Genomic DNA, 57,671 nt, shown 5'->3' on the forward strand with positions numbered 1-57,671 from the left:
CTCTAGCTGGCGCCAACCTTGGATGCCACGGACGCGTCCGGTTTGCGCGCCAACGCTACGGCGACCAAGGTCGACACCTACCAACACGCCGGGCATGGCCCGGCACTACGGTGTGGCGCATCTAGGCCCCAACCTTGGTTGGCCCAGCCCCGGACCAAGGCCGCCCCCACCCGGGCCCCCGCCACCGCCCCGCCCTCACCCGCCCCGACAGAACGCGGCGTAATCGATATACCCCGGGAACGGCACGCCCGGCGCGCACAGCGGGCACTGCGGGTCCGGCCCGATGCGGGTCTCGCGGAAGCGCATGCCCAGCGCGTCAAAGCGCAGCAGGCGGCCCACCAACGGTTCGCCGATGCCCAGCAGCAGCTTCAGCACCTCGGTGGCCTGCAGCACACCTGCCAGGCCGGGCAGCACGCCCAGCACGCCGGCCTCGGAACAGTTGGGCGCGAACTCCGGCGGCGGCGGCTCCGGGAACAGGCAGCGATAGCACGGCGCCTCGCCGCGCTGGCGGCCGGCATCGAACACGCTCACCTGGCCATCGAAGCGCTCGATGGCGGCGTAGACCATCGGCGTGGCGTGCTTGATGCAGGCATCGTTGAGCAGGTAGCGCAACGGGAAGTTGTCCGAACCGTCCAGCACCACGTCAACGTCCTGCAGCAGGCGGTCCACGTTCTCCGAGGTGACCCGCTCGGGCACGGCCTCGACCTCGATGGACGGGTTCAACGCCAGCAGCCGCTCACGTGCCGAATCGACCTTCAGCTGGCCGACGCTGGCCTCGGTATGCACGATCTGCCGGTGCAGGTTGCTGCGCTCGACACGGTCGTGGTCGGCGAAACGCAGGTGCCCTACCCCGGCGGCCGCCAGGTAGAACCCGGCCGGCGCGCCCAGGCCGCCCGCGCCCAGCACCAGCACCCGCGACTGCTGCAGGCGGCGCTGCCCAGCCTCGCCCACCTGCGGCAGCAGCAGGTGGCGCGAATAGCGGTCGTAGAAATCGCGGTCGGCGGCGCTGGTCAGTGGCTGCACCAGCGGCAGCGCCTGCTCGCGCCAGGCCACGGTGCCGCCGGCAACGGAGCTCACGTTCGTATAGCCCGCATCCAGCAGCGCCTGCGCTGCATCAGCCGAGCGCTTGCCGCTCTGGCAGATCAGCAGGATTTCCTGTTCCGGCACAGGCAGGTGCGCGGCCGGATCGGCCAGCAGTTCATCCTTGGCCACGCCACGCGCGCCCTCGGCCATGCCGCCGGCCCGCTCATGCGCCTCGCGCACGTCGATCAGCACCGCACCATGGGCCACGCGCGCGCGCGCGCGCTCGGGGGAAAGCTCTGGAATGCTCATGGCGTCCATTGTAGAGCCGGGCCCCATGTTGACGGAGCCGACGGCGCGTAGGACCCTCTGGCCGGTGAAACCATCGATCAATCCCGTACAGACCGAGCACCTGGTGCTCCGGCCGTTCTCATGCGCCGACGGCCCCGAGGTCTTCGCCGGCATCACGCCAACGCTGACCCGCTTCATGGCATTCGATCCGCCGGGGTCTTTTGCGGCATTCGAAAAGATCGGCCAGGAATGGCTGCGCCTGATCGAGGAAGGCGCGGAATACACGTTCGTGATCCGGCATCTGCAGGACGGACGCTTTGTGGGCATCGCCGCCGTGCACCGCGCTACCGAGGGCGAACCCGAGCTTGGCATCTGGATAAGCGAGCGCGAGCACGGACAGGGCTACGGCCGCGAGGCAGTGCGCGCCGTCGTCCACTGGTGCGCGGAACGGCTCGCTGCGGTCGCCTATCGCTACCCGGTGGCGGTGGACAACGTGGCCAGCCGGCGGATTGCCGAAGCACTGGGCGGCCAGGTGGTCGGCACCGAGCAGAGCGCGAAGTTTGCGTCGGTGGTCTATCGGATTCCGGTGCCGGGGCTGCCTGGCTGAGGTTGCCGGCCAGCGGCCGGCACTACCGACAGGATCGCCACAACGAGAAAGGCGGCCCTGCGGCCGCCTCTCGTGGATCACTTGCCCTTGACGTGCTTCATCAAGCGCCGCTTGGCCTTGACCTGCCGTTCGGTCAGCACGTTCTTCTTGCCTTCGTACGGGTTGGCACCCTCGCGGAAGATGAACTGCACCGGCGTTCCGATCAGCTTGAAGCGCTTGCGGAAGAAGTTCTCCAGGTAGCGCTTGTACGACTCCTGCAGTTCCTTCAGCCGGGTGCCGTGCACGATGAAGGTCGGCGGGTTGGCGCCGGCCGGGTGCACGTAACGCAGCTTGGAGACGTGGCCGCGGATGGTCGGCGGCGGGTTGGTCTCGTAGGCCACTTCCAGCGCCTTGTTCACTTCGCTGGTGGTGAAGGTCTTGTTCGCCGATTCGTGCGCACGGTGCACCGCACGGAACAGCTCGCGCAGGCCCGAGCCATGCTTGGCCGAGATGCGCACCGATTCGGCCCACGGCACGAAGCCCAAGCGCAGCGACAGCATCGTTTCCGCCTGCTCACGCTGGTAGTCGGTCAGGCCGTCCCACTTGTTGATCGCGATCACCAGCGCGCGGCCGGCATCCAGCACGGCGCCGAGCACGGTGGCGTCCTGGTCGGTCACGCCTTCGGTGGCATCGAGCATCAGCACGGCCACCTGGCACTGCTCGATCGACTGCATGGTCTTGACCACCGAGAACTTCTCGACGACCTCGTCCACGCGCGAACGGCGACGCAGGCCGGCGGTGTCGATCAGGCGGTACTCGCGGCCGTCACGCTCCAGGTCCACCGAGATCGAATCGCGGGTGGTGCCCGGCACGTCCGAGGCGATCATGCGCTCTTCGCCGAGGATGCGGTTGACCAGGGTCGACTTGCCCACGTTGGGGCGGCCGACGAAGGCGATGCGCACGCGGTTCGGATCGTTGTCCAGCTCTTCGCCGCTGCCCTCTTCCGGCAGGCGCTGGATGACCTCGTCAAGCAGGTCGTCCAGGCCCTGGCGGTGGGCAGCCGACACGGTCAGCATCTCGCTGAAGCCGTAACGGGCGAACTCCGAACGCACGGTGTCTTCGTCGGTGCCGTCGATCTTGTTGATCAGCAGCAGCGTCGGGCGCGACAGCTTGCGCAGCCAGGCCAGGATCTCATCGTCCATCGCCGAGGTGCCCTCGCGGGCATCGACGACGAACAGGATCAGGTCAGCTTCGCCAGCGGCAGCGCGGGCCTGGCGCGTGGTAGCACCAGCCAGGCCTTCTTCTTCCTCTGCGATGCCGCCGGTATCGACGACGAGGAAATGGTTGTCCTCGTCAAGCCGGCAGACGCCATAGTTGCGGTCCCGGGTGACGCCGGGCTGGTCATGGACCAGGGCGTCACGTGTACGGGTCAGTGCATTGAATATGGTCGACTTGCCGACATTCGGCCGTCCAACCAGGGCGACCAAAGGCAGCATCGCGATTACTCCGTATTAATTTGCCAACCGGAATGCGGTCAGCTTGCCATCAACGTTCTGCACCAGCAGCACTCCATCGACGACGATTGGCTGGGCCAGAAGCGCATCACCGCCGCTTTTCGCCCGCGCCGCCATCGCGCCATCGGAGGCCTGCAGCCAATGCAGGTATCCCTTGTAGTCACCGACCACCACGTAGTCGCCGTGCAGCGCCGGGCCGGTCAGCGAGCGCCGGGCCAGTGCGGTCTGCGACCACATCGCCGCGCCGCTGGCCTTGTCCAGGCCGAACACGCCGCCCTTGTTGTCGGTAACGAAAACATTGCCCGAAGACACCGCCACACCGCCGGCACCGCCGTGGTCACGCGCCCACAGCGGGCGACCGGTCGGGCCTTCGATGGCCATGGTCTGGTTCTTGAAGCTGCTCACGAACAGCGTGTTGCCGTCGAGCACCGGGGCGCCATCGACATCGGCCATGCGGTCCAGCTCGGTACGGCCTTCGCCGGTACCCACGTTCTGGTCCCACAGCGTGCGGCCGTCCTGCATGGCCAGCGCAGACACGCTGCCCTCGTCCTTGCCGATGAACAGCACGCCCGGACCGGCCACCACCGGCGCGTTGCCACGCACGGTCAGCGCCGGCAGCTCGCTGGGGTTGAACCACTTCTGGGTGCCGTTGCCGGCGTCGAACGCGGTGACGCGACCGTCATTGCTGCGCACGAAGACCATGCCCTGGGCAATGGCCGGTGCGGCGATGACTTCGTTGGGCACGCGTGCGCGCCACTTCTCGCTGCCATCGTTGATGTCCAGCGCGATCACCTGGCCATCGAGGGTACCGATGACCACCAGGTTCTCGCCGACGCCCGGACCACCGGACAGCCGCAGCTTGGCCTTCTTCTTTTCCTTCTTCGGCTCCCAGGTCCAGACCTTCTTGCCGGTCTGCAGGTCGATGGCGTGCACGCCACCGGTGATCGCCGCGGCGAACACATGGCCATTGGCCACTGCCGGGCCCTGGCGCACGCCGATGCGGCGCTCGCCCTTGCCCAGGTTGACCGACCAGGCCTTGTTGACCTTCAGGGTCGGCTCGAACTTCACCAGTTCCGCCGGCTCCTGTGCCTTCTTCGCTGCTGCGTCCTTGCCGGCGAACCAGCCCTTCATGGTGCTGCAACCGGACAGCGCCATACCGAGCAGGAGTACGGTGGCGACGCGCGTGATCATGACCTTCTGACTCATCAAACCGACTCCGCAGGGGCGGCGACGGTGCCGCCGGCGTCCATAACCTTGGTTTCCAGCAGTCGCCGCTGCGGCGCTGCCACGTCCAGCGTCTTCAGCGCCTTCTCATACTGTTCGCGGGCCGCGTCACGCTTGCCCTGCGCCATCAGCGCATCGCCATGGATTTCCAGGCTGCTGCTGTCGGTGGCGCTGCCCAGCAGCTTGATCGCTTCATCGCCCTTGCCGGTAGCCACCAGCAGGCGTGCCACGCGCTGGTCGACCACGCGCTGCAGGTCGCCTTCGACCTTCACCGCGCGCAGGGTGGCCAGCGCTTCTTCATTCTTGCCGGCATCGACCTGGGCCTTGGCCAGCTGCAGCGCAGCCAGGTCGCCGTAGATGCTGGACGGGCCAGCCTCCAGCGCCTTGACCGCCTTCGCAGCGTCGTCGAGCTTGTTCTGCTGCAGGCCCACCAGGGCCTTCTGGTACTCGACATTGGCCGAAGCCAGCTTGCCGCCCTGATCCTTCTGGTACCACTGCCAGCCGGCAATGGCACCGATGGCGATGACTACGCCACCGAGGATGCTGGCACCATTCTTCCGCAGCCAGCTGCGGACGCGTTCACTTTGTTCGTGCTCGTCGAGCAGGTCGTCGATCGCCATGCGTACTCTCGCCCCGCCCATCGGGAGGGACCATTGGGATTATCGAAGGTGGTGAAACCGCGCCTCAGTGTGAAACCGGGACAACGGAGCCTTCAGAGGATACCTGAAAGCGTGCCACGTTGGCTCGCTGATAGGGCGTCAGATCGACGATAGCGCCATTCTGCTGAACCTGGACCGCCGAGGCGTTGCCCAGGGTGACCCGGGCCACCTGGCCGGGGGTGAAGCTGCGGGTCTCGCCCGCCTTGATCAACGCCTTCTCGACGCTGCCGCCATCCGGACCGGCAATATCGACCCAGCTGTCGCCACTGAACTGCATGTCCAGGTTGGCGGCAGCAGCCGGCGCAGCGCGTGGCACCGGGGCCAGCGAGGCAACGTAGGGGGTAGCAGTCGGCTTGGTGACAGGTGCGGCCGCCACTTCGGCGGGCGCCGCGGCGGCGGACCCGGGACCGGCCGGGGTAACCGGTACGGCGGCCGGGATCACATCCAGCGAGGCGGTGTTCGGCGAAGGTGCGGCGCCATCGAAGTGACCACGGGTGGCGAACCAGACCGGGACCGCCAGCACGGCGGTAATACCGACATACAGCGCACGGCGGCCGAGATTCTCGGCGATCCGGCGCGCACGCGGGGTATGGGTGTGGCTGACCAGGGTCGGCGGAACCACCGGGCCAACCTGGGCCTGTTCCAGCAGTTCGCTGACGTCGACGCCGAGCAGGCGGGCATAGCTGCGCAGCTGGCCGCGCACGAACACCGGCGCGCCGAGCTTCTGCCACTGCTCCTGCTCGAGCGACTTCACCACTTGAACCGGCATGCGCAGGCGCTGGCCGACGTCTTCAAGGGTCAGTCCGGCGGCCTCGCGGGCCTGGCGCAGGCGGGTGCCGCAGCCGGCCACAGTCTCGAGATCGCTCACAGTCTGGTCATCAATCACAATGCATCAACCCTGGAGTTAGGAGCCCGCGTCCTGCGGAAATTCCTGTCGAATCCGCTGAAGATAGCGATCAGATGCTGCCTGATCACCCAGCCGCGCCTCGATTTGAGACGCAAGTTGTAACACGGAACGCGTGGCCGGTGCAGCCGCAATCCTACGTTCGGCGAAGGCGCGGGCCTCCATGAACTGGCCGCGACGGAAGCTCAGCTGGGCCATCGCCTCCAGCGCGACCGGGTTGCCAGGCACCTGGGACAGGGCGGCACGCAGGTTGCGTTCGGCGCGATCAAGCTGCCCGGCATCCAACGCACAGCTGCCGCCGTTGGCCTGCGCCTCGGCCGGCGTGGTGTAGCTGCGCGCCTGCAGCGCACGATCGAACCAGGCCAGCGACTCGGCAGCCTGTCCGTTCTGGCACAGCCAGGCACCATAATTGTTGAGCACGTCCCCCCGCTGCGGCGCCAGTTCGGCGGCCCTGCGGAAACCTTCCCCGGCCTGTCGGGTGCGGCCACGCTGATCATCGATGCCGGCCAGCAGCACCAGTGCATCGGGGTCGGCAGGCGCCAGCTTGATCGCATCGCGCGTCTTGCGCTCGGCCGCATCGAGGTTGCCGCTCTGCATGTCGCGGGCGGCCAAGGCGAGCAGATCCGCGGCGCGGACCTGCCGGCGAACACCTTCGGGGTCGCGGACCGAATAGACCGTCGCCTGGCTGGGGCCCAGCTTGGCCTTGGGTTGCGACTTGCAAGCGGTGACCGAGAGGGCCAGCACGGCTGCAAGCAGCGCCAGCCAGAAGCGGTCAGGCCGCGGCATCGCTCCCCTTCCCCGCCTGCAGCGTCTTGTTGAACTCGGCCTGGCGGCGCGTGCGATCCATCACCTGGCCCTTGAGCTGGCCACAGGCGGCGTCGATATCGTCGCCACGGGTCCGGCGCACCATGGTCAGCACGTTGCTGTCGAGCAGGATCTTCTGGAAGGCGCGGATATGCGCTTCTTCGGAACGCTCGTAGCGGGTACCCGGGAACGGGTTGAACGGGATCAGGTTGACCTTGCCCGAGTCCCTGGCCTGCACCGCGTTGTCGAACTGGTGCATCAGCCGCGCCAACTGGCGGGCGTGCTCGGGCTGGTCGTTGATGCCCTTCATCAGGGTGTATTCGAAGGTGACCGATTCGCGGCGCTTGTTGGCGCGCAGGTAGCGTGCGCACGAAGCCATCAGCTCGGCGATCGGGTACTTCTTGTTGAGCGGCACGAGGGTCTCGCGCAGCTCATCGTTCGGCGCATGCAGCGACACCGCCAGCGACACGTCGCTTTCGGTGGACAGGCGGTCGATCTGCGGCACCAGGCCGGAGGTCGACAGGGTCACGCGCTTGTTGGCCAGGCCGTAGCCCAGATCGTCGCGCATCACGCTCATGGCACGCACGACGTTGTCGAAATTCATCAACGGCTCGCCCATGCCCATCATCACCACGTTGGTGAGGCGGCGCATCTGGTGCGGCACGTTGCCCAGGTGGCGCGCCGCGATCCACACCTGGCCGATGATCTCGGCGGTGGTCAGGTTGCGGTTGAAGCCCTGGGTGGCGGTGGAGCAGAACGTGCAGTTCAGGCCACAACCGACCTGCGAGGACACGCACAGCGTGCCGCGGGTCTTGTCGGGGATGTACACGGTCTCGATGGCGTTCTTGCCATCCACGCCCATCGCCAGCAGCCACTTGTGGGTGCCGTCGGCGGAGGGCTTGTCGAAGATGATGTTCGGGACGAGGACCTCGGCATGCTCCTGCAGCTTGGCGCGCAGAACCTTGCCGAGGTCGGTCATCTCATCGAACTCGGTGACGTAGCGATGGTGGATCCACTTCATCACCTGATGGGCGCGGAATTTCTTCTCGCCGAGAACCTCGACGAAAAACTTCTCCAGGCCCGCGCGATCGAGGTCGAGCAGGTTCTGCTTGCCAGCCGTGGGTGCCGACTTCGGCAGCGGCTGGATGGCGATTTTCTGTACGACCTCGTTCACGGCATTACTCTCAGCGCGAGACGACTTCGGTGGCGGCGAAGAAGTACGCGATTTCAATCGCGGCATTCTCGACCGAGTCCGAGCCGTGGGCGGCATTGGCATCGATGGATTCGGCGAAGTCGGCGCGGATGGTGCCCGCAGCGGCTTCCTTCGGGTTGGTGGCGCCCAGCAGGTCGCGGTGGGCCAGGACGGCGTTCTCGCCTTCCAGGGCCTGGATCATCACCGGGCCGGAGATCATGAACTCGACCAGTGCGTTGAAGAACGGACGCTCGCGGTGCACGGCGTAGAAGCCTTCGGCTTCACGACGCGACAGCTGCTTGTACTTGGCGGCCACGACCTTCAGGCCGGCCTTTTCGAAGCGGGCGTAGATTTCGCCGATGACGTTCTTGGCAACGGCGTCCGGCTTGATGATCGAAAGGGTGCGCTCCAGCGCCATGGGATGTCTCCAATGGAATCGGGCCGCTGATGGCCCGAAGGGTAACAAAAAAAAAGCCGCGTCGAAACGCGGGCTTAGCCTGATAAACGTGCGTGGATTGTAAAAGATAAAGCGGCAGGGTGGTAGTGCCGGCCGCTGGCCGGCATTGGCCGCCATTCAACCTCGGGGCTGCCGGCCAGCGGCCGGCACTACCCCCATTCACCCACCTGAGCGGATTCTGACCAGCCCGGGCATTTTTGCTGCACTGCAAAATGCCATACGGTACCGTCTGGTTCTAGTATCAAACAATCGTTTGATTAAGGTCCGCCCGCCCGATGGCCAAGCCCGCCCACTTCTCGACCAAGGACCGGATCCTCGGCGCCGCCGAGGAGCTGTTCGCCCAGCACGGCTTTGCCGGCACCTCGCTGCGCCAGGTCACCAGCCAGGCAGACGTCAACATCGCTGCGGTCAACTACCACTTCGGCTCCAAGGAAAACCTGGTCAACGAGGTGTTCCGCCGCCGCATGGACGAGATGACCGGCGCCCGCCTGGCCCAGCTCGAGCGTGCCCGCAACGAACACCCCGGGCAACTGCGGCCGGTGCTCGCCGCCTTCGTCGAGCCGGCCCTGGCGCTGGCCCAGGACCGCCAGAACGGCGGCGCCTTCGTCCGCGTGATCGCCCGTGCCTACGCTGAAAAGAACGACAACCTGCGCAAGTTCCTGTCCGACCACTACGGCCACGTGCTGCGTGAGTTCGGCAAGGCGATCGCCACCTGCGTGCCCGGCCTGAGCAAGGAAGAGCTCTATTGGCGCCTGGATTTCCTCGCTGGCTCGCTGACCTATGCCATGGCCGATTTCGGGCTGATCAAGCGACCTGCCGGTGTCACCGAAACGGCGCATCGTGCCCATGCCGCCCATGAACTGATCCATTTCGCCGAGGCCGGATTCCGCGCCGCCGCCCGCAGCGGCAGCGCCCTGCCCGCCTCCATTGATTCCACCCAGTAACTGCTGACCAACAAAGGCCCTACACCATGTCCAATTCCCTGCTAGTCCGCCGCGCCGCCGTGCTGGGTGCCGGCGTCATGGGTGCCCAGATCGCCGCCCACCTCACCAATGCCGGCGTCGACACCGTGCTGTTCGACCTGCCTGCCAAGGAAGGTCCGGCCGATGGCATCGTGCTGAAGTCGATCGCCAACCTCGGCAAGCTGAGCCCGGCGCCGCTGGCCAGCAAGTCGCTGGCCGAAGCCATCACCCCGGCCAACTACGAGACCGGCCTGGAACAGCTGAAGGACTGCGATCTGATCATCGAGGCCATCGCCGAGCGCATGGACTGGAAGCAGGACCTGTACAAGAAGATCGCCCCGTTCGTGGCCGACCACGCCGTGCTGGCCTCCAACACCTCGGGCCTGGGCATCAACAAGCTGGCCGACGTGCTGCCCGAACAGCTGCGCCACCGCTTCTGCGGCGTGCATTTCTTCAACCCGCCGCGCTACATGCACCTGGCCGAGCTGATCCCGGCCACCACCACCGACGCCAGCGTGCTGGAAGGCCTGGAAGCGTTCCTGGTCACCACCCTGGGCAAGGGCGTGGTGTACGCCAAGGACACCCCGAACTTCATCGGCAACCGCATCGGCGTGTTCTCGATCCTGTCCACCATCCACCACACCCAGGAATTCGGCCTGGGCTTCGACGAAGTGGACGGCCTGACCGGTCCGCTGGTCGGCCGCCCGAAGTCCGCCACCTACCGCACCTCCGACGTGGTCGGCCTGGACACCATGGCCCACGTCATCAAGACCATGGGCGATACCCTGCCCAACGACCCGTGGCATGAGTTCTTCAAGTCGCCGAAGTGGCTGGATGCGCTGATTGCCAAGGGCGCGCTCGGCCAGAAGACCGGCGCCGGCATCTTCCGCAAGGTCGGCAAGGACATCGTGGTGCTGGACCTGGAAAAGCAGGACTACCGTCCGGCTGACCGCGCCGCCGCACCGGAAGTGGTCGAGATCCTGAAGATCAAGAACCCGGCCGAGAAGTTCGCCAAGCTGCGCGAGAGCCAGCACCCGCAGGCGCAGTTCCTGTGGGCGACCTTCCGCGACCTGTTCCACTACAGCGCCTACCACCTGGCCGACATCGCCGAGACCGCGCGCGACGTCGATCTGGCCATCCGCTGGGGCTACGGCTGGTCGCTGGGCCCGTTCGAAACCTGGCAGGCTGCCGGCTGGAAGCAGGTCGCGCAGTGGATTGCCGATGACATCGTCGCTGGCAAGAGCATGAGCAACGCGCCGCTGCCGGATTGGGTATTTGACGGCCGTGACGGCGTGCATGCCGCCGAGGGCAGCTACAGCCCGTCGCGCAACGCCAAGCTGCCGCGTTCGTCGCTGCCGGTATACCAGCGCCAGCGCTTCCCCGATCCGCTGCTGGGCGAGAAGTTCGCGCCGGGCGAGACCGTGTTCGAGAACGACGGCCTGCGCATGTGGCACGACGGCGATGGCATCGCCGTGGTCAGCTTCAAGACCAAGATGAACACCGTGTCCGACCACGTGCTGGATGGCCTGCAGGAATGCGTCACCCGCGCCGAGAAGGATTTCCAGGGCCTGGTGATCTGGCAGCAGAAGGAGCCCTTCTCCGCCGGTGCCGACCTGGCTGGCGCCCTCGGCCTGCTGCAGGCCGGCAAGGTCGACCAGTTCGAAGAAATGGTGCACAACTTCCAGCGCACAAGCCAGCGCATCAAGTACTCGCTGGTGCCGGTGGTGGCTGCGGTGCGTGGCCTGGCCCTGGGTGGCGGCTGCGAGTTCCAGATGCACAGCGCCAAGACCGTGGCCTTCCTGGAAAGCTACATCGGCCTGGTCGAGGCCGGCGTCGGCCTGCTGCCGGCAGGCGGCGGCCTGAAGGAACTGGCCGTGCGCGCATCGCAGGCCGCCGGCCCGGGCGGTGACGTGTTCGCCGAACTGAAGAAGACCTTCGAGACCGTGGCGATGGCCAAGGTGTCCAACTCGGCGGTCAACGCCCAGGAACTGGGCCTGCTGCGCAGCACCGACAAGGTGGTGTTCAACAGCTACGAGGCCCTGTACATCGCCAAGGCCGAAGCACGCGCCCTGGCCGAAGCGGGCTACCGTCCGCCGCTGCCGGCACGCCGCATCCAAGTGGCCGGCGACGTCGGCATCGCCACCTTCAAGATGATGCTGGTCAACATGCTGGAAGGCCGCTTCATCAGCCCGTACGACTACGAGATCGCCGAGCGCATCGCCACCGTGCTGTGCGGCGGCAAGGTCGACCGCGGCACCCTGGTCGACGAAGAGTGGCTGCTGACCCTGGAGCGCAAGCACTTCGTCGAACTGGCCCAGCAGGAAAAGACCCAGGCCCGCATCGCGCACATGCTGAAGACCGGCAAGCCGCTGCGGAACTGACGGAAGACATCGGTAGTGCCGGCCACTGGCCGGCAACCTCTTCCAACCCCTATTCAAGAGATCACTGCAATGACCAAGCAAATCCAGGACGCCTACATCGTCGCCGCCACCCGCACCCCGGTTGGCAAGGCGCCCAAGGGCATGTTCCGCAACACCCGCCCCGACGACATGCTCGCCCACGTGCTGCGCAGCGTCGTGGCGCAGGCGCCGGGCGTGGACGTCAACCGCATCGATGACGCGATCATCGGCTGCGCGATGCCCGAAGCCGAGCAGGGCATGAACGTAGCCCGCATCGGCGTGCTGCTGGCCGGCCTGCCGAACACCATCGCCGCGCAGACCGTGAACCGCTTCTGCTCCTCCGGCCTGCAGGCCGTGGCGCAGGCGGCCGACGCGATCCGCCTTGGCAACGCCGACCTGATGCTGGCCGGCGGCACCGAATCGATGTCGATGGTGCCGATGATGGGCAACAAGATCGCGATGGCCCCGAGCGTGTTCGACAACGACCACGTCGCCATCGCCTACGGCATGGGCATCACCGCCGAGAAGGTCGCTGAAGAGTGGAAGGTCTCGCGCGAAGAACAGGACGCGTTCGCCCTGGCCTCGCACCAGAAGGCCATGGCCGCCATCCAGAACGGCGACTTCAAGGACGAGATCAGCCCGTACGAGATCGTCTCGCACCAGCCCGATCTGGCCGACGGCAAGCGCATCATCACCCGCAACAAGGTGGCCGACACCGACGAAGGCCCGCGTCCGGATTCCTCCGCTGAAGGCCTGGCCAAGCTGCGCCCGGTGTTCCGCAACGGCCAGTTCGGCGGCACCGTCACTGCCGGCAACTCCTCGCAGATGAGCGATGGCGCCGGCGCGGTACTGCTGGCGTCGGAACAGGCGATCAAGGATTACGGCCTGACCCCGCTGGCCCGTTTCGTCAGCTTCTCGGTGGCTGGTGTGCGCCCGGAAGTGATGGGCATCGGCCCGATCGCCGCGATTCCGAAGGCACTGAAGCAGGCCGGCCTGAGCCAGGACCAGCTGGACTGGATCGAGCTCAACGAAGCCTTCGCCGCGCAATCGCTGGCCGTCATCCGTGACTGCGGCCTGGACCCGAGCAAGGTCAACCCGCTGGGCGGCGCGATCGCGCTGGGCCATCCGCTGGGTGCGACCGGCGCGATCCGTACCGCGACCCTGCTGCACGGCCTGCGCCGTCGCCAGCAGAAGTACGGCATGGTGACGATGTGCATCGGCACCGGCATGGGTGCGGCGGGCATTTTCGAGGCGCTGTAAGGTTCAAGGCGTTGCCTCGTTGGGCTTCAAGGCGTGGGCCGGGTTGGCAGGGCTGCCCGGGACACGCCGTGAACCCATCCATGGGGGCTCGATGGCGCCATCCATGGCGCCAACGGTCCCGAGCAGCCCTGCCAACCCGGCCCTTCCAGCCTCCCCGCGGCGGAAGGATGAGAAGAGGCAAGAGCAGTAGATCCACGCCATGCGTGGATGCTCCGGAAACGAAAAAAGGCAGCCATCGGCTGCCTTTTTCGTTTCTGCCCTGCTCTTGATTCCGCCCTTCCTGTCCGCGCCCGCAGGAAACCAGGCTGGCGGGATCGGTGGGCCTTTGCAGGACCGTTGGCGCCATGGGCCCGAGGCATGCCTCGGGCGGGTTGGGCAGGACGCCCAACCCCGGTCTTGCCGTGTGCGCAGGACAGCGCACAGGAGCAAGGCGCCATCGAGCCCCCATGGGTGAGGGCGCTTTGCTTGCGAAGCACTGCTTCGCAAGCGCCCGAACGCACAGCCGTCAGCGGCTGGGCCGGACCGCGGAGCGGGGTTTACGGCGTGTCCTGCAGCGGCCTGCCTGCGCCTCCCCCAGCTATGCAGGAAGGCGCTGCCGGAGCGCTCGAAAAACCCTTACTCCGCCAGCATCGCCGCCAGCTTCTCGCGCGCCGGGCCGGCCAGCTTCGGGTTGTCCAGCGCGAAGCGGATCGTCGCCTCGACCAGCCCCAGGTGGGTGCCGCAGTCGAAACGGGTGCCCTCGAAACGATAGGCATCGACCTCGTCGGTCTTCAGCAGTTCGGCGATAGCATCGGTCAGCTGGATCTCGCCACCGGCACCGGTGCGGGTCTGCTCGAGCAGCTCGAAAATCTTCGGGCTCAGCACGTAGCGCCCCACCACTGCCAGGTCACTCGGTGCGTCTTCCGGCTTGGGCTTCTCCACGATCTGCGAGATACGCCCCTTGCGGCCGTCGAACGCCTCGGTGGCGACGATGCCGTAACTGGCCGTCTTGTCGTGGGGCACGTCCTCCACGGCGATGACGCTGGCACCACTGGCCTCGTTGAGGTCGGCCATCTGCTTCAGCGCACCCGCGCCGCGGTTCCAGATCAGATCGTCGGGCAGCAGCACGGCGAACGGCTCGTCACCGATGACCGCCTTGGCGCACAGCACCGCATGGCCCAGGCCCAGAGCCTCGGCCTGGGTGACGAAGATCGCGCGCACGCCTTCCGGCAGCACATGGCGGATCAATTCGAGCTGCTCGTGCTTGCCCGCGCGCTCGAGCTTCTGCTCCAGCTCGTAGGCCTTGTCGAAATAGTCGGCGACGGCGTGCTTGTAACGGTTGGTGATGAACACCAGGGTGTCACAGCCTGCTTCGATCGCCTCATCCACGGCGTACTGGATCAGCGGCCGATCGATGATCGGCAGCATCTCCTTCGGCACCGTCTTGGTCGCCGGAAGAAAACGCGTGCCCAGACCCGCTACCGGGAATACCGCCTTGCGAATGCGCTTGCTCATTGGTGCCTGTTGGCCTCACGTGCCGGAAAGGGCACAACCTTAGCGGATGAAATGTAAGCATCCTGTTCGATTGGCGAGAATTCCGGCATGGTCGCAAACAGGATTTCCTGGATCGTATCGATGTCGTACCGGGCAATGGCCTCGCGCAGCTTCGGCACGTTGCCCAGCACGATGTCCCGCGAGAACGAACGGACGCCGGCCTCGAGGATCTTCGGGTGCGCGGTCGGCCGGTAGTCCTCGTCGGAATAGAACAGCGTCTCGTGCAGCTTCTCGCCCTGGCGCAGGCCGGTATAGATGATCGGAATTTCCTTGTAGGGCTGCTTGCCCGCCAGCCGGATCATCTGCTCGGCCAACACCCGGATCGGCACAGGCTCGCCCATGTCCAGGGTGTAGATCGCGCCGTGCGACGCCGACGCGGCCGCCTGCAGGATCAGCTGGCACGCCTCGGGAATGGTCATGAAATAGCGGCTGACCTCCGGGTCTGTCACCGTGACCGGGCCGCCCTTGAGGATCTGCTCGCGGAACAGCGGCACCACGCTGCCGGCCGACGCCAGCACGTTGCCGAAACGCACGGTCACGAAACGGGTGTGCGTGGACTTCTGGTCCAGGCTCTGGCAGATCATCTCCGCATAGCGCTTGCTGGCGCCCAGCGCATTGACCGGGTCCACCGCCTTGTCGGTCGAGATGAACACAAAGTGCTCGACGTGGGCTTCCAGGCAGGCGCGGGCCACGTTCTCGGTAGCCAGGATGTTGTTGCGCACGGCTTCACGCAGCTGACGCTCCAGCACCGGCACGTGCTTGTAGGCAGCCGCATGGAAGGCGGTGTCGACCGGGTGCAGCGACAGCGCGTGGCGGATCACCGCAGGATCACCACAGTCACCGAGCACCGCTTCGATCTCGACGTCGGGGAAGCTGCGGCGCAGCTCACCCTCGATGGTCAACAGCAGCAGCTCACTGATCTCCAGCAGCACGATACGACCGGCACCATGGCGCGCACACTGGCGGCACAGCTCGGACCCGATCGAGCCACCGGCACCGGTCACCATCACCGTGCGCCCGCCCAACCAGCCACGGATGAGGTTCCAGTCCGGCATGATCGGCTTGCGGCCGAGCAGATCTTCGATCGCCACTTCCTTCAGCTGCCCCGGCAGCGACTGCCCCTGCAGAATGTCGCTGAGCTTGGGCACCGTGCGGAACGGAATGCCGGTGCTCTCGCAGATGGCCACCACGCGCTGCATGCCGACGGCATCGAGCGAAGGCATGGCAATCACCAGCAGCTTGGCTGCAGTCTCGCGGGCCACTGCCGGTGCATCGTCCAGCGTGCCCAGGATCGGCAGGCTCTGCAGCTTGGCCCCTCGCAGGTGCGGCGCATCATCGAGCAGGCCGACCGGCTCGAAATTGCCGGACCGGCGCAGGTCGCGCACCAGGGTCTCGGCGGCCTGTCCGGCGCCGAGAATCAGCACCCGGCGCGCGGTCGAATCGGACTGCAGCGACTGGTAGTCCTTCCACGCGCGGTACAACAGGCGCGGCGCGCCCAGCAGTGCCGACAGCGCGAACGGATAGATCACCAGCACCGACATCGGTACGCCGTTGAAGCGCTTCCAGGCCAGCACCAGAACAATGGCGATCAGGCCGATGAAGCTGGCCTTGAAGATGTTCAGCAGGTCGCTGACGCTGGCAAAACGCCACAGGCCGCGATAGAGGCCGATACGCCAGAACACCAGTCCCTGCAGCGCCAGTACCAGCGTGGTGTCCACGTTCCACAAGGGCAACGCAGGAGCGTCGGCCAGAATCGAGTAACGACCTGCGTGCAGCAGCTGCCAACAGGCCCATACCATGAACAAGTCGTGGCAGACGATGGCCGTACGCGGCATCAGGCCGAGGATTCTGTCCCGCCAGGGTGAAGACATAGATCGAGTAATTCCTTATCGGTGGCGCAATCCATTGCGCAGGAGGAGCCACAGCAGGGTCAGCGCGGCAAACCACGCGACCGCTACGACAGCCTCCCACCTCGGCTGCAAATTGGTGCAGATATTGAACACTGTAATACTGAACAGGCCCAAAACAAAGTACATCCCTGTCACCTGGGCATGGCTGGCTCCTGCCTGCACCGCGCGCTGGTAGACATGCTGGGTGTGGGGTTCCATCCAGCGTTGCCCGGAAAGCATGCGCGCCAACAGCGTGAAGCCCGCGTCCACAAGAAATGCAGACAACGGCAGCAACAACAGGATCCAGTTGATGTCGGTGTGCACTGCCGCGACGGCCAGCACCACCGCCACCGCATAGCCGAGGGCGCCACTACCGACATCACCCATGAAGATCCGCGCCTGCGGGAAATTGAATGGCAGAAAACCCAGGCAGGCCAAGCCGAGAACAACGGCCACCAGCGAATAGGGCCAGGGCAGCACGGTGGCAAAGCCCAGCGCAACGATGACGGCCTGGCTGCTGGCAATCCCGTTGATGCCATCCATGAAGTTCCAGATGTTGATCAGCGAGGCGGTGAAGAACAGCACCAGCAGGCTCAACAGCCAGCTACCCCCGTGCATCTTGACCAGCCCTGCCAGCAAGGCAGCAGCGAGGAAATGCACCAGCAAACGGCGCATGGCTGGCAGCGGCCGATGGTCATCCCACCAGCCGATGCCGGCAACCAGCAGCAGGCCAAGGCTGGCAACAGCCAGGCTGGGCGCGGCGTCCGGCCAGAAAAAAGCGGCCACGGCCGCAGCAACCAGCAGACTGATCACGATGGCGATGCCACCACCGCGAGGAGTTGCGACACTGTGGCTGCGGCGCTCGCCGGGCTGATCCAGCAGCTGCCTGCGCAGCGCATACACACGCGCCGCCCAGGTCAACCCCGCGCTGAGCAGGGCCAGGCCCAGCAGCGCGGCCATCACAAGCCACGGCATGGTTCAGAGCACCGCGTAATTCAACAGCGGCTTGACCGTGCCCCACTCCTTGCAGCTCGGGCATTGCCAGTGGTGGGTACGCGCACCGAATCCGCAGCGTGTGCAGCGGTAGGCGGGATTGCGCACCAGCAACTGATCGGTGATGTGCTTGAGGTCGTGCAGGGTCGCGGTGGAATCTGCGCCCTCGGCCAGGGTGAGGTCGATCAGCGCCGATTCGCCACGCACCGATGGGCGATCCTTGAGCTGGCGGCCGAGGTAAGCGCGGGCAGGTGCAACACCCTCCTGCTCTTCCATCAGACGGGTCAGCGCCAGCACCGGGGCGATGCCGCGGTAATGCTCGGTCATCTCGGACAGGAACGCGCGCGCGCCGCCGAGGTCGCCGACCTTGCGGTAGTTTTCCATCAGCGCCGGCAGCACTTCCGGCAGGTACTCCGGATCGTTGCGGGCGGCACGCTCGAAGGCGCGCACGGCCGCCTCGGCGTTGCCTGCATCGGTTTCCAGGCGGCCCTCGATGATGCCGGCACGGACCGACATGGCATCAGCCTGGTAGGCGCGGGCGATGGCCGCCCTCGCCTCTTCCAGCTTGCCAGCGCCACGGAAGCGCTCGGCGAGCTCGCATTCGAACTGCCCGATCAGCTTGCCCATCGGCTCGCCGGTGACATCCTCGAAGCGGGTAGCGTTGTCGATCGCCTTTTCCCAGTCGCGCTCGGCCTGGTAGATGCCGATCAGGTGCTTGAGCGCCTGCGGTGCGCGCTGGTCCAGCTGCGCCAGTTCGGTGAACACGGTTTCGGCACGGTCCAGCAGGCCAGACTTCATGTAGTCCTCGCCCAGTGCCAGCAGGGCCTGCACGCGCTGCGCGTCGCTCAGGTCCTGGCGGTTGACCAGGCCCTGGTGCAGACGGATCGCGCGGTCCACTTCACCACGGCGACGGAACAGATGGCCCAGCGCGACCTGGGTCTCGAAGGTTTCCTTGTCCAGCTCGGCGATGTGCAGGAACAGTTCGATGGCCTTGTCCGGCTGCTCGTTGAGCAGGTAGTTCAGGCCACGGAAATAGGTGCTGGACAGGTGGCTGACCTGGTTGTCACCGTGGCGTTGACCGCCGCGGCGTCCGATTACCCAGCCGGCCAGAGCCGCCAACGGAAGACACAGGAAGAACCAGAACCACTCGGAAACGAATTCCATCTTCGATCAACGTCCATCAAAAGATTGGGAGGGGGCGACCGGCGCCGACGGCGCAGCCGCCGACTTGTTGGCACGTCGCAGCTGGCTGTAGAGCGGAATGACCACGCTCACCAGCACCAGGCCAGCGCCGACCACGACACCGATCAGCAGAGCGGCGATCAGCGCCACGCCGACGGACGTGTTCAATTGGGTAAACAGCAGGTTGATCGACATGGCCGTCATGTTGACCGCACCGATGATCAGACCAAGGATCAGAACCGCCAGCAGGACCAGCAGACGAAAAACTTTCATGCGACAGCTCCATTGGCAGGAGGCCGTAGCTTATCCGACTCGTGGTGGGATTCGCACGAAGTCGCGCGACGGATGGCTCAGGCCGGATCTGCGTCCAGCGGCAGCACACTGCTGACCCGCTCGCGCAATTCCTTGCCTGGCTTGAAATGAGGGACATGCTTGCCCGGCAGGGCAACCGATTCGCCGGTCTTCGGGTTGCGCCCCAGGCGCGGCGGACGGTAGTGCAGCGAAAAACTGCCAAAGCCGCGGATCTCGATGCGATCGCCGGCCGACAGTGAGCCCCCCATCATTTCCAGCAATGACTTGACCGCCAGATCGACATCATCGGCCTTCAGGTGCGCCTGCCGGCGCGCAAGGATTTCGATCAGTTCGGATTTGGTCATTACCGGCTCACATCAGGGGCATCTCAGCCTGAAACGGCCCGGGCAGTGCCCGGGCCGTCCAGGAAACAACGAACAGCGTAAGGCCGATATTACTCGGACTTGTTGCCGTTCAGCTGTGCACGCAGCAGCGCGCCCAGCTGGGTGGTGCCGCTGGAAGCCGAAGAGGACTGGTATTCCTCCAGCACTTCGCGCATTTCCGCGTCGTCCTTGGCCTTGATCGACAGCTGCAGGGTACGACCCTTGCGATCCATGCCCACGAACTTGGCTTCAACCTTGTCGCCGACCTTCAGGTGCTGGGTCGCGTCGTCAACACGCTCGTTGGCGATGTCGCGAGCTGCAACATAGCCTTCGATGCCGTCGGACAGCTCGATGATCGCGCCCTTGGCGTCGACTTCCTTCACCACGCCTTCGACCTTGGAGCCCTTCGGATTGGTCGCCATGTACTGGCCGAACGGATCCTGCTCCAGCTGCTTGACGCCCAGCGAAATGCGCTCGCGTTCCGGATCGACGGCCAGGACGACTGCGTCCAGGTTGTCGCCCTTCTTGAAGTTGCGAACGATGTCTTCGCCAGTGGTCGCCCAGCTGATGTCGGACAGGTGAACCAGGCCGTCGATGCCGCCGTCCAGGCCGATGAAGATGCCGAAGTCGGTGATCGACTTGATCTGGCCCGACACCTTGTCACCCTTCTTGTGGGTGGCAGCGAAGGTTTCCCACGGATTGGCGGCAACCTGCTTCATGCCCAGCGAGATGCGGCGACGCTCCTCGTCGACGTCCAGGACCATGACTTCAACTTCGTCACCGACCTGCACAACCTTGGACGGGTTGACGTTCTTGTTGGTCCAATCCATCTCGGAAACGTGCACCAGACCTTCGACGCCCGGCTCGATTTCGACGAATGCGCCGTAATCGGTGACGTTGGAGACCTTGCCGAACACGCGGCTGTTGGCCGGGTAACGACGGGCGATGTTATCCCACGGATCTTCGCCCAGCTGCTTCAGGCCCAGCGAAACGCGGTTGCGCTCGCGGTCGAACTTCAGCACGCGCACGTCCAGCTCGTCGCCGACATTGACGACTTCGGACGGATGGCGCACGCGCTTCCATGCCATGTCGGTGATGTGCAGCAGGCCGTCGATGCCGCCCAGGTCCACGAATGCGCCGTAATCGGTCAGGTTCTTGACGACACCCTTCAGGATCGCGCCTTCCTGCAGCTTGTCCATCAGCTGCTCGCGCTCTTCCGAGTGCTCGCTTTCGACGACAGCGCGGCGCGAGACCACGACGTTGTTGCGCTTGCGGTCAAGCTTGATGAGCTTGAATTCCAGCTCCTTGCCTTCCAGGTAGGCCGGATCGCGCACGGGGCGCACATCGACCAGGGAACCCGGCAGGAAGGCGCGGACATCCTTGATGTCCACGGTGAAACCACCCTTGACCTTGCCGCTGATGCGACCGGTGATGGTTTCGTTCTTTTCCAACGCTTCTTCCAGCTCGTCCCACACCATCGCGCGCTTGGCCTTCTCGCGCGACAGGACGGTTTCACCGAAGCCGTTCTCGATCGAGTCGAGGGCGACCTTGACGATGTCGCCTTCGGCAACATCGATTTCGCCAGCGTCGTTACGGAACTGTTCGATCGGCACGATGCCTTCCGACTTCAGCCCGGCGTTGATCACCACGACGTCGCCGCGGACTTCAACAACGGTACCGCTGACGATGGCGCCCGGCTTCAGCTTGGCCAGGTTGGCCTGGCTGGCTTCAAACAGTTCGGCAAATGATTCGGTCATTAGATTTACTCTGTTGGACACATGGGTCGGTTGGCTTCCCTTCAGGGAATGGCTACCGCCCGCCTGTTGGTCGACCCCGGAAATGCAGGTCGTGTGTGGAAGTAGGAAAACCGCCACGCATCATTGCGCGACGGAGCTTTTACAGCACTGCAGATGCGCGACCTCCACCGATGCTGCTGGCAGAGCTCCCGCGCGAACGGATCAGGCAGCCGGAACCGGAAGCAGATCCATCACTCTGGCAACGACATCTTCGATGCCGATGCCTGTGGTGTCGATGAGGACAGCATCGTCTGCCGGCTTCAGGGGCGCCACGGTACGCTGAGCATCACGGGCGTCGCGGGCCATGATCTCGCGCAGGAGGTCTTCAAAGTTAACAGAAACCCCCTTGTCTTTCAACTGCTTATGCCGGCGCTCGGCGCGCTCCTCGGCACTGGCGGTCAGGAAGACCTTGTAGGGGGCGTCCGGGAAGATCACCGTGCCCATGTCGCGGCCGTCGGCGACCAGTCCCGGCTCCATCCTGAATGCGCGCTGGCGCTCCTTCAGGGCGGCCCGGACCTCGGGGATGGCGGCAATGGCCGACGCCAGCGCCCCGGTGGTCTCCAGCCGCAGCTCGTCGGTGGCGTCGGTGCCATTGACCAGGACCCGCATGGCATCGCCCTGCTCGACGAACTGGACATGCGTATCAAAGGTGCAGCGCACCAGCGCAGAGGCATCGGAGGTGTCGATGTCGGCCCAGCTGGCCGCCACGCCGACGGCGCGGTACAGAGCACCCGAATCCAGGTAGTGCCAGCCCAACCGGCGCGCCACGATGCGGCTGATGGTACCCTTGCCGGCCCCTGACGGGCCGTCGATGGTCAGGACGGGAACGAGTGGATTCATGGGGGTCCTTGCGCGTGTGAAGGGGGCATTCTAGCCCCTGCCGGACACCCCGCAACGGGCCTTTTGTGCAACCACTTGAAACCATGGGGAAAAGCCCGGTAGAATGGCGGGCTTGAACGAGCGTCCACTGCCGATTGTCTTTCGCATATCGCGGCCACGCTCCACCCGAACAACTACTGTTTACGCCGAGGTATGCCATGAAAGTTCTGTCCTCCCTGAAGTCGGCGAAGGCCCGTCACCGTGACTGCAAGGTCGTGCGTCGTCGTGGCAAGATCTTCGTCATCTGCAAGTCGAACCCGCGTTTCAAGGCGCGTCAGCGCTAAGCCCAACGGTCCTTGTGACCGCGGCTGGCCCCACGCGGGGCCGACCCGATGCAAAAAGCCGCCTTCGGGCGGTTTTTTGTTTATGCGGTTTTTTCCTGCCGTTTTTGCTGTAATCGCTGTTCTTGACCACTGGGGAGTAGATCGAGATGACGCGTTACCTGTGCACCCTGGCCGTACTGGCCACCCTGGCTGCCGCCACCCCGGCGATGGCCGATACCCTGCTTGTCGACCGCGCCCGCGAAAAGCCGGCCGGCGCCCTGCCCGTCCGCGGCCAGAGCATGCAGCAGGTGCAGTCCCAGTTCGGCGCGCCGGCAGAGCAGCTGCAGCCGCGCGGCGGGCAGAAACGGCAATGGCCGACCATCCACCGCTGGGTGTACCCGCAGTTCACCGTCTACTTCGAGAAGCAGAAGGTGATCGACGTGGTGGCAAACCAGGCGGATCCGAACGAAATCGGCCCCAAGCCGCCGATCCGTTGACCCCCATGCCCGCCACCGGCGGGCGCGTGTAGCGAGACCATGAACCAGACCCTTCGTTTTCCTGCCGAATGGGAAGCCCAGAGCGGCGTCCTGATTGCCTGGCCCACCGCCGACACCGACTGGGCCGACCGCCTGGGCCAGGTGGAAGAGACCTACATCGCCCTGGTTGCAGCGATCACCCGCTTCCAGCCGGTGCTGATCTGCGTGGCCGACGATGACGTGGAGACCTACGCCGAGATGCGGCTGCGCTCCAACCGCATCGACATGGACAAGGTCCACTTCACCACCGCCGCCTACGACGATACCTGGCTGCGTGATTCGGGCCCGATCACCCTGCGCCGTGCCGACGGTAGCTTCCAGCTGCTGGACTTCCGCTTCACCGGCTGGGGCGGCAAGTTCGACGCCACCCTGGATGACCAGCTGGTCGGCGCGCTCGACCAGGCCGGCGTGTTCAACGACGCGACGGTGCGCAGCATTCCGTTCGCGCTGGAGGGCGGCGGCATCGAGACCGATGGCGAAGGCACCCTGCTGACCACCTGGAAGTGCCTGCACGAGCGCCATCCCGACCGTGACCGCGACAGCCTGAGCGCCGACCTGGCCGACTGGCTGCAGCAGAAGCGCGTGCTGTGGCTGGATCATGGCTATCTGGAAGGCGACGACACCGACGCCCATATCGACACCCTCGCCCGCTTCGCCTCGGCCGACAGCATCGTCTACCAGGCCTGCGACGACGCCAGCGACTCGCATTACGCCGAGCTGCAGGCGATGGGCGCCGAGCTGGCCGCGTTGCGCACCGCTGACGGAAAGCCGTACCGCCTGTTCCCGCTGCCGTGGGCACAGCCGGTGATCGATGAAGGCCGTCGCCTGGCTGCTTCGTATGCCAATTACCTGATCGTCAACGGCGCGGTGCTGATGCCGGCCTATGGCGACCCGGCCGATGACCTGGCCCGCGACGTGCTGGCACAGGCCCACCCGGGCCGCGAGATCGTGCAGGTGCCGTGCCGCTCGCTGATCTGGCAGAACGGCAGCCTGCACTGCATCACCATGCAGCTGCCGGCTGGGCTGTTGAAGGCATAAGCCACGCGGTAGCGCCGGGCCATGCCCGGCGAGCGCGGCGGCATCTGGAAAATCCGCCGGGCATGGCCCGGCGCTACCGGTTGCGTGCACCATTCAGCAGCCAACACGCTGTCGTGGCGCATCCGCGTTAACATGCGGGTTTTCCCCCGCAGGATCGCCCCGCATGAACTCGCGCAGCCCCCTTACCGTCGCCCTAATCCAGGAGCGCAACCACGGTGATGCCGCCGCCAACCTGGCGGTGATCGAAGCGCGTGTTGCCGACGCCGCGGCACAGGGCGCGAAGCTGGTGCTGCTGCAGGAACTGCACAACGGTCCCTACTTCTGCCAGCACGAATCGGTCGATGAATTCGACCTGGCCGAGCCGATTCCGGGACCAAGCACCGAGCGCCTGGGCGCGCTGGCCAAGAAGCATGGCGTGGTGCTGGTCGGCTCGCTGTTCGAGCGCCGCGCTGCCGGCCTGTACCACAACACCGCCGTGGTCTTCGAGAAGGACGGCACCTTGCTGGGCAAGTACCGCAAGATGCACATCCCGGATGACCCGGGCTTCTACGAGAAGTTCTACTTCACCCCGGGCGATATCGGCTTCAAGCCGATCGACACCTCGGTCGGCCGCCTCGGCGTGCTGGTGTGCTGGGACCAGTGGTACCCGGAAGCAGCGCGCCTGATGGCGTTGGCCGGTGCTGAGCTGCTGCTGTACCCCACCGCGATCGGCTGGGACCCGGACGATGTACAGGACGAGAAGACCCGCCAGCGCGACGCTTGGGTACTGAGCCACCGTGGCCATGCCGTAGCCAACGGCGTGCCGGTGCTCAGCTGCAACCGCGTCGGCCATGAGGCTTCGCCGCTGGGCGCCTCAGGCATCCAGTTCTGGGGCAACAGCCACGTGCTGGGCCCGCAGGGCGAGTTCCTGGCCGAAGCCGGCACCGACGCGACCATCCTGATGTGCGAGGTCGACCTGCAGCGCAGCGAACACGTGCGCCGCATCTGGCCGTTCCTGCGTGATCGTCGCATCGACGCCTACGGCGACCTGCTCAAGCGCTACATCGACTGACCCGGAGCCCGCGCATGGCCGTACTCATCCGTGATGCCGGCCCTGCCGACATCGCTGCGATCACCGCGATCTACGCGGTGGAAGTGACCGACTTCGTCAATACCTACGAGTACGAGATCCCTGACCAGGCCGAGATGCTGCGCCGCATGCGCGACATCATCGACCGCGGCTTCCCCTACCTGGTGGCCGAGGTCGACGGCCAGGTTGCCGGCTATGCGTATGCCAATACCTACCGCACGCGTATCGCCTACCAGTGGACCGTTGAGAACTCGGTCTACGTCGATGCCCGTTTCCAGGGCCGTGGCGTCGGCACCAGCCTGCTGCAGGCACTGATCGATGCCTGCACCGCGCGCGGCCATCGACAGATGGTGGCGGTGATCGGCGAGCCGACCAACACGGCCTCCATCAAGCTGCACGAACGCTTCGGTTTCCAGCTGGTGGGCGTGTTCCGTGGCCTCGGCCGCAAGCACGGCCGCTGGCTGGACACCGTACAGATGCAGCGCGCGCTCGGCGATGGCGCCGATTCCGCTCCTTCCAATGAATGATTCCATGACCGAAACCCTTCCCGAAACCGGCGACGATCTGTTCGCCGGCCAGCCCGTGCGCGTCGTCGAGCGCGATGGCGTGCGCTACACCCTGCTGGGCACTGCCCACGTCTCCCATGCCAGCGTCGAGGCGGTGGAGAAAGCAATCGATAGCGGACGATTCGATGCGGTGGCCGTCGAGCTGGACCCGCAGCGCCTGCAGGCGCTGAGCGACCCGGACACGCTGGCCAAACTGGACCTGGTGGAAGTGATCCGCAAGGGCCGCGTCGCGTTGTTCGCGGCCAACCTCGCGTTGTCGGCCTACCAGCGCCGACTGGCCGAACAGCTCGGCATCGAGCCGGGCGCGGAACTCAAGCGTGCGGTCGACCTGGCGCGCGAGCGCAACCTGCCGGTGCACCTGATCGACCGCGAAGTCGGCCTGACATTCCGCCGTGCTTCGCAGCGACTGGGCTTCTTCGGCAAGCTGAAGCTGGTGGCCGGGCTTGGCGCCGGCCTGTTCTCGTCCGAGGATGTCGGCGAAGACGAGATCGAGAAGCTGAAGCAGGGCGACATGCTGGAATCGAGCTTCGGCGAGTTCGCCAGCGAGAACCCGGCGTTGTACGAAACCATCATCGGCGAGCGTGACCGCTACATGGCCACGCGCCTGCGCGAAGCGCATGATCCGCAGCAGCGTGAAGTGCTGGCGGTGGTCGGCGCCGGCCATCTGGCCGGCCTGGCGCGTTACCTGGAAACCGATACCGAGGCGCCTGCGCCGTTGCGCGAGCAGCTGGAAGCGGTGCCGAAGAAGCGCAACATCCCGTGGTTCACCCTGGCGATCCTCGCCATCGTGGCCACCGGCATCGGTGTCGGCTTCTATCGTGGTGGACTGGGCGTAGGCACCGAGCTGCTGGCGACCTGGGCGATGTATACCGGCGGCCTGGCTGGCCTGGGCTGCCTGGTGGCCGGCAGCCACCCGCTGAGCATCCTCACCGCGATCGTGGTGGCGCCGTTCAAGCCGTTCCGCCTGAGCATCCCCACCGGCGCATTCGCGGCACTGGTGGAAGCGCGCCTGCGCAAGCCGACCTACGAGGATTTCCTCAAGCTGCGTGACGATGCACAGTCGTTGAAGGGCTGGTACCGCAACCGGGTCACCCGCGTGGTGCTGACCTTCATGCTGACCAACCTGGGCAGCATGCTGGGCCTGTGGCTGACTGCAGGCAAGGTCTGGAGCAAGGTGGCGAGCTGATCGCTGCTCCGCCGGGCATGGCCCGGCGCTACCGGTAGGTACCAAAGGTGTGGAGCAAGGTGGCGAGCTGATCGCTGCCCCGCCGGGCATGGCCCGGCGCTACCGGTAGGTGCCAACCTTGGTTGGCACGTCATTTACATCCACGGCGATGGTAGCGCCGGGCCATGCCCGGCGAAAAAAAGGGGAGACCGCCCCACTACGACCGGTCTCCCCCCACCACAACACGTTTCCGCCCCTACGGTCGAGCAAGCTCGACCGCTACACCTACACCGGGGTTCCCGCCACGACCTCGCGGCCGCGAGCGCGCTGGATCAGCCGCACCACCGCATTGCGCAGGTCATCAAGCACCGCGTAGATCGTCGGCAGGAACAGCAGGCTGACTACGGTAGAGAACGCCAGGCCACCGGCAATCGCACGCGCCATCGGCGAGTACTCCGGCCCGTTGCCGAACATCTGCGTATCGGTCAGCGAGATCGGCACCATCGCCAGGATCGCCGTGCCCATGGTCATCATGATCGGGCGCAGACGCTCGCGTGAGCCCTCCACCAGCGCCTGGGTACGGCCCATCCCGCCCCGGCGCAGATTGTTGATGTGCTCGATCATCACGATGCCGTTGTTCACCACCACGCCCATCAGCACCAGGATGCCGATGAAGGACATGATCCCGAACGAGGTACCGGTGATCCAGAACAGCCAGAACACGCCGAAGATCGAGAACAGCACGCCGCTCATGATCGCCGCCGGGAACAGCAGCGATTCGAACACTGCGGCCATCACCACGTAGATCATCACCAGCGCGATCAGCAGGTTGAACACCATCTGCTGCATCGCCTCGTTGTCATCGCCGTAGTCGCCGCCATCGAAGGTGAAGCCGTAGCCGGCCGGGAAGTTCATCGGCTTGAGCACTGCTTCCATGGCCTTGCGGGCGTCCGGCGCGGTGATCTTCTCGGCCAGGTTGGCCTTGATGGTCAACGTGGTCTGGCGGTTGGTGCGGCCGATCTGGGTCGCCGAGGAACCCACGTCGACACTGACCAGGCTCAACAGCGGTACGCTGCGGCCATCGCCGGTGCGCACGCTGAATCCGGCCAGGTCTTCAGGGCTGCTCTGTTCGGCACCGGCGAAGCGCACCCATACCGGCACTTCGTTGTCACCACGACGGAACTCGCGCATCGGCGCACCACGCAGGGCCAGGCCAACGAAACTGGCAACCTGCTCGGCATTGAATCCGAACGCCGCTGCACGCTCGCGGTCGACGTGCACTTTCAGCTCGCCGCCCTTCTCGCCGTTGTCGATGCGCACATCGCGCAGCTCGGCGCGCTGCGCCAGCAGCGGCAGCACTTCCTGGCCGATCTCCTGCAGCATCGCGCTGGAGTCGCCGACCAGCTGCACCTGCACGCCCTGGTTGCCGCCACCGCCACCATCACCGCCCTGGTTGCCGACGAAGTAGTCGGTACGCGCGGATTTCGGCAGTCCTTTGCGCAGTTCTTCCTGCAGCGCCTTGATGTCCTTGGCGTACTTCTCGTCCAGGGTGACCACGGTCGAACTGCCTTCCTGTTCGCTGTACCAGGAATAGACCTGCTGCACGTGCAGGCGCTCGCGGTTCTGCTCGATCCAGCCTTCGACACGGGCCACTTCCTCGGACATCTGCCGGTAGGTGTAGGCGCCCTTCCACATGTAGCCGATGAAGATGTCCTTGCCACCATCGCCACCGAACATGTCGATCTTGGTCAGCTTCATCGGCACCAGGCTGACCAGCACCACCAGCAGGATGCCCAGCAGGCTCCAGCCGCGATGGCGCAGTGACCAGTCCAGCAGCTGCGCGTAGCGGCGCTGCAGGCGCGCGATCACGCCGGTCTGCGAGTGCACCAGCTTCGGCGTGGCCATGCGTGCGGACAGCATCGGGATCAGGCTGACCGCCACCAGCCACGAGGCCAGCAGCGAGACCGAGATGGTGATCGCGATCTGCGCCATGAAGATGCTGATGTTGTTGGTTTCACCAAACAGGTTGGGCACGAACACGATGCAGTGGCACAAGGTGCCGGCGCTGAGCGCGATGGCAACGTTGCGGGTGCCGATGATCGAGGCCAGGCGTGGCTGGTCCGGCAGCCGCTCACGTTCCTGGTAGATGCTCTCGACCACCACCACTGCATTGTCGACCAGCATGCCCACGGCCAGCAGCAGGCCCATCATGGTCAGGATGTTGAGCGTGACGCCGGCGAAATACATGAAGCCCAGGGTGATGGTGAAGCAGATCGGAATGGCCAGGGTCACCATCAACGTGGACGGCCAGTGGCGCAGGAAGAAGAACAGCACCGTCACCGACAGGATCAGGCCGACACCGCCGGCCTCGGCCAGCTCCAGCAGGGACGAGGTCACCGCCTTGCCCTGGTTGTCGATCACCTTGATCTGCACGTCGCGCATCGATGCCTGCGCGCGGATCGCTTCAACCTCGGCAAGCGCGCCGCGCGAGACGTCCACCAGGTTGGCGCTGCGTTCCTTGTAGATGTCCAGGCCGACGGCAGGATTGCCATCCAGGCGGCGGCCATAGCTCATCCGCGCCGGCTTCAGCCGCACATCGGCAATGTCACCCAGGCGCAGTCCCTTGGCATTGATCACCAGGTCACGCATTTCCTGCAGGTCGGTGATCTCGCCCACCGGCTGCACGCGCACGCGCTGGCCGTTGTCGTCGATCTGCCCGGCCGAGATCGAGAAATTCAGCGTGCGCAGGCGATCGCTCAGCTCGTTGATGCTCAGGCCGTGGGCGTTCAGACGGTTCGGATCGATCGCGATCTCCACCTCGTTCGGTGGCGCGCCGGTGATCTCGACCCGGGCCACGCCCGGAATCCGCTCGATACGCCGCTTGAATTCGCGGTCGAGCATGTCATAGGCGGTGGTCAGGTCGGTGGTACTGGCCAGGCGCACCTTCAGCACCGGCTGGTCGCTGCTGGACCACTTGAACACGTTGTAGCGCTGCACATCGTCAGGCAGGTCGCTGCGGATAGCGTCGATGCGCTCGCGCGCGTCCGAAGCGGCGATGGCGATATCACGATCCCAGTCGCTGAACTCGATGAAGATCGACGCAGCTTCGGAGGTCGCCGACGACCGCATGCGCTTGATGCCGGTCATCGTCGCCAACGACTCCTCCACCGGCCGGATGATGGTCCGCTCGACTTCTTCCGGGGTGGAGCCGGTATAGGGAATCTGCACGAACAGGAACGGTGCGGAGATGTCCGGCAGCGCTTCCAGTGGCAGCCGGAACGAGGCGATCAGGCCGACCACCACCAGCGACACGAAACACATGATGGTGGTGACCGGGCGGCGGATGGAGAACTCGGCAACGCTCATGCCGGTTCCTCCGCACCCGACGCACTGCCCTCGGCACCGTGCAGGCCCTCACCGGCATGCTTGCGACCGCGTTCGCGGTAGTAGGCATCGCCGCGGCGGTCCATCAGGTCGTACACCACCGGGATCACCAGCAGGGTCAACAGGGTCGACACCAGCAGGCCACCGATCACGGTGATCGCCATCGGTGCGCGCACTTCGGCGCCCTCGCCCATCGCCACCGCCAGCGGCAGGAAGCCGAACAGCGTGCACAGGGTGGTCATGATGATCGGCCGCAGGCGCGAACGCGCACCTTCCACCAGTGCCTCGTGCTTGGCAACGCCGGCCTCGCGCAGCTGGTTGACCTTGTCGATCAGGATGATCGCGTTCTTTGTGACCAGGCCGACCAGCAGGATCAGGCCGATGAACACCACCACCGAGATCGGCTTGCCGGTCAGCATCAGCGCCAGGATCGCGCCGACCAGCGCCAGCGGGATGGTGAACAGGATCACGAACGGATGCAGCAGCGATTCGAACTGCGAGGCCATCACCAGGTAGACCAGGAAGATCGCCAGGCCGAAGGCGAAGATCAGCGACTTCGCCGCCTGTGCCAGTTCCTCGCCCTGGCCGCCGATGTGCAGGCCCACGCCAGCGCCCAGCGGCTGTTCGGACACCATCTGCTGTACTTCGCGCATGGCCGCGCCCAGGTCGATATCGCGCAGATTGGCCGAGACCACGGCCACCCGGGTCTGGTCGGCACGATGGATCTCGCTGGGGCCGGTGGTGGCCACCACGTCGGCAACCGCATCCAGGGTGACCGGACGGGTGCTGCCGGGATTGACGATCAACCGGCGGATGCTCTCCACGCTGGCACGATCGGTTTCCTGCGCGCGCACCAGCACGTCGATCTTGCGGTCGCGGAAGCTGTAGCGGGTGGCGACATCGCCGCGCACCTTCTTCACCACCACATCGGCGATCTGCCGCGTGGTCAGGCCCAGTGCACCGGCTCGCTCCTGGTCGAAGCGGATCTGGATTTCCGGGAAGCCCTCTTCCACGGTGGATTTGACGTCCGCGTAGTGCGCATTGCCGCGCAGCAGCGCCGCCAGGCGCTGGCCTGCCACTTCCAGGGTCGCCATGTCCTGCCCACGCAGTTCGATTTCCAGCGGCGTGGAGAAGCTGAACAATGCCGGCCGCGCGAAGTCGACCTGCGCACCCGGGTGCTGGCCCATGGTGTCGCGCAGGCGCTCGGTGATCTCCGCTTCGGTCTGCGGGTTGCCGCCGCCTTCCATCACGATGGTCAGCTTGCCGATGTTCTCGCCACTCTCGGTCGGGCTGGCATCCAGGCGGGTACCGCTGCCGCTGACACCGTACAGCGATGCCACGCCTTCGCCCTTGCCATGCGCCAACTGCAGCTCACGCACCAGCGCATCGGTCTGCTTCAGCGGCGTGCCGGCCGGCAGCTTGACCGTCATTTCGAAACGGTCCTGCGCCAGCTGCGGGATCAGGTCGGCGCCGAGCATCGGCACCAGCGCCATCGTGCCGACAAACGCTAGCGCAGCCAGGCCCAGCACCTTGCCAGGGTGGGCCAACGCACCCGGCAGCAGCCGCAGGTAGCCACGTTCGGCACCGGCATACGGCTTCATGGCGATGTCGCTGGCCTTGCGCATCACCGGGCCGACCACTGCAGCCACGCCACGGCAGAGGCGCACCACCAGCCATGCCAGCGCGTAGAAACTCCAGCGCATCGTCGCCACCACACCACGACGGCCGAGTGCGACCGGCTTCTGCCAGCGGCTCTGCGGCTGCCACGGCTCGGCTGCGGCTTCTTCCGGGAAGGCCAGCGGCGGCCGACCCTTCAGCGAGCTCAGCATCGGAATCAGGGTCATCGACACCAGCAGCGAAATCGCGATGGCGATGGCCACGGTCAACGCCTGGTCGCGGAACAGCTGGCCGGCGATGCCGTCGACGAACACCAGCGGCAGGAACACCGCGATGGTGGTCAGGGTCGAGGCGACCACGGCCATGCTCACTTCACGGGTACCGGCGATCGCCGCCTGCAGGATGCCCAGGCCGCGTTCGCGCGCCTTGGCGATGCTCTCCAGCACCACGATCGAGTCATCCACCACCAGGCCGGTGGCCAGTGCCAGGCCGCCCAGCGACATCACGTTCAAGCTCAGGCCAAGCTGGCCCATGAAGAAGAACGTGGCGATGATCGAGACCGGCAACGACAGGCTGATCACGAACGTGCTCCAGCCGTCGCGCAGGAACAGGAAGATGATCAGGATCGCCAGCAGGCCACCGATCACCGCGTCCTTCTTGACGTCGGCGATGGCGTGCTCGATGAAGCGCGACTGGTCTTCGATCGTGGTCAGTTCGGCATCGGCCGGGAACGTTGCCTTGATCTGCTCCAGACGCTTGCGCAGCGCTTCGGCGGTGGCCACGGTATTGGCGTCGCCTTCCTTGTAGATCGCCAGTTCGACCGATTCCTTGCCGCCCAGGCGGATGACCGCTTCGCGTTCCTTGTAGCCCTGGCGCACGGTGGCCACGTCCTTCAGGCGCACCGGCACGCCGTTGGCGACCACGCTGGAGGCGCCGCCAGAGGAAGCGCTCTGTGCAGCGGAGGCGGCGGCGACGGCTGCAGCCGAGCCCGTAGAGGCAGCGATGTTGAACATCTGCTGCAGCGCCGAGTCGGCCGCGCTGCCGTTGGCGGACTGGGTGGTGACCAGCAGGTTGCGGATTTCTTCCAGGTCGGCGAACTGGTTGACGGTGCGCACCAGGAAGCGCTGCGAGCCCTCCTCCAGGCGGCCGCCGGAAATGTTGATGTTCTCTTCCTTCAAGCGCTTGATGACGGTGTCGATCGGCAGGTTGAGCTGGGCCAGTTTCTGCTGGTCGATGTCGACCTGGATCTCGTCTTCCAGGCCACCGCCAACCTTCACCGCCGCCACGCCGGTAACCGGCTCCAGCTTCTTCTTCAGGTCTTCGTCGGCATAGCGACGCAGGCCGGTCAGTTCACGGATCGCTTCTTCGTCGGTCGCAGGCGCGGCCTTGGTCGACAGCACCAGGCGCATGATCGGCTCGGTGGACGGATTGAAGCGCAGCAGCACCGGCGCCTTGGCTTCCAGGGGCAGGTTCAGCGCTTCCATCTTGTCGCGCACTTCCAGGCTGGCCTGGTCCATGTTGGTGCCCCAGGCGAACTCGAGCACCACATCACTCTGGCCGGTACGCGAGACCGACTTCAGCTTGCGCAGGTTCTTGACCACGCCCACGGCTTCTTCGACCGGCTGGGTGATCAGGGTTTCCATTTCCGTCGGCGCCGCACCGGTGTACTCGGTGCGCACGGTCAGCGTCGGATAGCTCAGGTCGGGCAGCAGGTTGACCTTGAGATTGCCCAGTGCGATCAGGCCGAACAGCAACAGGGTGACCGTGCACATGGCGATGGTGACGCGGCGGCGGGTGGCGAACTCCACCAGGCCGCCACGCATGCCTGCGGCGGCGCCATCGCTCCCGGGCGAGGCACCGTGATCGTGGCCGGGCGCGGTCATTGCGTGCTCCCGGCCTTCTCTGCCGGCTTGGCCGAGGCGGTTACGGTCTTCGCCTTGGCCTTCGGATCGGCGATCACCTGCACCGCGGTGCCGTCGCGCAGGGCGACCTTGCCGGCGGTGACGATCTGGTCGCCCGCCGCCAGTCCCTCACGGATTTCCACCCACGGCCCTTCGGCGTAGCCAAGCTTGACCGGCACCCGCGCGACCTTGCCCTCGCGCACGCGGAACACTGCCGGCTCACCATCGTCCAGCAGCGCCAGGCGCGGTACCACCAGTGCGTCGGCACGCTGGTCGTAGTCGATGCGGATACGGCCGAACATGCCCGGCTGCAGCGACTGCGCGGCGCCATCGAAAGCACTGACCACACGGAAGGTACCGCTGCCCGAATCCACCACCGGCGCGATACGGTCCACCACACCAGTGAAGGTCTGGCCCGGCAGCGCATCGGCCGACAGCGTGACCGGCTGGCCCGCACGCAAGGTCGCCAGCTCGCGCTCGGGCACGTTGAGGGTGGCTTCCAGCCGCGAGTTGTCGACGATGCGGAAGATCGGCGTGTTGATCTGCACGAAGTTGCCGGTCTTGATCGATCGCGAGGCGATCACGCCGGAAATCGGTGCGACCACGGTGGTGTAGGACAGTTCCAGCGTGGCCAGGCGGTACTGCGCGCGCACGTTTTCCAGGTCGTAGCGCAGCTGGTCGACATCGGCAGCGCTGACCATCTGCTGGCCGACCAGCTTCTGTGCGCGCTGGTAGTTGTTCTCCAGCTTGCGCATCTGCGCCTCGCTCTGGGCAACGGCCAGGCGTGCGCGGTCCGGATCCAGCCGCACCAGAGGCTGCCCGGCGCTGACCCGCTGCCCTTCCTCGACCAGTACCGCCAGCGCAACGCCCGAGGTCTTGGCGACCACCTGCGATTCGGCGCGCGGCTCCAGTGCCGCCGTTCCGGTGTAGCTGGCGGCCACCGCGCGATGGCTGGCCACGGCCACTTCCACCGGCACCGCGTCGACCTTCTTCTCGTCCTTGGTCTCGGCCGCCTTGGCCTCGTTGTTGGGCCCAGCGGCGCAACCGCTCAGCAGCAGGGATGTGGAGAGCAGCAGCGCGGCAGCGCAGAGTCCGCTGCGGGGGCCGGGCAGGAAGGTTTGGTGCGACATCGTCAGATCCCTGGAGGATGCGTGGGCAGGTGTGGTAGCAAAGTAATGCACCACTTCACGGCAACACCATATCCCAAAGGTCATGGTGTCTTCACGCCGCCGGTCGGGCCGACCCCATTTCAGCTAGATGAAACCTGAGGCTATACTCGGGTCGTTCCGTACCCCACGCCGGAACGACCAGACCCGAATCCCCGGAAAAGACACCATGCGCCCGCAGCCGCTCGCCGCTTGTCTCGCTCTGGCCGTCCTCCTGCCCCTCGGGGCCGCCGCACAGCCCGCACCTGCTCCTGCAGCACCACCCGCCCCGGCACCGGCTCCGGCCCCTGTGCCGGCGGCTGCCACGCCCACCGGCAGTTTCGACAATGGCCGTGTGCTGGCCTACACCTGCCAGGGTTGCCACGGCATCACCGGTTACAAGAACGCCTACCCCAGTTACCGGGTACCGAAGATCGGTGGCCAGACCCAGCAGTACCTGACCCAGGCCCTGACCGAGTACCGCCAGGGCAAGCGCCGGCATCCGACGATGCAGGCGCAGTCGATGAGTTTCAGCGAACAGGAGATCGCCGATCTCGCTGTTTACCTGTCCACCGTCAAGTAAGGCCCGCCCATGTCGAAAGCCGCGCATCCACTGCGTCACGCCATCGCCCTGTCCGTCGCCCTGCTGCTGGCGGCCTGCTCGCAGTCACAGGTGGAGAACAGCGAGAAATCCGCCGGCGATCCCGGCCACGCCAGCGGCGAGCACGGATCGTCTTCCTCCGCGGGCCTGCCTGCCGGGCGTGAAGCCGCCGGCGAGGCCCGCGCCAAGGTCAAGAGCAAGGCCACCAGCCAGAGCTGCATCGATTGCCACGGTGCCGACGGCAATGCGCCGATCGATCCGACCTATCCGAAGCTGGGTGGTCAATACGGCGATTACCTGGCGCATGCGCTGCAGGCCTACCGTGCCGGTGATCGCCAGCATGCGCTGATGACACCGCAGGCGAAGGACCTGAGCGATCAGGACATCGCCGATCTGGCCGCGTATTTCGGCAGCCGGCCGAGCCAGCTGCGGGATCTGCACGGGGTCAAATGACCGCCGGCCCGCCCCGGTGGGTGCGGACCGTTGGCCGGTGGGTGCGCACCGTTGGTTGGTGGGTGCGGACCGTTGGTCCGCACGTATCCGGATATCCACGCATGGCGTGGATCTACTGAATCCGGCCGGCGATCAGCCTTCCAGCTCTTCCCAGCGTGCGTACGCGGCATCCAGTTCAGCCTGCACCTTGGCCAGCTGCTGGGTGTGCGCGGTCACTTCGGCGCTGCTGCGCGTGTAGAACGACGGATCGTTCATTGCCGAGGTAAGCCCTTCGACATCGCCTTCCAGCTTTTCGATGGTCTTCGGCAGCTGTTCCAGCTCACGCGCTTCCTTGTAGGCGAGCTTGCGCTTGGGCGCTGCCGGTTCCGCAGCAGCCGCCGGGGCAGCGACCACCGGCTTGGCGGCAGCAACCACCGCAGGCGCAGCGGCCACGCTGGCCGCGTAACGCTGCCAGTCGCTGTAGCCGCCCACGTACTCGCCGATCACGCCATCGCCTTCCATCACCAGCGTGGAGGTCACCACGTTGTCGATGAAGTCACGATCATGGCTGACCAGCAGCAACGTGCCGTTGTATTCGCCCAGCAGCTCTTCCAGCAGCTCCAGGGTTTCCACGTCCAGATCGTTGGTCGGTTCGTCCATCACCAGCAGGTTGGACGGCTGCGCGAACAGCTTGGCCAGCAGCAGGCGGTTGCGCTCGCCACCGGACAGGCGGGTGATCGGCGCGCGCGCGCGCTCAGGGGTGAACATGAAGTCCTGAAGGTAGGCGTGCACGTGCTTGCGCTTGCCGTTGAACTCGAGGAAATCGCGGCCTTCGGCCACGTTCTCGATCGCGCTCCAGTCTTCGCGCAGCACTGCACGGTACTGGTCGAAGTACGCAACCTGCAGGTTGGTGCCGGCGTTGACCTCACCCTTCTGCGGCTGCAGTTCGCCCAGCAGCAGCTTCAACAGCGTGGTCTTGCCACTGCCGTTGGGGCCGATCAGGCCGATGCGGTCGCCACGCAGGATGGTGGTGGAGAAATCACGGACCATCGTGCGATCGCCGAACGCGAACGAAATGTCCTTGATGTCGATGACCTTCTTGCCCGAGCTTACGCCCTGGGCCGCTTCCATCTTGACGTTGCCGCTGAGGTCGCGGCGGGCGGATCGCTCGTTGCGCATCGCCTTCAAGCGGCGTACGCGGCCTTCGTCGCGGGTGCGGCGTGCCTTGATGCCCTGGCGGATCCACACTTCTTCCTGCGCCAGCAGCTTGTCGAACCGTGCGTTTTCCTGGGCCTGCGCGTTGAGGCGTTCTTCGCGACGGCGCTCGTAGTTGGCCCAGTCGCCCGGCCAGCTGGTGACCTGGCCGCGGTCGATCTCGACGATGCGGGTGGCCAGCGCACGCAGGAAGCGGCGGTCATGGGTGACGAACACCACGCTGCCGTTCCAGTTCTTGAGGAACATTTCGAGCCAGTCGATGGCTTCGATGTCGAGGTGGTTGGTCGGTTCGTCCAGCAGCAGCAGGTCGGGGCTGGAGACCAGCGCGCGGCCGAGCAGCACGCGGCGCTTCATGCCGCCGGACAGGCGCGCAAACTCCGCGTCGCCATCGAGGTCGAGCTTGGTCAGGGTCTCGCTGACGCGCTGGTCCAAGCCCCAGCCGTTGGCGGCATCGATCTTGGCCTGGACGTTGCCCAGCGCTTCGCCATCGAACACGTCGGCGTGGCTGAGGTGATGGAATTCGGCGAGCCATTGGCCCAGTTCGCCCAGGCCATCGGCGACGACGTCGAACACGCTGCCAGCGGCGCCGTGCGGCACCTCCTGCTCCAGGCGAGTCACGCGCACGCCCTGCTGCACGCGCACTTCACCGTCATCGGGCTTGTGGTCGCCGGACAGCAGCTTGAGCAGGGTCGATTTGCCGGCGCCGTTGCGGCCGATCAGGGCGATACGCTCGCCCGGCTCGATCGACAGTTCGGCTTTTTCCAGCAACAGCGGGCCGCCGACGCTGAAGTCGACGTTTTGCAGAGTAATCAGAGGCATCCGGCCATTGTAGCGGGTTGCGGGGCCTGGCCGGGCGGCGCCCGGCACCCGCAGAGGCAACGTCAACCGCCGAGGCAACAGCCAAAGCCGGCTTCCTGTGGGATGGCGGGGTGGGTCCGGTTGCGGGGGACGCTGCAAGTACGTCCATGTAAGCTCGGTCGCGCCATCCATGGCGCTCACGCCCCCGCAACCGGACCCACCCCGCCTTCGACAGTTTGCCGCTGCTGTTGGTGGGTGCCGACCGTTGGTCGGCACGGGGTCGGATCCCGTTGCTGCGCAATAGGCTCTGACCCCTACGTGGAATTCACGCTGTGGAAGATGGATCCCGGCTACTGCACTTCCCCCAACAACGCCTGCAACCCCGGCAACCATCGCTTGCCGGGGTGGCGTACCAGCCACAGCGTGCGGTGCAGGGCCGGCAATGGCGTTTCAAGGATGCGCAGGCGGCCGAGGGCCAAGGGTTCTTCCAGGGCGTGGCGCGAGAGGCAGGCCAGGCCGAGGCCGGCGATGGCGGCTTGCTTGATGGCTTCGGTATTGCCCAGCTGCAGGGTCTGGGCGAAGCCGCGCAGATGCGGCAGCAATGCCTGTTCGACAGCCTCGCGGGTGCCTGAGCCGGGTTCGCGCAGCAGCCAGCGCGCTGCGCGCAGTTCATCCAGCGACCAGCGCGGGGGCGCATCCGCGGCGGCGACGATCACCAGCGGGTCCTGCTGCCAGGCGGTCACCTGCAGCCCGCGTTCGTGGCATGGGCCTTCGATCAGTCCTGCATCCACGTCCAGCCGTTGAACGGCCGCCACCACGCCTGCGCTGTTGTCGATGCGCAGATCGACCTCGGCCTGCGGTGCCTGCCGCAGCAGCTCGGCGATACGCGGCGGCAGCAGGTAGTTGCCGATGGTGGTGCTGGCCGCCAACACCAGCCGCAGCGGCGCGCCTTGGGACGGGTCACCGCCCGCCGCCAATTGCCGCTCCAGATCGGCGGCATTGACCAACAGCGCGCGCGCCGGCTCCAGCAAGGCCCGGCCGTGGCCGTTCAACGCCAGGCGGCGGCCAATGCGGTCGAACAGCGGCGTGCCGAAGTGCGCTTCCAGCTCCTGCAGGGCGGCGCTGCTGGCGGACTGGGAAAGCGCGATGGCCTGGCCTGCGGCGGTGGTGCTGCCCTGGTCAGCGATGGCAACGAAGACCTGCAGCTGGCGGAGCGTCAGGCGCATGGCCATTACCTGTGTTATGGGTAGTTTTCACCGATATTATTCGTTTTACGGGTCGGTAGCGTGGATGCAGGCTGTACGCCTCTCTCCCGCATCCCACCCGCCATGAACGCGCCTGCCCTGTCCCCCTGGTCCCTGCCCGCCCTGCGCCAACGCTGGCAACCGCGCCTGCCCGGCCTGCTGCTGGTCGGCCTGGTGGCGGCGGCGTCGCTGTACCTGGCCGAGCTGCCCTGGCTGCAGGCGCATGGCCTGAGTGCGCTGACCGTCGCCATCGTCGCCGGCATCGTGGTCGGCAACACCGTGTACCCGCGACTGGCCCCCGCCAGCGCGGCGGGCGTGGGCTTCTCCAAGCATTGGCTGCTGCGTGCGGGCATCGTGCTGTACGGCCTGCGGCTGACCTTCCAGGACATCGGCCACGTCGGCGTCGCCGGCGTGCTGATGGACGTGCTGGTGGTGGCGAGCACCTTCGGCCTGGCGTGCTGGCTGGGTGTACGGGTGTTCAGGATGGAGCGCGAGGCCGCCATGCTGATCGGTGCCGGCAGCGCGATCTGCGGTGCGGCGGCGGTGATGGCCGCAGAGCCGGTGGTGCGCGGCCGTGCTGCGCAGGTGACGGTGGCGGTATCGACGGTGGTGGTGTTCGGCACGCTGGCCATGTTCCTGTACCCGGCGCTGTATGCGCTGGTGCAGTCGCACGGCTGGCTGGCGATGGACGCGCGGCAGTACGGCCTGTACACCGGCGCCACCGTGCATGAAGTGGCACAGGTGGTGGCTGCCGGACGTGCCGTGGGCGAGTCAGCCGCCGATACCGCGGTCATCACCAAGATGGTGCGGGTGATGCTGCTGGCACCGTTCCTGATCGTACTTTCCTTGTGGCTGGCCCGTGGTGGCAAGGCAGCGGCGGACGGTGGCAAGACCCGGATCGTGGTGCCGTGGTTCGCGTTCGGTTTCGTGGCGGTTGCCGGGCTCAACTCGCTGCATCTGCTGCCGGTGGGTGTGCAGGCCGGGCTGGTGCAGCTGGATACCGTGCTGCTGGCCATGGCGATGGCCGCGCTGGGCCTGACCACCCATGTGTCTGCGCTGCGCCAGGCCGGGTTGAAGCCGCTGCTGCTGGCATCGATCCTGTTCGCCTGGTTGCTGCTGGGTGGCCTGGCGATCCACCAGGGTGTGCTGGCGGTGCTGGGCTGAGGGCAACGTGGATCGTTAGACTTGAGGCATGCCAGTCTCCCCCGCCCTGCTGCAGATCCCGCTGCGCCTGCTGGATGATCGATATGGCCGGGGCAATGTCGATGAAGCCGAAGACACGCTGGTCGAGATCGTTCAAGCGGTGATGGGCGTGCAGGCGACCTGTTCGTTCGACGTCGACACGCGGCACGCCAACCCGTGGTTCCACCAGCTGCTGCTGGAGCCCCGGGTCGCTGGAAAACCGGCCACCCCGGAGCAGTTGCAGGCGATGGCTGCGCGGCTGGTGGTCATCGGGCTGGGTTGAGGGAACGTTCGGCCAAGGTGCCGACCAAGGTCGCCCGCTACCGGGCGCCCCCACAATCGTGAACGACGGCGGGACCGGGCGCGCGCGCAGGTACAATGCGCCATGACTGATTTCTCGACCCTGCCGCTGAGCCCGGCCCTGCAGCCCGGCCTGGATGCCCTCGGCTACACCACCCTCACGCCGATCCAGGCGCAGAGCCTGCCCGCCATCCTTGATGGCCGCGATGTGATCGCCCAGGCCCCGACCGGCAGCGGCAAGACCGCCGCCTTCGGTCTTGGCCTGCTGCAGTCCATCGACCCCAGCCTGATCCGCGTACAGGCGCTGGTGCTGTGCCCCACCCGCGAGCTGGCCGACCAGGTGGCCAAGCAGATCCGCAAGCTGGCCACCGGCATCCCCAACCTGAAGCTGCTGCTGCTGACCGGCGGCACGCCACTGGGCCCGCAGCTGGCGTCGCTGGAAAGCCACGACCCGCACGTGGTGGTCGGCACGCCCGGCCGCGTGCAGGAACTGGCGCGCAAGCGCGCACTGAATCTGGGCGCCGTGCGCACCCTGGTGCTGGATGAAGCCGACCGCATGCTCGATATGGGCTTCGAGGAACCGATCCGTGAGATCGCCGGCCGTACCCACCGCGATCGCCAGAGCCTGCTGTTCTCGGCCACCTTCCCCGACACCATCCGCACCATGGCCCGCGACCTGCTGCGCGATGCCGTGGAAGTGACCGTGGAAGGCGCCGACCAGGCCCCGGCCATCCGCCACCTGTTCTGCGAAGTCGAACCGGCACACCGGCAGAAGGCACTGGCCGGCCTGCTGCTGAAGTACACGCCCGAATCGGCCGTGGTGTTCTGCAACACCCGCAAGGACGTGGACGAAGTGGCCAACTCGCTGCAGCAGTTCGGCTTCTCCGCGCTCGCCCTGCATGGCGACATGGAACAGCGCGACCGCGAGGAAGTGCTGCTGCGCCTGGCCAACCGCAGCTGCAACGTGCTGGTTGCCAGCGACGTCGCCGCACGCGGGCTGGATGTGGAAGAACTGGCCGCGGTGATCAACTACGAGCTGCCGACCGACGTCGAGAGCTACCAGCACCGTGTCGGCCGTACCGGTCGTGCCGGCGCCAGTGGCTTGGCGATCAGTCTGGTGGCGGGCCGCGAAAAGAACCGCGCCGACGCCATCGAAGCACAGCGCGGCGAGCCGCTGGATTGGCAGAAGACGCCGCTGGCGACGTCGCGCCCGGCCGAGCTGCCGCAGGCGGCGATGCGCACCCTGCGCATCGATGGCGGCAAGACCGACAAGCTGCGCGCAGGCGACATCCTCGGCGCCCTCACCGGCGATGCCGGCCTGTCGGCCAAGTTCATCGGCAAGATCGCGATCTTCCCGACCCGTTCTTACGTGGCGATCGCCCGCGAGCAGGTCAACAAGGCGGTGGCGAAGCTGGAAGCGGGCAAGATCAAGGGCCGTCGTTTCCGCGTGCGGATGATGTGATTGAAGGAGCGCTGCCGATCACGGTTGGCAGCGAGGTGACCTGGTAGTGGCCAACCTTGGTTGGCCCATCCATGCGGTGCCAACCAAGGTTGGCAACTACCGGTTCGCCGCGATTCGCTCGGGCAGGTGCCACCTTGGTTGGCACCTGCGCAATCAGAACACCAGTTCGGTGTGCAGCGGCAGATCCGCTTCCCAGCGGCCACGGCCGCCCAGGCCATCCAGTTCGACCAGCACGCCGGCGCCGACCACGTCCACGCCCAGGCGGCGCACCAGCGACAACGCAGCAACCAGCGTACCGCCGGTTGCCAGCACGTCGTCGATGATCGCTACGCGCGCACCGGCCGGCAGCGCGTCGGCATGCACTTCAATGCAGTCGCTGCGGTATTCCAGCGTGTATTCCTCGCGCAGCACCTTGCCCGGCAGCTTGCCCGGCTTGCGCACCGGCACGAAGCCCACGCCCAGTTCCAGCGCCATGGCCGCACCGAGGATGAAGCCGCGCGATTCGATGCCGACCACCGCGTCCAGCTTCTGATCGCGCCAGCGATCGGCCATCGCCACGATCGCGCCACGGAAGTCCTCGCTGTGAGCGAGCAGCGGCATGATGTCCTTGAACAGGATGCCCGGCTTCGGGAAATCAGCGATGTCGCGCAGGCGTGAGGCCCAGGCGGGGACGGCCACGGTGGCGTCGGTCATTGCAGCTACCAGCTTGTATGGCGGCATAGGGTAACCGGTTCGCCCCTGCCCTGCCCGTTCCCGGCACCACTGCGCCGCTGCGTTCCACCGATGGCGCCGTGGGGCATCGCGCCAAAATCGCACACGCGTGCGATAATCGCCCTAACCGGTCATTCACCCAGCCTGCGTCATAAGCAGGCCGACGCCTGCCCGCCGTCACGGCCCGCAGCCGCCCGGGATGCCGTTGGCCCCCGCCACGCCTGGCGCGCGCGGGGCTTTCCCCGCCTCCGCGCGGGTTTTTCGCAATGAGGTTCATGCAACGTGGACGAGACGACGAGAGTTCCGGCCCTGTGCCGTGTGCTGGTGGTCCTGCTCGGCATCCTGGTGACCCTGTTCGGCCTGGCTCTGCTGGTCGGCGGTGTACGCCTGGTGCAGCTGGGGGGCAGTTGGTATTTCCTGCTGATGGGTGCGGTGTCGGCGGTAGCCGGCGTGCTGCTGGCGATGCGCCGGCCGAACGGTGCGCTGCTGTACGGCCTGGCCTTCCTGGCCACGCTGCTGTGGGCACTGGTGGATGCCGGCTGGAATTTCTGGCCGCTGGTATCGCGGCTGGTGATGCCGGCGGTGCTGGCCCTTCTGGTCGCCCTGGCGTGGCCGGTGCTGCGCCGCAGCCGAGGCCAGGTTGCCGGTCGCGGCGCCTATGGCGTAGCCGCCGTGCTGCTGGTTGGCCTGCTGGGCACTGCGGTGTCGGCGTTCCAGCCGCGCCCGGTACAGACCGCGCAGGGCACGACGCCGCCGGTGGTGCCGGTGGCCAAGGGCGCTGAGCAGCACGACTGGATGCACTGGGGCAACACCACCGCCGGCACCCGCTTTGCCGCGCTGGACCAGATCACCCCGGCCAACGTGAAGGAACTGCAGGTTGCCTGGACGGCGCGCACCGGCGATGTGCCGGAAAGCAACGGTTTCGGTGCCGAGGACCAGAACACCCCGCTGCAGATCGGCGACACCCTGTTCCTGTGCACCCCGCACAATCAGGTAATCGCCATCGATGCCGATTCCGGCAAGCAGCGCTGGGCCTTCGACCCCAAGGCCACCGCGCCGAACTGGCAACGCTGCCGCGGTCTGGGCTATTTCGACGCAACCAGCGCACCGTCTGCTGCAGATGCAGCCGCTCCGGCACCTGCGCCGCTGCCGGCCGCCGAAAAGGCCAGCACGGGCCCGGCGCTGTGCGAGAAGCGCATCCTGATGACCTCCATCGATGCGCGCCTGTTCGCGCTGGATGCGAAGACCGGCGCGCTGTGCCCGGACTTCGGCAGCAACGGCGTGGTCGACCTGAAGGCCGGCATGGGCGAGATCAAGCCGGGCTTCTACACCCTCACCGCCGCACCGTTGGTAGCCGGCGAACTGATCGTGGTCGGTGGCCGCGTGGCCGACAACATCGAAGTGGGTGAGCCGTCCGGCGTGGTGCGTGCCTACAACGTGCGCACCGGCGCACTGGCCTGGGTCTGGGATCTTTCCAGGGAAACCCCGGACGTGCCGCTGGATCCGTCGATCCACTACACGCGCGCCACGCCGAACGTGTGGACCTCGATGGCCTACGACCCGCAGCTGGGCCTGGTCTACCTGCCCACCGGCAACACCACGCCTGACCAGTGGGCCGGCGAGCGCACCCCGCAGGATGACAAGTACAGTTCGGCGGTGGTTGCGCTGGACGTGGCCACCGGCAAGGAGCGCTGGGTCTACCAGACCGTGCACCACGATCTGTGGGACTACGACCTGCCCGCGCAGCCGACCCTGACCGACGTGCCCGACGGCAAGGGCGGCACGCTGCCGGCCCTGCTGCAGATCACCAAGGCCGGGCAGATCTTCATGCTCAATCGCCAGACCGGCGTGCCGATCAGCGAAGTGCGCAACATACCCGCGCCGCAGGGCAATGCGCAGGGCGAACGCTATGCCGCCACCCAGCCGCTGTCGGTGGGCCTGCCGCAGATCGGCGCGCAGACGCTGACCGAGTCGGACATGTGGGGCGCCACCCCGATCGACCAGATGCTGTGCCGCATCCAGTTCAAGCAGTTCCGCTACGACGGCATGTACACGCCGCCGGGCGAAGACCTCGCGCTGCAATGGCCCGGTTCGCTGGGTGGCATGAACTGGGGCAGCGCCTCGGTCGACCCCACCACCGGCTACCTGTTCGTCAATGACATGCGCCTGGGCCTGTGGACCAAGCTGATCCCGCGCGCGCAGATGACCAGCGGCGACGGTGGCGTGGAAATGGGTGCGGCCTCGCAGACCGGTACGCCGTACGGCTCGCTGCGCGACCGCTTCCTGTCCAAGCTGGGCATTCCCTGCCAGAAACCGCCGTTCGGCACGATGTCGGCGATCAACCTGGCCACCCGCCAGCTGGTCTGGCAGGTACCGGTGGGCACGGTGAAGGACACCGGGCCGATGGGCATCAAGATGGGCCTGCCGATTCCGATCGGCATGCCGACCCTGGGCGGTTCGCTGGCCACGCAGTCGGGCCTGCTGTTCTTCGCCGGTACGCAGGATTACTACCTTCGCGCCTATGACAGCCGCACCGGCGAGGAAGTGTGGAAGGCCCGCATGCCGGTTGGCAGCCAGGGCACGCCGATGACCTACGTCTCGCCGAAGACCGGTCGCCAGTACGTGGTGATTTCCGCCGGTGGCGCACGCCAGTCACCGGACCGTGGCGACTACGTGATCGCCTACGCGCTGCCCGAGCGCAAGTGACCGGCGCCATGCGGCGCAGCCTCGCAGGCTGCGCCGCGTGGGTACCGGTTGCTGGTTCGAGCCCTTACCATGCGAGGTCGAACCCGATGAAAGCTGCTGCCATGCCTGCCGTTCCTCCCAGCCGTCGACCCAAGCGCCCCCCTGCCCCACCGCAGGATCGTGGCCTGGCCCATGAGCTGATGCAGCAGATCCAGGACAACCAGGGCGATCCGGACTTCATGACGTCGCTCGGCCGCGGCTTGGCCGTGCTGAGCGTGTTCTCGCAGCACCCGCGCGAAGTGACGATGTCACAGATCAGCAGCGATACCGGCATTTCCCGCGCAGCGGTACGGCGCGTGCTGTACACGCTGGAGAAGCTCGGCTACGTAGGTGAACAGGGCCGCGGCTTCGTGCTGCTGCCGCGCGTGCTGGGCATGGGCGGTGCCTATGTCGCGTCGTCGTCGATGACCGCTGCTGCGCAACCGGTGCTGGATGCCCTGCGCGATGCCGTGCACGAATCCTGCTCGCTGGGCGTGCTCGATGGCGATGACATCCTGTACGTAGCACGCGCGGAAACCGTACGCATCATGTCGATCGGCCTGCGCGCAGGCAGCCGCTTGCCGGCCTACTGCACCTCGATGGGCCGCGTGCTGCTGGCCTCGTTGCCGCGCGACACGCTGGAAGGCTACCTGGAACGCAACCCGCTGCGGCCGCGCACTGAACGCACGGTCACCCGCATGGATGACTTCCTCGACCTGCTGGAAAAGGTGCGCCGCGAAGGCGCGTCGCTGGTCGACCAGGAACTGGAGATCGGCCTGCGCTCGATCGCCGTGCCAGTGCGTTCGCGCAGCGGCGATGTCGTGGCCGCGCTGAACATCGGCACCCAGGCGGGCCGTATCGGCCTGGGCGTGATGCAGACCCAGCTGTTGCCGCGCCTGCGCGAGGCCGCACAGCGGTTGGGCACGTTGTTGAATTGAGGTGCATCCGCCGGGCATGGCCCGCTACCGGGGCCGCGCGCTGGTGGCGCCGGGCCATGCCCGGCGGATGTTCGGCGTCAGCGCTCTGCGGCCTGCTCTTCCAGGATCGGCTTGGCCAGCGCGAACGCATGGTTGGCCGCGGGCACGCCACAGTAGATCGCGGCCTGCAGCAGCGCTTCCTTGATCTCCTCCGGCGTCACCCCGTTGTTGCGGGCGGCACGGATATGCAGCTTGAACTCCTCGTCATGGCCCAGCGCCACCATCATCACGATGGTCAGCAGCGAGCGCGTATGCCGCGGCAGGCCCTCGCGCGTCCACACCGTGCCCCACGCCGTGCGCGTGATGAATTCCTGGAATTCGGTGGTGAACTCGGTGCGCGCCTGCAGCGAGCGTTCGACGTGTGCCTCGCCCAGTACCTGGCGGCGCACCGCAAGGCCGGCTTCGTAGCGTTCCTGTTCGTCCATCGTGGTCTACCTGTTGTGCGGGATCAGTGCTGCGCCGAAAGATGCGCGGCCAGTGCGGAGGTGAACGCCTGCGGCGATTCCAGGTTGCAGATGTGGCGGCCCGGTACGGCGGCATGGTGGCCATGGGCCACGCCGTCGGCGATTGCCTGCAGCTCGGCCGGAGCGCACACCGGGTCGTCATCTCCGGCAATGGCCAGCAACGGCACGCCAATGCAGCCCAGCGCATCACGGAAGTCGGCCGTGCCCACGGCGTTGCAGCAGCCGGCATAGCCAGCCACGCTGGTGGCGAGGAAGCGCTGAAGGATGTCTTCCACCTGGCTGGCATGGGTCTGCGCGAAGGCGGCGGTGAACCAGCGTTCGCGGGTGCCATCGACCAGCGGCAACAGGCCATCGTGCTGGACCTGGGCGATGCGCGCCTGCCAGCCGTCCAGCGTGCCGATCTTCGCTGCGGTGGCAGCCACCGTGAGCGTGCGCAGGCGATTGCCAGCATGCACGCCCAGCCACTGCCCGGTCAGGCCACCGATCGACAGCCCGCAGAAATGGCTGCGCGCGATGCCGAGGTGGTCCCACAGGGCCAGCACATCAGCGCCCAGTTCGGCCACGCTGTACAGCCCCGGCGGCGTGCTGGACTGGCCATGGCCGCGACGGTCATAGCGCAGGATGCGGTACTGCGAGGCGAGTGCATCCACCTGCGGCTGCCACATGCCCAGGTCGGTACCCAGCGAATTGCAGAAGGTCAGCCACTGCCCGTCGGCGCGGCCCTCGGTCTGGTAGTGCAGGCGATGCTGCGGAAGGTCGAGGAATGGCATGCGTGCTCCAACGTTGAACGTAGGATCAGCCGCGCGCGAGCACGCGGTCGATCCAGGTATCGGCCATGCCGCGCCAGCTGTCTGCGGCGAACAGGGCATCCAGTTGTGCGGCGGAAAGCTGCGCGGTGACTTCGGGCATCTGCCCCAGCACCACGCGCAGGTGCTGCGATTGCGCAAGCGCCTGCCTGGCCGCTTGTTCCACCAGGGCATGTGCGGCCGGCTTGCCGATGCGCTCGCCCAGGGTGACCGCAACGGCTTCGGCGTAAAGCAGGCCGCCATGACTGTCCAGGTGCTGGCGCATGCGCTCGCGGTCCAGCTGCAGGCCCTGCACCACCACATCCACCTGGGCCAGGCTGCCCGCACACAGGCGCACGATCTCCGGCACGGTGTCCCATTCGGCGTGCCATTGGCCTGCTGCGCGCTCGTGCGGCTGCGGCATGGCAGTGAACAGCGTGGACAGCAGGCCCGGTACGCGCGTGGCGGCGGCAATGGCGGCCACGCAGCCCACCGGATTGCGCTTGTGCGGCATTGCCGAGGAACCGCCCTTGCCCTCGCCCGCGGGCTCGAAGGCTTCGGCCACCTCGGACTGCATCAGCAGCACGATGTCGGTGGCGATCTTGCCGAGGCTGCCGGTCAGCAGTGCGAACACGCTGCCGAACTCGGCAATGCGGTCACGCGCGGTGTGCCAGGGCAATGCCGGCAGCGGCAACTGCAGCTCGGCAGCCAGGGCTTCGGCCACGTCCAGCCCGCGCGTCTGCAGCGAGGCCAGGGTGCCGGCGGCACCGCCGAACTGCAGCACCAGCGTGTCTGCGGCCAACGCATCCAGCCTGCGCTGGCTGCGCTGCAGGGCGTCGAGCCAACCGGCCGCCTTCAGGCCGAAGGTCACCGGCACTGCTTGTTGCAGCAGCGTGCGCCCGGGCAGCCCGGTGCCGCGCTCTGCCTCGGCCAGCCGCGCCAGCGCCATGCACAGCACGCGCAGGCGCGCCTGCACCTGGCTGACTGCCGCGCGCAGCTGCAGCACCGCGCCGGTATCGATGATGTCCTGGCTGGTGGCGCCCCAGTGCACCCAGCGCGCGGCCTCGGCATCGTTCGCCTTGACCTGCGCGGTGAGTGCCTTGACCAGTGGAATGGCCGGATTGCCAGCCAGTGCGGTGGCTGCCGACAGCGCCGGCAACGAATACAGATCGGCGCTGCAGGCCGCTTCGATCGGTGCCAGCGCGGCTGCGGGAATCACCCCGCACTGCACCTGCGCGCGCACCAGAGCGCGTTCGACATCGAGCATCGCCTGCAGGCGTGCTTCATCGCGGAACACGGCGTCGACGGCGGGGTCGCCGAACAGACCGCCCAGCAGCGTTGGGAAGTGGCTCATCGGTGCAGTCCATCCTGGGTAATCACAGCTTACCCGCGCCCGCCGCACGCGGGCGTGGAGTGGCCGGAAGGCGCGTCGGGCGCGCCGCGATCAGTATGCGAAGAACACCGTCTCGTCCGGGCCCTGCATGCGCACGTCCCAGTGGTACAGGCCCTTGCCCTGCGCCTGTGCGACCAGGGTCTGGCGGCGTTCGGCCGGCACCAGCGCGAGGATGCCGTCCTCGGCGTTGCTGGCTTCGTCACTGAAGTAGATGCGTGCACGGGTGGCCTGCAGCAGGCCGCGCATGAACACCAGCACCACCAGGTGCGGCGCCTGCGGCTCGCCACGCAGGCCTGGCACGCGGCCCGGCTTGACGGTGGTGAAGGCGAAGCGGCCCTGGTCGTCGGTGGGCACGCGGCCCCAGCCGTCGAAGGCCGGGTCGTGGTCGTCACGGCGCGGGTCTTCGCCATGGGCATAGATGCCCTGCGCATCGGCCTGCCAGATTTCCAGCACGGCATCGGACACCGGCACGCCATTGCCATCGAACACCTGGCCCTGCACTTCCACGCGCTCACCCTGCGCGGTGGCCGGGGCGATGTCGGTGCGGTACAGCGGTTCCAGGCCCAGGCGGTAGTACGGGCCGACGGTCTGCCATGGAGTGGATTGGAAACTCATGGTGTTACTCCCAGACGGTCATCTTGCGACCGCGCAGCACGATGTCGAAACGGTAGCCCAGCGCGAATTCGTTGGCGGTGTTTTCCCAATCGAACGAGGACACCATGCGCTCCCGCGCCTTGGCGTCGTCCACGCAGTTGTAGATCGGATCAAACGCCAGCAGCGGATCATTGGGGAAATACATCTGCGTGACCAGGCGCTGGCCGATGCCTTCGCCATGCAGCGAGAAGTGGATGTGTGCCGGGCGCCAGGCGTTGTAGTGATTGCGCCACGGGTACGCGCCCGGTTTGATGGTGGTGAAGCGGTAGCGGCCTTCGCTGTCGGTCAGCACCTGGCCGGTGCCCTTGAAGTTCGGATCCAGCGGCGCGTCGTGCTGGTCGCCCTTGTGCAGGTAACGGCCGGCGGCGTTGCACTGCCATACCTCCACCACGGTGTTGCGCACCGGGCGACCGTTCTCGTCCAGCACGCGGCCGCTGACGATGATGCGCTCACCCTGCGGCTGGCCGGGGAAGCCGGCAGTCAGGTCGGCGGCATGCTCACCGAGGGTGATGCGGTTGATGCTCGGGCCGGTCACTTCCGAGAGCGTCACCGGGATCGCGATCGGGTCGGTTCCCGGGCCGCGCAGCGCGGTGGAGGCGTACGGCAGGTGGATGCGCGGCGGCTGGCTGCCGGGGTACGGCTTGCGGTAGCCGCGTAGTGGGGTGGGATCGCTCATGGCGTACTCCTGTTGGCGAGCGGCCCGGAAGCCGCAGCTGTCTTGAGATTACGGAATCAGGGGATGGTTCACACGCGCTCGATGGCCAGGGCCACGCCCTGCCCCACGCCGATGCACATCGTGGCCAGGCCACGGCGGCCACCGCTGGCCTCCAGCTGGCGCAGCAGGGTCAGCGCCAGGCGCGCGCCGCTCATGCCCAGCGGGTGGCCCAGCGCGATGGCACCGCCGTTGGGGTTCACGTGCACGGCATCGTCGGCCAGGCCCAGCTGGCGCATGCAGGCCAGCCCCTGCGAGGCGAAGGCCTCGTTCAGTTCGATGGCATCGAAATCGGCGATGGCCAGGCCCAGCCGTGCCATCAGCTTCTGGCTGGCCGGCACCGGGCCCATGCCCATGATCGCCGGCTCCACGCCGGCACTGGCAAAGCCGAGGATGCGCGCGCGCGGGGTCAGGCCCAGCGCCTGTACCTGCGCACCGGACGCCAGCAGCAGCGCGGCCGCACCATCGTTGATGCCCGAGGCGTTGCCGGCGGTCACCGTGCCCGGCTGGCGGAACAGCGGCTTCAGCTTGGCCAGTGCTTCGGCGGTGGTATCGCCGCGCGGGTGTTCATCGCGCTCGACGGTCACGGTTTCGCCGCGTTTGCGGCCCGGTACGTCCACCGCCACGATCTCGCCGTCGAAGAAGCCGCGCGCCTGCGCGGCGGCCGTTCGCTGCTGGCTGCGCAGGGCGAACGCATCCTGGTCCTCGCGGCTGACGCCGTAGCGCTCAGCCACGTTCTCGGCGGTCTGGCCCATGGTCTCCACGCCGTGCAGTTCACGCAGGCGCGGGTTGATGAAGCGCCAGCCCATGGTGGTGTCTTCGATCTGCTGGTCACGGGCGAACGGCGAGGTTGCCTTGCCCATCACGAACGGCGCGCGCGACATCGATTCGACGCCGCCGGCAATGGCCAGGCCGAGCTCGCCGGCAGCAATGCCACGGGCCACGGTGCCGATCGCATCCAGGCCCGAACCGCACAGGCGGTTGATCGTGCTGCCGGGCACGCTCACCGGCAGGCCGGCCAGCAGCAGGCTCATGCGGGCGACGTTGCGGTTGTCCTCACCGGCCTGGTTGGCGCAGCCCAGGTAGACGTCCTCCACCAGCGCCGGGTCCAGTTGCGGGTGGCGCGCCAGCAGTGCCTTCAGCGGAATCGCGCCGAGGTCGTCGGCGCGCACACCGGACAACGCGCCGCCGTAGCGGCCGATCGGGGTGCGGATGCCATCGACGATATAGGTCTCGTGCAGGGGCATATCAGGCTCCCTCGGCCAGTGCCAGCGGCAGGCCGGTCAGTTCACGCAGCTGATCGATGTCCACGCCCTCGACCATTTCCAGCACGGTCGCGCCGTCGGCGCCGAGGTCGAACACCGCCACATCGGTATACACGCGCGACACGCAGCGCAGGCCGGTCAGCGGATAGCTGCATTCGGCCACCAACTTGCTTTCACCCTGCTTGGTGAACAGGTCCATCATCACGAACACCTGCTTGGCCCCGATGGCCAGGTCCATTGCACCGCCCACGGCGGGAATCGCGTCGGAGGCGCCGGTGCTCCAGTTGGCCAGGTCACCGTGTGCCGAGACCTGGAAGGCACCGAGCACGCAGATGTCGAGGTGGCCACCACGCATCATCGCGAACGAATCGGCGTGGTGGAAATAGCAGCCACCGGTCAGCAGGGTAACCGGCTGCTTGCCGGCATTGATCAGGTCCGGGTCTTCCTGGCCGGGCGCCGGTGCCGGGCCCATGCCCAGCAGGCCGTTTTCCGACTGCAGCAGTATCTCCTTGTCCGCCGGCAGGAAGTTGGCCACCGTGGTCGGCAGGCCGATGCCCAGGTTGACGTAGGCCCCTTCGGGAATATCGCGCGCCACGCGCGCGGCCATCTGTTCGCGGCTGAGCTTGTTCATGCCTGCACTCCTTCTGCGGCCACCGGCACCACGCGCTGCACGAAGATGCCGGGGGTCACCACGGCCTCCGGGTCCAGCTCGCCCAGCGGCACCACCTCACGCACCTGCACGATGGTGCAGCGCGCGGCCATCGCCATCAGCGGGCCGAAGTTGCGTGCAGTCCGGCGATACACCAGGTTGCCCCAGCGATCGCCGCGGTCGGCCTTGATCAGCGCGAAATCGGCATGCAGCGGGTACTCGAGCACGTAGTGGCGACCGTCGATCTCGCGCGTTTCCTTGCCCTGGGCCAGCTCGGTGCCATAGCCGGTGGGCGTGAAGACCGCGCCCAGCCCGGAACCGGCCGCATGGATGCGCGCGGCCAGGTTGCCCTGCGGCACCAGCTCCAGTTCGATCTCGCCGGCGCGGTAGGCCGCGTCGAAGTGCTGCGAATCGGCCTGGCGCGGGAAGGAGCAGACGATGCGGCGAACGCGCTTGTGCTTGATCAGCGCAGCCAGGCCGGTATCGCCGTTGCCGGCATTGTTGTTGATGATGGTCAGCTCGCGCGCACCCTGTGCAATGAGCGCATCGATCAGCTCGTCGGGCATGCCGGCAGTGCCAAAGCCGCCGATCATCACGGTCGCGCCATCATGGATATCGGCCACCGCTGCTTCCACGCTGGCTACGCTCTTGTCGATCACTGCATTGCTCCTTGCCCTGCCTGCCGGCGGTCATCACCGCCACGCTGCAGGGCCACTGCGAAGGGAAAACACGACCCGGACATGGTCGCCATGGCACGCCGCCCGGTCAATGCGATATTCGGCCATTCGATTCGATAATCGCACATTGAGTGATGTGCTCCGGCCATCGGTTCAACGCCGGTTCTGACCCACGCCCACGCGCAGGCCGAGGCACGCCCATGCCGCCAGCAGCAGCGGCGCAGCGCACAGCACGTACAACGAGGACGGCTGCCAGCCACCATCGACCAGAACACCCACCGTGAGTGGCGAGAGGATCGCACCGACCCGGCCGATGCCGATGGCCCAGCCCAGGCCGGTGGTCCGCACTTCGGCGGCGAACACCACCGGCGCGGCCGCATACAGGCCGGCCATCGCTGCGAACAGTGCCGCACCGATCACGAAGGCCAGCGGGAAGGCCACGCCCAGCTGCGTGCTGAAGGCCGCAAAGCCCAGCATCGAGACCATCGCCAGCAGCAGCGCGCCGGCCGTCAGCCTGGACAGCGACCAGCGCGAGGCCAGCCAGCCGAACAGGCTGCCGCCAACGATGCCGCCCAGGTTCAACAGCACGCCACCGGTGATGCCCTGCTGCGCCGACACGCCGGCCGAGACCAGCAGCTTCGGCGTCCAGCTCAGCACGAAATAAAACGCGAACATGTGCAGGAAGAACGCCAGCGCGATCAGCAGCGCGACGCGGCGCAGGTCACCCACGAACAGCGCGGCATAACCCTGGCGCTGGCCGTCGCGCACCGGCGCTGGCGGCAGCGCCTGCAGCTCTGGCATGCGCATGCGCGAGAGCAGCGCGTTCAAGCGTGGCAAGGCATTGGCCGGGCGACGCGCGACCAGGAAATCCAGCGATTCGGGCAGGCATTTGAGCACCAACGGAATGCACAGCAGCGATGCCGCTGCGCCGACCAGGAACACGCTGTGCCAGGCCCAGTGCTCCAGCATCCACGCAGCCAGCAGACCGCCAGCGGTCGCACCGATCGGGTAGCCGGTGGCCTGCAGCGCGACTGCGGTGCTGCGCCACTTGGCGTTGGCGTACTCGGCGGTGATCACCCCCACACCGGCCAGCATGCCGCCGATGCCGATGCCGGTGTACACGCGCAGCGCACCCAGCTGCCAGGCGTCGGCGGCCAGCGCGGACAGCGCCATGCCACTGGTGAGGATCAGCACGCAGCAGACGATCATCGGCCGCCGCCCCCAGCGGTCGGCCAGCGGTGCCAGCAGGAACGAACCCAGCGCCATGCCGACCAGCCCGGCACTGAGCATCAGCCCCAGTACCTTGCCCGACAGCGCCCAGTCCGCCGAAACATGCGGCGCGGTGAAGGCCATGACCATCACATCGAAGCCATCAAGCATGTTCAACAGCACGCAGATGGCGATGGCGGTCCACTGGAAGGAACTCATCCGTTCAAGGACAAGCGACGGTGCGGCGGCGGAGGCGTGGCTCATGGTGCGGTTTCCTGCAACAGCGTGGTGCGGTGGAACGTCCGGCGGGGAAGGTCTCAGTGACCGGCCTGGCTGGATGCATGGATGACCTGCAGAACGTCCTGGAGGCGCTCAACCTCGACCTGGCCTGGCGCCGACGGGGTGCCGATCATGCCGAAGGTCAGGGCTTGGCCGAAGGTTTCGCCGGCCAGGCGCGAAACCACGCCGGTGCCGCCCATCGACATGGTCAGCAGCGGCTTGTCGCTCTGCTGGCGCACCTGCCAGGTGGCATCGAGCAATGCCAGCACATCGCCAGCGTCGCGCGGCATCACCGCGATCTTCAGCACGTCCGCGCCAAGGGCCTGCTGCTTGAGCAGGCGTGCGACGATCTCCTCGCGCGGTGGCGTGGCGTGGAAGTCATGGCTGGACATCACCACTTTCACGCCGGCCTTATGGGCCTGCGCCACCAGCGCCTGCACCACCTTCGGATCGCGGAACATCTCCACGTCGATCAGCTGGGCGACACCACCGCGCAGCAGCGCAGCGTAGAGCTTGCCGTAGTCGGCATCGCTGATCGGCTTGGCGCCCCCTTCGGCCTTCGTGCGGAAGGTCACGATGGCTGGCTTGCCTCCCAGCGTGGCCTGGATGCGCTTGCCCAGCGCGACCAGCGCCTTGCCATCGGTGGCGATGTCCAGGTAGTCGATGCGCCACTCGGCGATGTCGGTGGATCTGCTGGCGGCGATCGCCGCGGCCTGCTGCAGAGCGACATCCGCGGTGGCACCGGTGATCGGTACGATGGTGCGCGGGCTGCCCTCGCCGATGCTTAGTTGGCCGACCTGCAGCACCACCGGTGGCGGCGCGGCCAGGGCCAGCAAGGGGGAGGAGGCGAGCACGCCGGCGAGGACAACGGAAGCGAGCGAAATGTTCATCGCGGTCACCACAGCATGGAAGGAGCGCGCGGCCATCAGAAGGTCACCTTGGCCTGGACACCCACGGCCCAGGCGTTGTCGGTACCGCTGTAATTGAACGTGCCCGGGTTGACGATGTACTGCACGTCCGGGCGGATCATCAGCCAGGGGTTCACCTGGAAGCTGTAGGACAGCTCGAACAGCTCCTCGGCCTGGCTGAGGTTGTACAGCGGCGAATCGGTGGGCACGCCCCCGGCGGCCAACGTGGCGCGCCGCGCATCGACCAGGCGGTCATTGATGTCAGCGCCGACGTAGCCCAGCGCGATGCTGTCCTGCGCACGCGCGCCGATGCCCTGGTAGACGCCGCCCAGCGCGTACCAGCGCTTGATCTGCGCGGTATCGGTGTCGGACACCATGTACTGCGCGAAGGCGGTCAGGCCGCGGCTCGGGTCGGCCGATTCCTGGGTCAGGCGCTGTTCGGCCAGCACGTAGGCGCCGTGGCGCCCGGTGGTCGGCGAGGTATCGAGGCCGCGCTTGTCCACGCGCGACGTGTCGTAGTAGCCACCGAACTTGTAGACGCCGGCGTAGCGGCTGCCCTTGGCCGGCGTCCAGGTCACCTCCACCGGAAACAGCGAGCCGGTGGTGCCCGAAACGAACGGACGGAATGCGTTGCGTTCGATGTTGCCGCCCAGGTTCGGGTTGACCTGGAACCAGCCCGTGCGCACGTTCACCGCCGGGCTGATCTGCTGGGCGAACTCACCACCCCAGCGTGCCATCGGATAGTTGTACCAGCCGCTGTTGCCGGACATCGCCAGCGGGTGGGCGCAGAATGCGGCGTTGACGAAGTGGGTCAGCAGGCTGTGCAGGCCGAACTGGTTGCCCATCGCGTAGTACCCCAGCTTGTAGTACGACCGGCCCGCATTGAAGGTCTGGTCGTAGCTCAGCTCGGTCAGCCGCGTGTACTGGCCGCCATACGCCTCCTGGATCGGGAAGCGGTTGCCGACGAAGTCCACCGAGGTGCTGCGGCCACGACGATCGTTGAGGGTGAAGTGGAACGCACCGCCGTCCCAGCCGGCCAGCTTGCCCATGTCCAGGTCCACGCCCACCCGCACCTGCTGCGCATAGCGCGCGCCGGTTTCGCCGTAGCCACCATCGACCACGCCCATGGCCTCGCCCACGTAGTCGCCGCGGAAGGCAACGCCGCGCTCGACCAGTTCGGTGCGGGTGCCGCCCCAGTCGCCGGTAAGCGTCTTGCCTTCGTAGCGGTTGCTGGACTGCGCGCTGGCCACGGCTGGCAGCAGCAGGGCGGCCAGCATGCCCAGGGAAACAGGTTTCGCAGGATTCATGATCGCGGTCTCGTGGAGGTGATCAGTGCAGCGACAGCGGCGCACTCAGCGGGGAGGTGGCGCCCTGCGCCGAGGTAACCGTGGCGGTCAGGCTGCCGGCAGCGGCAGCGTCGGTCCCTGCACCGAGCGGGAAGGTGAAGCTGCCCTGCCCCTGCGCGTCGGTACGTGCTTCAACACTGCCGAGCACCCACTCGGCCTCGTTGCCGGTGGCGGCGCGGTTGCCGAACACTTCCACCTGGTAGCGGGTATCAGGCACGCCCTGGAGACGACCCGTCAGCTGGCGCTGCGCACCCTTGCCCTGCACTGCGGTCAGCTGCGGCGCGGCCTGGCCGAGGTTCGGCAGCGGCTGGCAGCCGGCCTGGCCGGCAGCGGTGCAGATGCGCGCACGCTTGGACGCATCGTTGTCCACGCCACGGCCACGGGAGCCGACGAAGCTGGCGTGCTCCAGGCCCGGCACACCGAACACGATGGCGCCACGCGGCTGGCCCTTCACACAGGCGCCGCCGGCTTCGCAGCGCTCGATCGGCAGACCGTTGCCGTAGATGCGGTTGCCGGTGAAGCGGTTCGGCGCACTGACCGGCTGCGGGCGCACGCCGATGCCGATGCCATTGCCGGTGATGGTGTTGCCGTCGACCACGTTGCCGCTGCCGGTGATGCTCAGGCCCAGCGAATTGCCGGTGAAGGTGTTTGCCGCGATGTAGTTGCGGTTGCCCCAGTTGATCTGCAGGCCATCGGAGTAATCGACGAAGCGGTTGTGGACCACGCTGTTGTCATTGCCCCACAGGATCTCGATGCCCTGCGAGGGTTCCGGGTTGGCCCTG

At 66.7% G+C, this 57,671-nt stretch carries 50 protein-coding genes and 1 pseudogene (1 of these 51 running past the window's edge); 17 read left to right on the forward strand and 34 right to left on the reverse strand.

The window, feature by feature from the left end:
• Positions 1–195: 195 nt before the first annotated feature.
• Positions 196–1,332, reverse strand: a complete 1,137-nt coding sequence (gene moeB, locus BW38_RS03990) for a molybdopterin-synthase adenylyltransferase MoeB (protein WP_032977552.1) — start codon at positions 1,330–1,332, stop codon at positions 196–198.
• On the opposite strand from moeB, the gene BW38_RS03985 reads away from it, so the two are divergent.
• Entirely contained in the window at positions 1,331–1,918 is a 588-nt protein-coding gene (locus tag BW38_RS03985) for a GNAT family N-acetyltransferase (protein ID WP_235189991.1), read from the forward strand. The genes moeB and BW38_RS03985 overlap by 2 nt on opposite strands.
• A 77-nt stretch (positions 1,919–1,995) precedes the next feature.
• On the opposite strand, the gene der is transcribed toward BW38_RS03985, so the two are convergent.
• From der to ndk, 7 genes are all read right to left on the reverse strand, one after another.
• Positions 1,996–3,393 (reverse strand): ribosome biogenesis GTPase Der, encoded by a 1,398-nt coding sequence (der, locus tag BW38_RS03980; RefSeq protein WP_025874993.1) that lies wholly within the window; start codon positions 3,391–3,393, stop codon positions 1,996–1,998.
• 15 nt (positions 3,394–3,408) lie between these two features.
• Complete coding sequence (gene bamB, locus BW38_RS03975; RefSeq protein WP_032977555.1) at positions 3,409–4,617, reverse strand: outer membrane protein assembly factor BamB; 1,209 nt, start codon at positions 4,615–4,617, stop codon at positions 3,409–3,411.
• A complete protein-coding gene (locus BW38_RS03970; RefSeq protein ID WP_025874997.1) occupies positions 4,617–5,255 on the reverse strand; it encodes a tetratricopeptide repeat protein in 639 nt (212 codons plus the stop codon). Before BW38_RS03970 ends, bamB begins: the two co-directional genes overlap by 1 nt.
• Positions 5,256–5,319: 64 nt before the next feature.
• The gene (locus tag BW38_RS03965; RefSeq protein ID WP_051585102.1) at positions 5,320–6,180 is read right to left on the reverse strand and encodes a RodZ domain-containing protein; all 861 of its coding nucleotides are present in this window, start codon (positions 6,178–6,180) and stop codon (positions 5,320–5,322) included.
• An 18-nt stretch (positions 6,181–6,198) separates the two neighbouring features.
• The gene (gene pilW, locus BW38_RS03960; RefSeq protein ID WP_032977559.1) at positions 6,199–6,984 is read right to left on the reverse strand and encodes a type IV pilus biogenesis/stability protein PilW; all 786 of its coding nucleotides are present in this window, start codon (positions 6,982–6,984) and stop codon (positions 6,199–6,201) included.
• Positions 6,971–8,176 carry a 23S rRNA (adenine(2503)-C(2))-methyltransferase RlmN gene (gene rlmN, locus BW38_RS03955; protein ID WP_032977561.1) on the reverse strand — a complete coding sequence of 402 codons (1,206 nt, stop codon included), beginning with the start codon at positions 8,174–8,176 and terminating at the stop codon, positions 6,971–6,973. Before rlmN ends, pilW begins: the two co-directional genes overlap by 14 nt.
• Positions 8,177–8,186: 10 nt before the next feature.
• A complete protein-coding gene (ndk, locus tag BW38_RS03950) occupies positions 8,187–8,612 on the reverse strand; it encodes a nucleoside-diphosphate kinase (protein WP_008265389.1) in 426 nt (141 codons plus the stop codon).
• Positions 8,613–8,926: 314 nt separating this feature from the next.
• Between ndk and BW38_RS03945 the strand changes: the two genes are divergently transcribed.
• The 3 genes from BW38_RS03945 to BW38_RS03935 all read left to right on the forward strand — a co-directional run bounded on the left by BW38_RS03945 (position 8,927) and on the right by BW38_RS03935 (position 13,272).
• Positions 8,927–9,595 (forward strand): TetR family transcriptional regulator, encoded by a 669-nt coding sequence (locus BW38_RS03945; protein ID WP_025875011.1) that lies wholly within the window; start codon positions 8,927–8,929, stop codon positions 9,593–9,595.
• Positions 9,596–9,621: 26 nt separating this feature from the next.
• Complete coding sequence (locus BW38_RS03940; RefSeq protein WP_032977563.1) at positions 9,622–11,994, forward strand: 3-hydroxyacyl-CoA dehydrogenase/enoyl-CoA hydratase family protein; 2,373 nt, start codon at positions 9,622–9,624, stop codon at positions 11,992–11,994.
• Positions 11,995–12,063: 69 nt separating this feature from the next.
• Positions 12,064–13,272 carry an acetyl-CoA C-acyltransferase gene (locus BW38_RS03935; RefSeq protein WP_032977565.1) on the forward strand — a complete coding sequence of 403 codons (1,209 nt, stop codon included), beginning with the start codon at positions 12,064–12,066 and terminating at the stop codon, positions 13,270–13,272.
• 615 nt (positions 13,273–13,887) lie between these two features.
• On the opposite strand, the gene galU is transcribed toward BW38_RS03935, so the two are convergent.
• From galU to cmk, 8 genes are all read right to left on the reverse strand, one after another.
• Positions 13,888–14,766, reverse strand: a complete 879-nt coding sequence (gene galU / locus BW38_RS03930; RefSeq protein WP_025875017.1) for a UTP--glucose-1-phosphate uridylyltransferase GalU — start codon at positions 14,764–14,766, stop codon at positions 13,888–13,890.
• On the reverse strand, positions 14,763–16,676 hold the full coding sequence (locus BW38_RS03925; protein ID WP_032977567.1) for a nucleoside-diphosphate sugar epimerase/dehydratase: 1,914 nt from the start codon (positions 16,674–16,676) through the stop codon (positions 14,763–14,765). The genes galU and BW38_RS03925 overlap by 4 nt, the downstream gene beginning before the upstream one ends.
• A gap of 15 nt (positions 16,677–16,691) precedes the next feature.
• Positions 16,692–17,669: a glycosyltransferase family 4 protein gene (locus BW38_RS03920; RefSeq protein ID WP_032977569.1), complete on the reverse strand. Its 978-nt coding sequence runs from the start codon at positions 17,667–17,669 to the stop codon at positions 16,692–16,694.
• Between the two features lie 3 nt (positions 17,670–17,672).
• A complete protein-coding gene (lapB, locus tag BW38_RS03915) occupies positions 17,673–18,851 on the reverse strand; it encodes a lipopolysaccharide assembly protein LapB (protein ID WP_032977571.1) in 1,179 nt (392 codons plus the stop codon).
• Positions 18,852–18,857: 6 nt separating this feature from the next.
• Positions 18,858–19,142 (reverse strand): lipopolysaccharide assembly protein LapA domain-containing protein, encoded by a 285-nt coding sequence (locus BW38_RS03910; protein WP_025875021.1) that lies wholly within the window; start codon positions 19,140–19,142, stop codon positions 18,858–18,860.
• A 77-nt stretch (positions 19,143–19,219) separates the two neighbouring features.
• Positions 19,220–19,525: an integration host factor subunit beta gene (locus tag BW38_RS03905; RefSeq protein WP_005409286.1), complete on the reverse strand. Its 306-nt coding sequence runs from the start codon at positions 19,523–19,525 to the stop codon at positions 19,220–19,222.
• Positions 19,526–19,614: 89 nt separating this feature from the next.
• Positions 19,615–21,300 (reverse strand): 30S ribosomal protein S1, encoded by a 1,686-nt coding sequence (gene rpsA / locus BW38_RS03900; protein WP_025875032.1) that lies wholly within the window; start codon positions 21,298–21,300, stop codon positions 19,615–19,617.
• Positions 21,301–21,501: 201 nt separating this feature from the next.
• The gene (gene cmk / locus BW38_RS03895; RefSeq protein WP_032977572.1) at positions 21,502–22,179 is read right to left on the reverse strand and encodes a (d)CMP kinase; all 678 of its coding nucleotides are present in this window, start codon (positions 22,177–22,179) and stop codon (positions 21,502–21,504) included.
• A gap of 197 nt (positions 22,180–22,376) precedes the next feature.
• Between cmk and ykgO the strand changes: the two genes are divergently transcribed.
• From ykgO to BW38_RS03865, 6 genes are all read left to right on the forward strand, one after another.
• On the forward strand, positions 22,377–22,502 hold the full coding sequence (ykgO, locus tag BW38_RS03890; protein WP_005409283.1) for a type B 50S ribosomal protein L36: 126 nt from the start codon (positions 22,377–22,379) through the stop codon (positions 22,500–22,502).
• Positions 22,503–22,708: 206 nt separating this feature from the next.
• Positions 22,709–22,978, forward strand: a complete 270-nt coding sequence (locus BW38_RS03885; RefSeq protein ID WP_223482678.1) for a hypothetical protein — start codon at positions 22,709–22,711, stop codon at positions 22,976–22,978.
• A gap of 39 nt (positions 22,979–23,017) precedes the next feature.
• Entirely contained in the window at positions 23,018–24,055 is a 1,038-nt protein-coding gene (locus tag BW38_RS03880) for an agmatine deiminase family protein (RefSeq protein WP_025875044.1), read from the forward strand.
• 163 nt (positions 24,056–24,218) lie between these two features.
• The gene (locus BW38_RS03875; protein WP_025875046.1) at positions 24,219–25,106 is read left to right on the forward strand and encodes a carbon-nitrogen hydrolase; all 888 of its coding nucleotides are present in this window, start codon (positions 24,219–24,221) and stop codon (positions 25,104–25,106) included.
• Positions 25,107–25,120: 14 nt separating this feature from the next.
• Positions 25,121–25,651, forward strand: a complete 531-nt coding sequence (locus BW38_RS03870) for a GNAT family N-acetyltransferase (RefSeq protein ID WP_025875048.1) — start codon at positions 25,121–25,123, stop codon at positions 25,649–25,651.
• Positions 25,644–26,876 (forward strand): TraB/GumN family protein, encoded by a 1,233-nt coding sequence (locus BW38_RS03865; protein WP_032951769.1) that lies wholly within the window; start codon positions 25,644–25,646, stop codon positions 26,874–26,876. The genes BW38_RS03870 and BW38_RS03865 overlap by 8 nt, the downstream gene beginning before the upstream one ends.
• 264 nt (positions 26,877–27,140) lie before the next feature.
• Here the strand turns inward: BW38_RS03865 and BW38_RS03860 are convergent, their stop codons facing one another.
• The 3 genes and pseudogenes from BW38_RS03860 to BW38_RS03850 all read right to left on the reverse strand — a co-directional run bounded on the left by BW38_RS03860 (position 27,141) and on the right by BW38_RS03850 (position 34,887).
• Positions 27,141–30,221, reverse strand: a complete 3,081-nt coding sequence (locus BW38_RS03860) for an efflux RND transporter permease subunit (protein ID WP_032977574.1) — start codon at positions 30,219–30,221, stop codon at positions 27,141–27,143.
• Positions 30,218–33,673, reverse strand: a pseudogene (locus BW38_RS03855) (efflux RND transporter permease subunit); the annotation flags it as partial. The pseudogene BW38_RS03855 and the gene BW38_RS03860, both read right to left, overlap by 4 nt.
• 62 nt (positions 33,674–33,735) lie before the next feature.
• Complete coding sequence (locus tag BW38_RS03850; protein ID WP_025875055.1) at positions 33,736–34,887, reverse strand: MexH family multidrug efflux RND transporter periplasmic adaptor subunit; 1,152 nt, start codon at positions 34,885–34,887, stop codon at positions 33,736–33,738.
• A gap of 205 nt (positions 34,888–35,092) precedes the next feature.
• Between BW38_RS03850 and BW38_RS03845 the strand changes: the two genes are divergently transcribed.
• Complete coding sequence (locus tag BW38_RS03845; RefSeq protein ID WP_025875058.1) at positions 35,093–35,485, forward strand: c-type cytochrome; 393 nt, start codon at positions 35,093–35,095, stop codon at positions 35,483–35,485.
• A gap of 9 nt (positions 35,486–35,494) precedes the next feature.
• Positions 35,495–35,956 carry a cytochrome c gene (locus BW38_RS03840; RefSeq protein WP_032977578.1) on the forward strand — a complete coding sequence of 154 codons (462 nt, stop codon included), beginning with the start codon at positions 35,495–35,497 and terminating at the stop codon, positions 35,954–35,956.
• 132 nt (positions 35,957–36,088) lie between these two features.
• On the opposite strand, the gene BW38_RS03835 is transcribed toward BW38_RS03840, so the two are convergent.
• The gene (locus BW38_RS03835; RefSeq protein ID WP_032977580.1) at positions 36,089–37,969 is read right to left on the reverse strand and encodes an ATP-binding cassette domain-containing protein; all 1,881 of its coding nucleotides are present in this window, start codon (positions 37,967–37,969) and stop codon (positions 36,089–36,091) included.
• Positions 37,970–38,298: 329 nt separating this feature from the next.
• Complete coding sequence (locus BW38_RS03830) at positions 38,299–39,174, reverse strand: LysR family transcriptional regulator (protein WP_032977916.1); 876 nt, start codon at positions 39,172–39,174, stop codon at positions 38,299–38,301.
• 102 nt (positions 39,175–39,276) lie between these two features.
• On the opposite strand from BW38_RS03830, the gene BW38_RS03825 reads away from it, so the two are divergent.
• From BW38_RS03825 to dbpA, 3 genes are all read left to right on the forward strand, one after another.
• Positions 39,277–40,356, forward strand: coding sequence for a YeiH family protein (locus BW38_RS03825; protein ID WP_032977582.1), 1,080 nt, complete (start codon positions 39,277–39,279; stop codon positions 40,354–40,356).
• Between the two features lie 28 nt (positions 40,357–40,384).
• Entirely contained in the window at positions 40,385–40,657 is a 273-nt protein-coding gene (locus tag BW38_RS03820) for a hypothetical protein (protein WP_025875070.1), read from the forward strand.
• Between the two features lie 102 nt (positions 40,658–40,759).
• Positions 40,760–42,136, forward strand: coding sequence for an ATP-dependent RNA helicase DbpA (gene dbpA, locus BW38_RS03815; protein WP_032977583.1), 1,377 nt, complete (start codon positions 40,760–40,762; stop codon positions 42,134–42,136).
• A 153-nt stretch (positions 42,137–42,289) separates the two neighbouring features.
• Here dbpA and BW38_RS03810 read toward each other — a convergent pair whose 3' ends face one another.
• Entirely contained in the window at positions 42,290–42,829 is a 540-nt protein-coding gene (locus BW38_RS03810) for an adenine phosphoribosyltransferase (RefSeq protein WP_032951771.1), read from the reverse strand.
• A 300-nt stretch (positions 42,830–43,129) separates the two neighbouring features.
• On the opposite strand from BW38_RS03810, the gene BW38_RS03805 reads away from it, so the two are divergent.
• Together BW38_RS03805 and BW38_RS03800 are read left to right on the forward strand one after the other, a co-directional pair.
• A complete protein-coding gene (locus BW38_RS03805) occupies positions 43,130–45,553 on the forward strand; it encodes a membrane-bound PQQ-dependent dehydrogenase, glucose/quinate/shikimate family (protein ID WP_032977585.1) in 2,424 nt (807 codons plus the stop codon).
• A 101-nt stretch (positions 45,554–45,654) separates the two neighbouring features.
• Positions 45,655–46,509, forward strand: a complete 855-nt coding sequence (locus BW38_RS03800) for an IclR family transcriptional regulator C-terminal domain-containing protein (RefSeq protein ID WP_025875077.1) — start codon at positions 45,655–45,657, stop codon at positions 46,507–46,509.
• A gap of 77 nt (positions 46,510–46,586) precedes the next feature.
• Here the strand turns inward: BW38_RS03800 and pcaC are convergent, their stop codons facing one another.
• The 12 genes from pcaC to BW38_RS03740 form a co-directional block, all read right to left on the reverse strand.
• Complete coding sequence (pcaC, locus tag BW38_RS03795; RefSeq protein ID WP_025875079.1) at positions 46,587–46,973, reverse strand: 4-carboxymuconolactone decarboxylase; 387 nt, start codon at positions 46,971–46,973, stop codon at positions 46,587–46,589.
• A gap of 23 nt (positions 46,974–46,996) precedes the next feature.
• Positions 46,997–47,782 carry a 3-oxoadipate enol-lactonase gene (pcaD, locus tag BW38_RS03790; RefSeq protein ID WP_032977587.1) on the reverse strand — a complete coding sequence of 262 codons (786 nt, stop codon included), beginning with the start codon at positions 47,780–47,782 and terminating at the stop codon, positions 46,997–46,999.
• 25 nt (positions 47,783–47,807) lie between these two features.
• Complete coding sequence (locus BW38_RS03785) at positions 47,808–49,151, reverse strand: 3-carboxy-cis,cis-muconate cycloisomerase (protein WP_032977589.1); 1,344 nt, start codon at positions 49,149–49,151, stop codon at positions 47,808–47,810.
• Between the two features lie 90 nt (positions 49,152–49,241).
• The gene (gene pcaG, locus BW38_RS03780) at positions 49,242–49,805 is read right to left on the reverse strand and encodes a protocatechuate 3,4-dioxygenase subunit alpha (RefSeq protein WP_032977590.1); all 564 of its coding nucleotides are present in this window, start codon (positions 49,803–49,805) and stop codon (positions 49,242–49,244) included.
• Positions 49,806–49,809: 4 nt separating this feature from the next.
• Complete coding sequence (pcaH, locus tag BW38_RS03775; RefSeq protein WP_032977592.1) at positions 49,810–50,520, reverse strand: protocatechuate 3,4-dioxygenase subunit beta; 711 nt, start codon at positions 50,518–50,520, stop codon at positions 49,810–49,812.
• Positions 50,521–50,588: 68 nt separating this feature from the next.
• A complete protein-coding gene (gene pcaF / locus BW38_RS03770; RefSeq protein ID WP_032977919.1) occupies positions 50,589–51,797 on the reverse strand; it encodes a 3-oxoadipyl-CoA thiolase in 1,209 nt (402 codons plus the stop codon).
• 7 nt (positions 51,798–51,804) lie between these two features.
• The gene (locus BW38_RS03765) at positions 51,805–52,452 is read right to left on the reverse strand and encodes a 3-oxoacid CoA-transferase subunit B (RefSeq protein WP_025875091.1); all 648 of its coding nucleotides are present in this window, start codon (positions 52,450–52,452) and stop codon (positions 51,805–51,807) included.
• Entirely contained in the window at positions 52,449–53,129 is a 681-nt protein-coding gene (locus BW38_RS03760; RefSeq protein WP_025875093.1) for a 3-oxoacid CoA-transferase subunit A, read from the reverse strand. The genes BW38_RS03765 and BW38_RS03760 overlap by 4 nt, the downstream gene beginning before the upstream one ends.
• A 171-nt stretch (positions 53,130–53,300) precedes the next feature.
• Entirely contained in the window at positions 53,301–54,620 is a 1,320-nt protein-coding gene (locus BW38_RS03755) for an MFS transporter (RefSeq protein WP_032977595.1), read from the reverse strand.
• Between the two features lie 53 nt (positions 54,621–54,673).
• The gene (gene aroD, locus BW38_RS03750; RefSeq protein WP_051585109.1) at positions 54,674–55,561 is read right to left on the reverse strand and encodes a type I 3-dehydroquinate dehydratase; all 888 of its coding nucleotides are present in this window, start codon (positions 55,559–55,561) and stop codon (positions 54,674–54,676) included.
• Positions 55,561–56,850, reverse strand: a complete 1,290-nt coding sequence (locus tag BW38_RS03745) for a carbohydrate porin (RefSeq protein WP_032977597.1) — start codon at positions 56,848–56,850, stop codon at positions 55,561–55,563. The genes aroD and BW38_RS03745 overlap by 1 nt, the downstream gene beginning before the upstream one ends.
• Positions 56,851–56,872: 22 nt before the next feature.
• On the reverse strand, positions 56,873–57,671 hold the 3' portion of the coding sequence (locus tag BW38_RS03740) for a NosD domain-containing protein (protein WP_032977600.1). The gene runs 713 nt beyond the window's last position; 799 of the gene's 1,512 nt are visible here — the last part of the coding sequence; its start codon lies off the right edge, out of view; the stop codon is at positions 56,873–56,875.

The sequence above is a fragment of the Stenotrophomonas sp. RIT309 genome (assembly GCF_000632045.1).
In the GTDB taxonomy this organism is placed as follows: Bacteria; Pseudomonadota; Gammaproteobacteria; order Xanthomonadales; family Xanthomonadaceae; genus Stenotrophomonas; species Stenotrophomonas indicatrix.

Coding starts and splice junctions, on each gene's coding strand:
- BW38_RS03985 (WP_235189991.1), top strand. CDS start 1,331: ATGGCGTCCATTGTAGAGCCGGGCCCCATGTTGACGGAGCCGACGGCG.
- moeB (WP_032977552.1), bottom strand. CDS start 1,332: ATGAGCATTCCAGAGCTTTCCCCCGAGCGCGCGCGCGCGCGCGTGGCC.
- der (WP_025874993.1), bottom strand. CDS start 3,393: ATGCTGCCTTTGGTCGCCCTGGTTGGACGGCCGAATGTCGGCAAGTCG.
- bamB (WP_032977555.1), bottom strand. CDS start 4,617: ATGAGTCAGAAGGTCATGATCACGCGCGTCGCCACCGTACTCCTGCTC.
- BW38_RS03970 (WP_025874997.1), bottom strand. CDS start 5,255: ATGGCGATCGACGACCTGCTCGACGAGCACGAACAAAGTGAACGCGTC.
- pilW (WP_032977559.1), bottom strand. CDS start 6,984: ATGCCGCGGCCTGACCGCTTCTGGCTGGCGCTGCTTGCAGCCGTGCTG.
- ndk (WP_008265389.1), bottom strand. CDS start 8,612: ATGGCGCTGGAGCGCACCCTTTCGATCATCAAGCCGGACGCCGTTGCC.
- BW38_RS03945 (WP_025875011.1), top strand. CDS start 8,927: ATGGCCAAGCCCGCCCACTTCTCGACCAAGGACCGGATCCTCGGCGCC.
- BW38_RS03940 (WP_032977563.1), top strand. CDS start 9,622: ATGTCCAATTCCCTGCTAGTCCGCCGCGCCGCCGTGCTGGGTGCCGGC.
- BW38_RS03935 (WP_032977565.1), top strand. CDS start 12,064: ATGACCAAGCAAATCCAGGACGCCTACATCGTCGCCGCCACCCGCACC.
- galU (WP_025875017.1), bottom strand. CDS start 14,766: ATGAGCAAGCGCATTCGCAAGGCGGTATTCCCGGTAGCGGGTCTGGGC.
- BW38_RS03925 (WP_032977567.1), bottom strand. CDS start 16,676: ATGTCTTCACCCTGGCGGGACAGAATCCTCGGCCTGATGCCGCGTACG.
- BW38_RS03920 (WP_032977569.1), bottom strand. CDS start 17,669: ATGCCGTGGCTTGTGATGGCCGCGCTGCTGGGCCTGGCCCTGCTCAGC.
- lapB (WP_032977571.1), bottom strand. CDS start 18,851: ATGGAATTCGTTTCCGAGTGGTTCTGGTTCTTCCTGTGTCTTCCGTTG.
- BW38_RS03910 (WP_025875021.1), bottom strand. CDS start 19,142: ATGAAAGTTTTTCGTCTGCTGGTCCTGCTGGCGGTTCTGATCCTTGGT.
- BW38_RS03905 (WP_005409286.1), bottom strand. CDS start 19,525: ATGACCAAATCCGAACTGATCGAAATCCTTGCGCGCCGGCAGGCGCAC.
- rpsA (WP_025875032.1), bottom strand. CDS start 21,300: ATGACCGAATCATTTGCCGAACTGTTTGAAGCCAGCCAGGCCAACCTG.
- cmk (WP_032977572.1), bottom strand. CDS start 22,179: ATGAATCCACTCGTTCCCGTCCTGACCATCGACGGCCCGTCAGGGGCC.
- ykgO (WP_005409283.1), top strand. CDS start 22,377: ATGAAAGTTCTGTCCTCCCTGAAGTCGGCGAAGGCCCGTCACCGTGAC.
- BW38_RS03885 (WP_223482678.1), top strand. CDS start 22,709: ATGGCCGATACCCTGCTTGTCGACCGCGCCCGCGAAAAGCCGGCCGGC.
- BW38_RS03880 (WP_025875044.1), top strand. CDS start 23,018: ATGAACCAGACCCTTCGTTTTCCTGCCGAATGGGAAGCCCAGAGCGGC.
- BW38_RS03875 (WP_025875046.1), top strand. CDS start 24,219: ATGAACTCGCGCAGCCCCCTTACCGTCGCCCTAATCCAGGAGCGCAAC.
- BW38_RS03870 (WP_025875048.1), top strand. CDS start 25,121: ATGGCCGTACTCATCCGTGATGCCGGCCCTGCCGACATCGCTGCGATC.
- BW38_RS03865 (WP_032951769.1), top strand. CDS start 25,644: ATGAATGATTCCATGACCGAAACCCTTCCCGAAACCGGCGACGATCTG.
- BW38_RS03860 (WP_032977574.1), bottom strand. CDS start 30,221: ATGAGCGTTGCCGAGTTCTCCATCCGCCGCCCGGTCACCACCATCATG.
- BW38_RS03850 (WP_025875055.1), bottom strand. CDS start 34,887: ATGTCGCACCAAACCTTCCTGCCCGGCCCCCGCAGCGGACTCTGCGCT.
- BW38_RS03845 (WP_025875058.1), top strand. CDS start 35,093: ATGCGCCCGCAGCCGCTCGCCGCTTGTCTCGCTCTGGCCGTCCTCCTG.
- BW38_RS03840 (WP_032977578.1), top strand. CDS start 35,495: ATGTCGAAAGCCGCGCATCCACTGCGTCACGCCATCGCCCTGTCCGTC.
- BW38_RS03835 (WP_032977580.1), bottom strand. CDS start 37,969: ATGCCTCTGATTACTCTGCAAAACGTCGACTTCAGCGTCGGCGGCCCG.
- BW38_RS03830 (WP_032977916.1), bottom strand. CDS start 39,174: ATGCGCCTGACGCTCCGCCAGCTGCAGGTCTTCGTTGCCATCGCTGAC.
- BW38_RS03825 (WP_032977582.1), top strand. CDS start 39,277: ATGAACGCGCCTGCCCTGTCCCCCTGGTCCCTGCCCGCCCTGCGCCAA.
- BW38_RS03820 (WP_025875070.1), top strand. CDS start 40,385: ATGCCAGTCTCCCCCGCCCTGCTGCAGATCCCGCTGCGCCTGCTGGAT.
- dbpA (WP_032977583.1), top strand. CDS start 40,760: ATGACTGATTTCTCGACCCTGCCGCTGAGCCCGGCCCTGCAGCCCGGC.
- BW38_RS03810 (WP_032951771.1), bottom strand. CDS start 42,829: ATGACCGACGCCACCGTGGCCGTCCCCGCCTGGGCCTCACGCCTGCGC.
- BW38_RS03800 (WP_025875077.1), top strand. CDS start 45,655: ATGCCTGCCGTTCCTCCCAGCCGTCGACCCAAGCGCCCCCCTGCCCCA.
- pcaC (WP_025875079.1), bottom strand. CDS start 46,973: ATGGACGAACAGGAACGCTACGAAGCCGGCCTTGCGGTGCGCCGCCAG.
- pcaD (WP_032977587.1), bottom strand. CDS start 47,782: ATGCCATTCCTCGACCTTCCGCAGCATCGCCTGCACTACCAGACCGAG.
- BW38_RS03785 (WP_032977589.1), bottom strand. CDS start 49,151: ATGAGCCACTTCCCAACGCTGCTGGGCGGTCTGTTCGGCGACCCCGCC.
- pcaG (WP_032977590.1), bottom strand. CDS start 49,805: ATGAGTTTCCAATCCACTCCATGGCAGACCGTCGGCCCGTACTACCGC.
- pcaH (WP_032977592.1), bottom strand. CDS start 50,520: ATGAGCGATCCCACCCCACTACGCGGCTACCGCAAGCCGTACCCCGGC.
- BW38_RS03765 (WP_025875091.1), bottom strand. CDS start 52,452: ATGAACAAGCTCAGCCGCGAACAGATGGCCGCGCGCGTGGCGCGCGAT.
- BW38_RS03755 (WP_032977595.1), bottom strand. CDS start 54,620: ATGAGCCACGCCTCCGCCGCCGCACCGTCGCTTGTCCTTGAACGGATG.
- aroD (WP_051585109.1), bottom strand. CDS start 55,561: ATGGCCGCGCGCTCCTTCCATGCTGTGGTGACCGCGATGAACATTTCG.
- BW38_RS03745 (WP_032977597.1), bottom strand. CDS start 56,850: ATGAATCCTGCGAAACCTGTTTCCCTGGGCATGCTGGCCGCCCTGCTG.